This window comes from Peptococcus simiae (assembly GCF_046569735.1).
Taxonomy (GTDB): Bacteria; Bacillota; Peptococcia; order Peptococcales; family Peptococcaceae; genus Peptococcus; species Peptococcus simiae_A.
Genome location: NZ_JBKICG010000012.1, coordinates 1 through 57,671, shown reverse-complemented (window position 1 = coordinate 57,671; position 57,671 = coordinate 1). Strand labels below are relative to the sequence as shown.

Genomic DNA, 57,671 nt, shown 5'->3' with positions numbered 1-57,671 from the left:
AATAAAGAACAATTTTCTGATCTTGTTCAATATAGGAAAAACTATGAAAATTATTATGGAAAGGAGGTGGAGAGATAATTACTCTTTAATCTCTCTACTTTTTGAATAAATTTTATAATCATCTTTAATCTTTTCCCATTCCAAAGTGAGTTTTAAGTTGTTTTTTAAAAATATTTTTTGAGAAAGTTCAATTTTACTCTCATAAATTATATTCTCATAACTAATTATTATTTCAAAAATATCTGCGAAAAATTTTTCTTGATTATTTGTTTGGTAAGATGAGCATATTCTATTACATGATTCGTAAATATTATTAGTTTTATCATAAAGAGAGTTATATTTTATAGCCTTATTAATAATCTCACCTGATACTATAAAATTAAGCAATAAAGATGTTGTATCATTTAATCCATTGATAAAAACTGCATATACAAATAAAAATAAAACAATAAAAGAAAAAATGTAATACGCCTTTTTATTCAATTTAGCTAAATTTGATGTAAAAAAAGAATTTTGATGTGTATTTGCTAAAGCTTTAATAAAACCAGTTTCTATATCTTTGTTGTCAAAATATTCATCGCTATTATAGCAAGGTATTATCTTTCTACCAAATGAGTTGTCTAGAAACATATTAAATCTGTCTTTATTTCCCAAATCAAAATAATAATTTCTGTAATATATTGCTACTGTTTGAATTAATAAAATTACAGCAGAAATTATGAGCAATATTTTTATATTTAAAATCGAAAATCTAACTTGTACTAAGGAAATTATTAATAATAATATTGATAATGAATCAACTACATAACCTAAGTTTCTAGACTTATTATGACTATCATCTTGTGGTGTTTTACCCATATTCTTTACCATCCTTATTTAATATCATTATAGATTCTATTAAAAAGGTATTTCTTAATCTTTGATTTTTAACAATTGGAAGTATATATCTACCATGGCAATTTCTCAATTTAAAACCCGAATTGCAAAAACAAGGTAAATGACCTTTGTATTTATTATGGTAAATTAAAAATACCATTTTAATGTACTGTTCTTTTGTTAATCCCCACTCTTCCGTATAATAACTTAATAAACCCTCATATCCATGTTTCCTTTCCCCAAATGGAAATACTCCATATTTAAGATGCCAATCTGCCGAAAATATAAACGGATCTAAAAATCTATTTAAAAATTCTGAAATTGAGGGTTTATCAATAAGATATTGAAGTATCTCCCCAACAGTTGCTAAGCAAATACTATTATCTTTATATACATGTTCTAGTTCCTCTTTTAAGTTGAAGATATATACTTTTGGAATACTAATGGGATACTCATAATCCATTTCTATTTTAATATCCTTGACCCCATCTAAAATCACATCATTATGTTTTAAGGAATAATGATATTTTCCGTATATACATATATTTGATTCTTTGTAATTTACCTGCAATTCTGTTTGTTGTTTTAATAAGTCATTGATTTGCTCTCTTATATTATTCACTATATCTCCATGGCTTCGTTGGGTTTACAATATTTACATTATAAAACGCATCTGAGTACATCTTTGAATTAAAGTCATTATGAATAGATTTTTTAAATTCTACCTCTGAATCTATACTTATAAAATTTGATAAGTCAGCTATCCAACTATTCATAATATTCTTTTCCGATTCAGATATACTACTTATAAAATCTTCTCTCAAATCAACAGGATTTAAAATTTTATTATCTACCATTATAGATATTTGCTTGTTCTTGAATTTATGAATAAACACTTTTATTATATCTATAATAGATAAATTGAACTCATCTTTAACAGAGTCTGCTATCAAAGCTGTTATTAAAATAGAAGATGGCTTAGATTTAACATTCATACTTCTATCATAAAATATATCCCTATGTCTTTTTACAACCTGTACTGCTCTTTGTAAATTTGATCTATAATAGTAATTTGGTATATTCTCTACTTTATTATATATTTCTCTTAGCTCGACAGGAAAATTGTGAAACTGTTCTATTTTCATTTCTGTTGAAATAAACCTTTCGCTAATATCTTTAAACCAATCACCAAATCCTAAAGGATTGCTAGTCAACCATGAATAATTACTATCTTCTTTCTCAGTTATTGATACAGTCTTAAATACATAATTTAAATCTACACCTGAATTAACAATTTCAGTCATAATATTTTCTTCCTCATTAACACAAGGAACAATATCTAGATTAAATCCTACTCCCCCTGATACCTCTGCATACTCTAAAGTCCAGCAGTTTTTATCTTCTTTTGATAATTTAGACTTATATAATTCACTACTTTTTATACAATCACCAACATCATTTTTTGTACTTTGTGGATCTGTATTTGATTTTTCTTTTTTTAATAAAGCTAAAATATCTAAATCGTAATTCTTATCTTTTCCATCTCTATATGGTCTTATGACAGTTCCTAACAAAAAAGAACCTTGTGGATAAAAATCAGATTCAAGATCATGCCCATTTAAATACTCAGAAATAGCCTTGTATTTCTCTCTAGCATTTTTCTCCATAGTTGGAGTAATATCAATATCATTAAGACTTTCAATCAACAATTTATCTCTTTTTTCCATTCTATTATTACCCCCTATTTTCTCGGTCCTAAAAACTTATCTCCATTCAAATGAATCATATGATCAGGTAAATCAGCAATCCACACTTCTGTTTCCCATGCCAATGAATCAGAAAACCTCTTAAAAGTTTTAAAGTCTAAAAATGCAGTTACATATATTTTCCCTGATTTAACATCCTTAGTCATTTCTTCAATTTCTAACATCCTTTTAGGTGTCATGTGTCCAACAGATGTTACTGACTCAATAAAGTAAATCCAATCCTTGTCTTCAGAATACAAAACTACATCAGGCATTTTATCATGGAGTGTTATCTCAAAACCGAGTTCTTTTAGTTTCTCCTCATTTTTTACCAAATCCTTTTGAATTGTGTCACCAACATATAAACATTCAGAATTCTCAGCGAATCGTGGAGCAAATTCTTCAATAATTAGCTTTTGAAGTTGATTGTGCTTGCCTGGTGAAAATTTAAATTCGTTTCCATTTATATTTACTGGCATTTTCTTCATGGATTTTTTAGATTTATACAAATCCATTAAAGTATCATGATTACTTAAAAAGTCTAGTTTGCATTTTTCCCAATCATCAGTCTTATATGTCTTTACCAATCCTAACATTTCATCTGTTAACCTATATCTATAATTCGGACTATTTGTCGCTTTTCCATTATCTTCTATAAAAGCAGCATTTCTAAAGTGGTGTATTGCCTGTTTTCGAAATGTCTCTCTACTATTTTCAGCATATGCAAGACCATAATTCTCCGATATAAATAATATAATATCATGTATCCTTATCCAATTATTAGTTGCATTGCACCATAAATCTTTATCCTTAATATTAGCTAGAGCCAATATAACATATCCACATAAATCCGACTGTTGTCTTTCTGGTACTTGCATTTCCTTTAAAAGCTCTTTTGCTTCTTCTAATTTAGACATAAATATATCTCCCTAATATTTCATCACATGTTTTTTCTGACATATCTTTTACCTTTATCAAATCTTTTCCCATATTCTCAATGTATTCTAGTGGAGGAACTGGCATAGAATTAATTTCTGTTGAATTAACTTGAGTTGAACCATTTAAAATTCTATAATACTGATCATATAAAGTGGAATTTAGAACCACATATAATCCATATACTAAACACTCAGATAAATTTTCAAATCCAGTTATAAAATTTAATTTATTTTGAGTGCTTATCTTTTCATACTCTGGATATTTTTTTGCTAAATAGACTCCACATTGTAGTCGTCTCTTTTCTTCTTTAGATGTAAATCTCTTTACAAATAAATAATTTTTATTCTCTTGTAATAACCCCTTTTTTGAATTTAAAATATATTCATTATCCTTACCCATTGGAAAAACAACTTTTCCATCCTTTATATGCTGAGAATAGAATAAGGGTACTGCTTCTTCTTCAGATCTATCTCTCAATACTTCACTATTTCTAAAATCCACAGTTAATCCTGTTTTCATTTTTAATCCCAAGCTTGGCAAAGTATCTTTCCACTCTTTTACTTGTTTTATTGTATTTGCTTCTTCTTCATTTGTAATTAAATATATATATTTATTTTTTTTAGAAACAACTAAATCATAATCTGCTTCAAAAATTGTTGTATTTTTAAAATCAAAATTTCCATTATTAGATGTGATTGTTATAAATTCAGGGGGTATTCTTGTCTTTTTAGCCTTTATTATCATAGTTTCTTGTAAGACAGATTCTTTATCAAAAACCTTATCTCTACTCGTAAATAAATGTATATGCTCCAATGACATTTCTTCTAAAAATTCTTCTCTAAATTTTTTAAAGTATGCTCCAGATGTCCAAGATCTTGGAACAATAAATACCAGTTCCCCATTTTCTTTTAGATTGAAACTTGACATTTGCATAAAAAGAAAATATAAATTAGGAGAACCATAACAAACATCTGACATTATAATTGCTTCTCTGTCTTTTTTACCAATTTTCTTATATGGTGGATTACATATAACTAAATCATATTTTTTAACATTGTTATACATTCCTAAGAAATTATTGTATTCATAATCCTGACTTATAATATAATTCTTATCTATAATTCTATATTCTATATCTATATTTGAATTTTCCTTTACCCAATATAAATTAGCTTCCAACAAATTTACAATGTCTTCATCTGTTTCATAACATGTTAAATTTATCTTTTTTATCATTTTGCTATCAATAATTCTCTGAATTAGTGCCGCAGAAAGAATTCCAGAGCCAGCTCCTGGGTCAAGAATAGATATCTCATCTCTTTTAATATTTAAGTCAAATAAAGATGCCATGAATATTGCTGTTTCTTTACTAGTAAAAAATTGTCCTATTCTTTTTCGAGTTTCTTTAGATGCAATCTTAATATATTCATTTGTCTTATTTAAAACATAATCAATTATTTTCATCTTTAACTAACTCCATAATTTCGTAAAGATTACAATTTAATCCTTCACATATTCTTAACAATACGTCAGTTGTAATATTCTCCCCATTTTTCATTTTATAAAATGTACTTCTACTAATATTTGTTTTTTCCATTAATTCTGTATTATTTAAATCTAGGTCAATCATTTTTTTAAATAGCTTTTTATAGCTGATTTTTAACATGACTATCTCTCCATTCATGAATTCTGTATCAGTTATATTATATCATAAACCTTCACTTTTTTCATAATATTATTCACTTTTCTAAAACATAAATACAAAAAAAATAAAGGCAGTCCGAAGACCACCAATATTTGTGTTTTCCACCAAATTTCTATCTTTTTGCTGCTTCTATACTGTTAATTTAATATAAGCTACTGCAAAATTTTAATAAGAGTACAATCCTATCAAATTTAAAATCAATATTAATTTTTAAAGTATGAAACACTTGTTAGCATCCTATAAAAATTTTTTCCATTAGTGTAGGCTTTGAACAACCATAAACTTTTTCTTTTCCATATATCACAGACTTCACTAGAAAAATAATATATGCTCCAAACAAATATATTAGTAAATATAAAATTATTATATCTAGAACTTGTTTTAACATAAACATCCCTCACTTTTTTTATTTCTACGATTATAATAAGTTGGCAAGATGTTTAATCTCAGTTTTTATATCTATGAGAGTTTTCATAAATCATAAAATATAATCTCCAAATAAGTTTTAATCATATAATCTTACATAACCGGATATATATAGCCAAGCTCCATAGCCTTATTATAGGCTTCAACAATATTTTTAGATTGTAATTTATCATATATATTTGCTATATGATTATAAAGGGTCCTCTCACTGATAAAAAGCTTCTTGGCAATATCTTTTTTGCTTGACCCCTTTATTAATTCTTCCAGTACTTCTATCTCTCGTTTAGTCAGTGGATCAACAATGTATTTATCTATTTTCTTATAGTTTCCTTTATATACATTATTTATTCTTGCTAAGAGTTCTTCTATTTCAACAGACTTATTTATAAAATCCTTTACTCCTAACTTAAAAGCCATATCCTTGTAATTATCTAAGTCATAAGATGTTAAAACTATTATCTTTTGTCTGGGATTTTCATCTATCAAATCTTTAATTAAATCAAGACCAGTCTTATCATCTTTTAAATTTATGTCAATTAAGAAAATATCGTAGATTTCTTTTTCTATCATTTTTAAAAACTCTTGGGCTTTTGATACATAGGCACATGAAATTTCTTCTTGCTCTTCTAAAAGCATCTTAAGAGATCCACCAAATAATTTATGGTCATCAAGCAAAATAATTTTCATCTTTTTCCACCTCCAAGCTAACTCTTGTTGTAAGTATTCCCTTGTTTAATCCATAGGAAATATTTCCTGAATTTGAATCTATCAAAAGTTTAAGCAGCAAAACCCCTCTTTTAGATTCCTTAATTTTATTAAAATCATCTGATCTTGCGCCATCACTTTCCATTTCTATATATACAAAATTTCCTTTTTTATAAAGTTTATAAGATAAATATTTAGCATCGGAATGCTTATATACATTATTTATAAGTTCTTTTGATATTATTGAAATCAACCTAATTAATCTTTTATCCTCTGTCATATCACTATCGATATATTTAGTAATTTCAATATTTTTATCTGGATATAGTGAAGCTACATTATCAAATATAGCTAATAGAGATGTTTCCAAATTTGCTTTTTCAAATAAAGAAGATTGGTAGAATTTCATTATATTTCGTGCTTTTTCCTCAAGTTCTCTTAGGATATTTTTAGAATATTCTATATCAGGATTTTTTGAAGATAAGTAATTTTTACTTGCATATATATCTTGCAAAATATCGTCATGAATAATTCTTGCAAATTCATCTCTTTCGCTCGCCATATAGTCTGATAGGTAATAAAGTTTGAAGGTTTTCTCAAAAGCTAACTCTTTCTCCTTTAAAAATAAGATAAAGAAAAATTCTGTAATAAGAAAAACTATTTGAGTAAATATATTTATCATTGCCGTATCTATATCAAATAAGTAAATTACCACAAAAATAAAAAATACTAGTTTGATAGTAAATGTTTGTGTAGATTTTCTTGATATTGGTAAGATGTTTATATATTTAAAACTCTCTATATCCATGTATTTTTTAATAAACAGGCATGTTGAAGCAATACTAATAATGGCAAAGGAGACTTTATAGTGTAGATTATTTATTAAAATAAGGCTCAACGGCAAAAGAGAAGTAAAAACAACCAAAATGGAAACAAATTCCGGTATTTTTTTATTCGAAATTTCTGTGTATATAAGTCCATACAAGGTGAAAAATAATATAAGTGAAACTGCATTTAAAATTGGGCCCTCTTTTACTAACAAATTGTTTTTAAAAAGAAGACCCCAAAATAAAATTATCATTAAATGGCTTATTACAATTTTTTCTAATTTCTTATACATATCTAATAGTAACTAATTACAATCCTTTCTTTATTAATATTAATACCCAAAAATATAATAATTGAAGCTAAGATAATAAACTTAGTAAGAAAATAAAATGTAAAGGAGTTTGTAAAATTATATACAATGGCAGATGTTATCATAATAGCTAAAGATAGTCCTATCAACCGAATTTGGAGAGAATTTATTTTATTCATGTTTCTAGTATTAAGAATTACAAAAACTATTATTAGAGTGTAAAGAAAACTTGATAAAATTAAGTTTATACCAATGGTTAAGCTTAGATCAAGTTTAACTAGGTTTAATACAAGGCTTGGAAGGACTATTATCAAAGCCCCTAAATAAATACTAAACAAATATTTGGCTAGAATTTTTTTTATAGAAAGTCCATTTGCAAGTAAAAATTCAAGCTTTTTGCTAATCTTATCTGATACCAAGGTATTTTTAGCGAGTTCTACTCCAAACATTACAAAAAGTATTAAAATCCCATCAATTTTAATTGTATTGATGACCTTATTTATCTCTTGGCTTCCTCCATCAGCAAAAAATAGAGCCATAAAGGAGCAGATTAGTGCCATAAGAGACATTAATAAGGCATTTTTATCTAAAAGCTTTCTTAAATCGTTAATTACTAACTTCATGACCATGACCCTTCTTTATTAATTATAGATTCATTGTTTATCTTAGACAAATCTTTCATAGAAAAAACTGCAAAGATTAATCCTAAGCCAATATTTATACCTAGAATGATATAAATAAGATTTAGATTATATCTTTCTATTAATGATAGAATCTTCTCTGAAAAAGTGCCTATCATGTAAATTAAAATTGTTGTTCCAAAGAAAACTATATTTTTGAAAAACTTGAAGTTTTTTTGGGATAAGCTTATAAGGTTAAAAAATAGTATTTCAAAGTAAGTCATTCCTATCATTGTAACAAATATGCCTACAATCCACTTAAATTCGATTTTAAAGTCTACTAGGACATAAGTTAGGAAAAATAATAAAAATGGAACAATAGAAGATAGTCTCCACATTTCTATTGCATAGGCTTTAATCACATCTTTTATATTAATTCCTGATGCTAGAATAAATTCAATACGTTTATTTAGTTTATCCTTGACTGTCAAATTAACAACCATAGAATTAGACATAATTAATGAAATTCCAAGCATTAGTACATATAGCATTAATATAATATAATCATTTCCTCTAGAATCAAACATCCCCTTATATAGTAAAAAAATAAAGCCAAGAGAAATCAAAGTAAATAATAATAAATTTAAAATAAAATCCTTGTCTTTACTTAAATAGTACCTACAGGCTCTATTAATATTCATCTTATTTTTCATTTTGTACCTTCCTCTATAAATAAATCTTCTAAGCTCTCTCCCTTAATTTCTCCAATATTCTTTGTAAAAAGTAACTCTCCTGATTTAATCATAGATACTTTATCAGCTATCTTTTCAATTTCTGAGAGGTCATGACTAGTAATTACTATGGTCTTACCTTCATCCTTTAGTAATTTTATGAGTTTTCTAATCTCAACTCTTGATATTGGATCTACCCCACTAGTTACCTCATCTAAAAATATTATCTCCCTATTCATCATTACAATAATTAATAAAGATAATTTCCTTTTCATTCCCTTAGAATATGTTGATACTTTCCTATCTAAATCATTTGTTATTTGAAGAAGCTCAGAATATTTTTTGTAATTTACAGGCTCATATCCAAAATATAAACCATATAATTTTATATTTTCTATTCCAGTCTTATCTTCATACAAATAATCATTCTCTAAAAGCATTGCATGATTTCCCTTAACGATAACTTTTCCATTATCTTCATAATATAAATTCGTTAATATTCTCAGAAGCGAAGTTTTTCCAGAACCATTAGGACCTACTATTGCATGCACTGTATTTTCTTCAATTTCTAAAGAAAAACTGTTGAATAGCTTTTTATTTTTAAAGTTTTTGCTCATGTTTTTTACTTCGATTACATTCATATTAAAAGCCTCCTAAACTCATCATTTAACTTATTATTAAACCAAGCACAATTTTCTACTCCTATTTCTTTTGCTCCAATGAGTCCCCTTGTATAATGAACACATAGTAAATAGTGTTCATTTTTCATTTTTTACTATATGATAATCATAGGCTTGTGGATTGTTTAAGTCTCCTATAGCTTTTGACTATTTTAATAAGGCTACAACCACATTTCTATGTTTATTTGTTTATGAGTTAGATAACGCCTGACGTTTTATATCGAGCAAGGATACGATACATAGTTTTTGTGGATATCACAGCCAATTTTATTTGAAGGGATATTTTTTATGATTTTAGTTGGTATCGATGTTGCTAAGGATAAGCATGATTGCTATATTTGTGATTCAGATGGAAATGTTATTAAGGATTCTTTTTCTTTTGATAATAATATAGATGGTTTCAATTTGCTTTTATCTTTTTTGCCTGAGACTTCTGATAATGTAAAAGTGGGGCTTGAAGCTACTGGACATTATTCTTTAAACTTGATCAATTTCTTAGTTGAATATGGTTTTAATCCTGTTATCTTCAATCCACTTCAAATTAATCTTTTCAGAAAAGCTCATACGCTTAGAAAGACTAAAACTGATAAAATTGATGCTAAGTTAATTGCTCTTATGTTATCTGCCAGTGATGCTAAACCCCACCTAGATTTATCTTATCATATTTCGGAGCTTAAATCACTTACTAGATACAGATCTAGACTTAAAGCGCAATTATCTAAGCTTAAGATTTCAATTTCTAGGATTGTTAATATTATTTTTCCTGAACTTGAATCTTGTGTTTATTCTGTTACTCAAAAGTCTACTTTGGCTATGCTTAGGATGTTTCCTTCTAAAGAGCTTATTGCAAATGCTCATCTTACTAAACTTACTAATGTTCTTATGGCTAATTCTAGTGGTAAGTACGGCAAGGATAAGGCTATTTGTATTAAAAAAGCTGCAGCTAAGTCTATTGGTTCTGATTCTGATGCTATTAGCTTTGAACTCGTTCAAACTATTGACTTGATTAATTTTTATTCTTCTAAGTTTAAAGTTTTAGAAGATAAAATCAAGTTTATTATGGATCAAATTCAGTCTCCTCTTATGACTATTCCTGGTATTTCTTACAATTTAGCTTCTATCATTTTAGCTGAAATTGTTGACATCAACAGGTTTGATAATGATGGTCAACTACTTGCATTTGCTGGTCTAGATCCTGGCACTCACCAATCAGGTAAGTTTGTCGCTAAGGATGTTTCTATGGTTAAAAGAGGTTCACCTCATTTAAGATGGGCTCTTTTAAATGCTGCAAGGCTTGTAGCTATGAATGATGAAACTTTTGCTTTATATTATCAGAAAAAGAAATCTGAAGGCAAACATCATTATGTCGTCCTTTCTCATACTGCAAAAAAACTTGTTAGAGTTATATTTAAACTTCTAAAGGAAAATTGCCAATTTGTACCACAAAGTTAGTTGATTTTTTAAGCTAAAATCACTAGCTTTATTTCCTATGCTTATTTTTAATATTTTTAGTGTATTTCTATCTCATAAATTATTTTCAAATATTTTTTTATTTTCTCCTTGACTTCATATAGTTAGTCTTATAATGCATTCACTACAAAAAAATTTCTTCTCACAATTTTCACACTCGGAATTTACATAGCTAGGTGCTTCTATATTTCTTATCAAATCTAATATTTTATAATTTTCTGTGTATAGCTTACCGATATCAGTATTAAATACATTGCCAAAGCTTTTTATAAGTGTTTGATCATCCATAGCACAAAATTTAATATCTCCCTCTGGAGTAATAGATGGATTTCTTGTAAATGCTCCACAATTTTTAACGTTTGGATCTCCGTCCTTTACTTGATATAGAAAACCATATCCATACTTATTATTTATTTTTGAAATAACTTCATTCAGTTTTTCAGAATCTTCTTTAGTTTTTAATAATAAATTATTATTGTCTTTTAAAGCAGCTCTTCCCATTGGTATAATTGAAGATAAACCATAAGTCTCTATGCCATTTTCATGAATCCAATCAGCAATATTTTCTAATTGATCTATATTATTCGGTGTTATCATAGTTACAATTCTCATATATATTCCCATTTTGTGAATCCTAACTATATTTCTTTTTATGATATTCGAAATGTTTTTTATTCTAGAACCCATAAACCAATTAATATAATCGTCATTGTCTCCATGTAGATCTATTTGTACTACCGTCTTGTCCCTATTTTTATATATTTCATTAAACAAGTCTTCATTCCAGTTTGTTCCATTTGATAAAATACTTACTAAATGATAATTTAAAGAATATGCCTTGTCTAAAATATCAAGAAATCTTGGATGACAGGTAACTTCTCCACCCGTAAATTCTACTACTCTAGTACCAGATCTTCTTGCATCTTCTAGTACTTTAAATATCGATTCAGTATTGTCTTTAAATTTATTATAGCATGAATATTCACCATAACAATGTAAGCACTTTACATTACAAGTATGTGTTATTTCAATAGATATTGCTGATGGGTACTGTGTTTTACCATTTCCTAAAACCCTTATTTCATCATATCTCGGATTTTCTAATCTATCAATAACAATGCCATAATTGAGAATTAAAGAATTTAAAAATTCATTTAAATTAATTTTAGCTTCTTCAATTAAGCTCGTATTATTATCACACATCTTTTTAGCAATTTCATCAAATGTATGATTTCCATCTAACCAAAGTATTATGTTTGTTGCATCATTATTTATTCTATAAAGAGATTCACCCATTTTCTCATATCTATTTTCAACAACCAAAATATTGGCATTTTTTTGTTTTTCAATTGCTTTTATATTTTTAGCCTTTAAATACACCTTTTCATATCCCCCGACTTAATACTACATCCTACAGACAAAACTTTTTTAGCTGTAAACTTATCAAAAGTTATTACTAGTCTCAAAACAAATCGACTAAAAAACTATAAAAAATTAATTATAGGTTTTTTTATTTGTCATATTTATATATGAGACTAGTAAACATAACTTTTTACTCTCATTCTTGTTATCCAAGAATTTCCCCCTTCTTCTTAGAAGAATCCTACAAAACCAGCTACACCTACACCAGCTGCTGGACTAGGACCACAGAACATACATCCTGTACATCCCGCACATAGTTTGCAACCATTACCCATTGCTACGATTTCAGGTTTCATATTCTCACCTCCTTACAACCATATTTTATTTCATTCTTAATTTAATTACATGAGTAAATACTGCAAACTTACAAAAAAATAAAGGCAGTCCGAAGACCGCCAATATTTATCTTCCTGTACCTTTATTATGTTCATGTTTTTTATTTTATTTATTTCATCATTCTTAAAGTTCTTTGTTTGCCCAAATATGGACTTTTTTATCCTTATCATATGTCTTTCTTTTGAATTGTTAGAATCGTATATACACTTGAATAAAAGTTCTAAATATCAGTGTTTATGGGTTAAGCTCATTTAAATACCTTTTTATTGTATTATAAAGAGCTATAATCATTATTTCTAAAACTAGCTCTTTTGATAATCATTGCATCTATTTTTCTAGTTTTAATTTAAATTTAATTAATTCAATTAATGACTCTAGACTTTTATTGTGATTAACTCCAAATTTTTCTGATAACTCAGCTCCAAAGTTTGTTCTTACAGGGTAGGATGCTTGAGCTAACTTACCAGATTCTATTAATGGTATCAAAGTCCTAATAACATTTAATTCTGCTGAACTATCTTCTTTTAGCAATTTTATCCAGTTATTAAAGTTTACTCTTTTAACCATGTCTTTTATTCCTAAAATTTGAATAATTTCTTGCCAAGTAATTCTATCATTTAAAACTATGTGCAATACTGGATGTTTCATTAAATAATCTTGATTGCTTATTACTTCTGCTATAATATCTACTGGTACTAAATCAATCCCTTCACTAATATTAAAGAATGAGTTAGGAATAGCATTAAGTTTCAAGATAGTTTTGAGTTGTAAAAGAAAAAAGTCATCCATTCTCATTGAACCAGTTTTAGTAGAAGGACCTATACGCCCTGCTCTTACAATATAAACATCATGACCTTTTGATTGAAATTTTTCAACTAGTTTATCTGCCACCCATTTTGACTGAGGATATCCAAACAATAAATTATCTGATGAGCCAGGCTTATCAGATTCTGTAACCTCTTTAAGTGTATCATTTGAAGGAAAAACAGCTGTCGTTGATACGTAAACTAATGGTATTTGCATGTGGCTACAACTTTTTAGTAGTTTATATGTTCCTTTAACATTACTATCTACTATTTCTTCAAAGGATTTAATAAAATTTATTTCTGCAGCCGCATGTATTAATCTAGATGCTGGTTTAGATACAAATTTAGCAACGTCATCATCATTTGTTAAATCTCCTGGAATTACATCTATAAGATCCTCGTTCCAATCTAATTCATATAAATCAAATTTCTCTTTCAATCTTCTCTTTGCATGATTAGCATTGTCTCCTCTTACAAGAACTCTTGCTTTGTTACCCTTGGAAATTATACTTGATAATAAATGTGCACCAAGAAATCCCGTACTACCAGTAATAAGAGTCAAGTCCTCATGTTTTCTCTTTTGTGAGCCTACAATTGACGGTATTGAGAATCTATTTAAATATTTTTCAAGATCAAGACTTTCCATTTGTTTTTTATTTTTAAGAACAGATGACATATTTTGTATAGTAGGTATTTTCATTAATACACTAAAATCAATATCGTATTTCTCAGAAATAGCTCCATATATTTGTAAAGCATCTAAAGATGTGCCACCTAAATCAAATAACGATTTATTTCCTACATTAACTGGGATACTTAATACTTTTTCCCAAATTTTTTTCACAAATTGATACTCATCAACATTCAATTCTATTCCCGATATGTGCTTATTAATTTCTAAATATTCTTTAGCTCTATTCAAAAGAGATTTCCTGTCAATCTTACCAGTTCGTCCTTTAGGAAAGGACTTACACTGCATCATTATTTTAGGAGCTATATAATTAGGCATTTTATTTCTAAATAATTCCAGCAATTCTTCCTTTTTATATTTAGATAAACCTTCTTCATAATGTCCTATAATTATTGTTTTATTCGCTTGAGAAACTGCTGAAACCACTATTGGAAATCCTGATATTTCAGATAACATAGCTTCGATGGCACCCAAGTGAATTCTATGACCACTAATTTTTAATTGATCATCATTTCTCCCTAAAAAACTATAGTAACCCTCATTATTGCATACTACCATATCACCTGTCCTATAAGAAGAATTCATATTACTAACAGAATTTTCATTTTTACTTATATATCCATTAAGAATATTTTTCCCCAATACAACCAATTCACCAGGAACTCCAGTGGCTACAGGTAAACCTGAAGGCGATATTACTAAAAAATCATATCCATAAGCCGGCTTTCCAATAGATGGCTCTTTTTCCCAAATAGATGGACTTTTAGGTAATTCAAAAAATGAGCAAACATGAGTCTCAGAAGGACCATACATATTAACTAAACGAACTCTACAATTTATAAATAATTTCCTAATCGGAGGCGTAATTATTAACTGCTCTCCTGTTACAAATATTACATCTAGTTTGGATAAATATTTTGCAGCATCTTTCGTAGATGTCGCAAGGGCAGATAATGCAGCATAAGGTAAAAATAGACTATCGATTTTTTTCATTTCTAATATTCTAGGTAATTTAGGCAACTCACTATTTAATACTCCTGATTCAGAGATAAGAGCACCTCCAGTTAAAATAGTATAAAAAACCTCTTGTATGAAAACATCAAAGGTATGCTCTGTAAATTGATAAATGCGTGATTTTTCATTAGACAGATACTTTTTAGTGTTTTTTACTAATTGCATTACTGTATCTGGTCCAATTCTAACCCCCTTAGGTTTACCAGTAGTGCCTGAAGTATAAACCAAATATGCATCTGATGTTAAAATAGAATATTCGTCTGTTTTCTTTAAATTATAATTATCAAAGTCTTTTGTTATAATAACATATGGAATATCATAATCATAACTTGTGTTTGAAACAAGAATATCTGCACTAGAATTTTCAATAATATATTGATCTCTTTCCGAAAGTTTTTCATTGTCAGATAATATGACAAATCGTCTTCCAGATATAAATGCAGCTATCATAGCTGCAACTGTTGCCCACAATCTTTTTTCTTTTATTGCAACAGTCACTATTTTGTAATCTGCCTGTTCCCATGTATTTATATAATATGCTACGGCAGAATTTAAAAAGCTCGTTGAATATACTTCTTCATCCTCCTCTATACATATGGAATTTTCTTCCCTTTTTAAATACATTTCCAAGGCACTTTGTCTAATAGAATAAGGGAGTTCATTTGAAACATTTATTTCTTGATATTTTTTTATATTATCAAATGAACAAGTAGCTATCTTCTTAAAATACTCACCTGCGTTTTTAATATACGAAACCATATAATTTAAAATAGTTTTATTAATATTATTTGATTCTTCTAAAGTATAATGGGACTGAATATTTATATCAGCAAATTCTTCATCTTCGAATATTGAAATGAGAATAGGGTAACGGTCTCCTCCTAACAAATATTCCCAGGAATCCACTCCCCAATCAAAGCATTCTAATTTTCTTAATGAATACGGAATTATGGTAACTACAATTTGTGGAATATTAGCTTCAAATCGATTATCTGTTTTTATATTTGCTACTGATATTATCCTTGATAATGGCATAGAATTTACCATTCCAAGTAATAAATCCTTACTTTGCTGCAATATATCTTCATGTATATCAGAGTTATATCTATTAACAATAAAAACCAAAGAACTACGTTGCCCTATATTATTAATTGAACTTTCATTAATAGCAGCTGGTATACCTAACAATGGTTCTTTAATACCAAAAACATTTCTTATCGCACCGCCTATAGAAGATAAATATATTGCCGATCTCCTTACATTATGATCTTCTGCAATTTTTGTTATTTCCTCAATCCTTATTTTGAAAGCATCAGTCGAAACATTTCCCTTTAAAAATTCCGTTTGAAGAGCATTGTTTTTATAATTCCAATTTTTTAGATACTCTTCCCAATACTTACTTGAACTTTCATAGTTTTTATCTGAATAAGTATTAGTTATGGTAACTTTATAATTATCTATACAATATTCATGATAAATATTCTGCACTAATTCTTGAATAGATGCTCCATCACAAATTATATGATGAAATACACATACAATAAGTTGTTGCTTTGATTCTTCACAGTCAATAAAAAACCATCTGAAAAGATAGCCTTTTTTTAGGTCAAAGTAAGTATCTTTAACCAGTCTTTGAGCTAGTTGTTTAGCTTCAACTAATGTTTTTGAATATAAATACTCAAAAATACTGTAGTTTATTTTATTTGTTACAGGAACGACCTCACCTTCTACATTTAGATCAAATCCTATGCCTAGCCTGGGATATTTTTTTAATACTGAATAAAATGCTTCTTCAAATCTTTTCCTATCTACTTGCTTAGATGAATTTAAATAAAAGCCTTCGTTATATATTGATTTATCTTCAGAATTAGCAATTTCATACCAAATCCCCTTTTGAATATCGTTTAATTTGATTTCCATTTATATCACCTCTCAACTAAATTACGCAATTCAAAAAATGTCTTAATAGAAAGTATACTTTCTAAACTTATTCTAGGATCTTTATTATGACAATACTCATAAATACGTATCAATTCTATAGACGTTACTCCTTGACTTATAAGATTTTGATCTGGATCAAATTTATCGGGAAGTAACTCAGCAATGTTAATGTCCTTAAAAAACTTAATACCTCTCACATATCGATCTTTATTCTTATATTTTAGAATTTTTATTAACTTCACTTTATCTGTCTTACCACGATCTGTAGTAGGAATATTTTTAACATACACAATTTTTGACGGAATCATATATTTTGGTAAGTTCATTCTAATCTTTTTATTAATATCTTCCATGGGTAAATCAGATTCGTTACATTGCACAAATAGAATTATATCCAATCCATGTTCATGATTTTCTATAGGAAGAACATATGCATTTTCCACAAAAGGTAATGACAACACAACGGAACGTATAGCAGAGAGCGATACTCTAAATCCTCGTACTTTTATTTCGTCGTTTTTTCGACCTAATAGAATAATATTACCATTTTCTATTAATGCGTTATCATTAGTAAGATACCAGCATCCTTCTACATTATTTATTCTTGTTTTTAAAAGGTTAACAGCAAGCCCGTCTCCATTTATCGCTAACTCCCCTTTTTCTGCCATTACGTATTGTCCGTTATCTTGTCTAGAGACTACCAATACAGTAGAACCAGCAAATCCTTTGCCTACACTTATATATGATTTTGAAGCTATAAGCTCTTCTTCACTTACTATATGTGCTGCTACAAGAGACCCATACTCAGAACAACCAAGAGCGTGAATGATTCTGGAGGATTTTTGAACTATTTTGTCTTTGTATTTATCAAACGGGAAAAAATCTCCAGAAATAACAATCGTACTGACTTTATTTAATATTTCTGGTTGAAATTCCAAAATAATACGAAACATAGGAGCTGATAAGTTAAGAAAATTAACTCCAGCCTGCTTAATTGATTTTATTATTTCTTCCTGTGTTGGCACTATATTTTTTGTAATTACTAAACTTCCTCCATTAAGAATCGTCCCCCAAATATCAATTGTTGCTGCACCAAAATTTGGTTGAACACTGAAAAGATGTACATTGCTAGAGTTAATATTAAAAAAACCAAACCCATTCATCATTCGACTTATTGCATTTATAGGTAAAAAACAAGGCTTAGGTTCACCAGTACTACCTGATGTTTCCAGAATAAAGGCAACTTCTTCTAATGAGATCTCAGCTTTTAAACTATTAATCTTATCTATAATGTAATCCTCAGAGCCACTCAAATTCGCTTGAGTAATTTTTGCTTGTGCTGTTTTGCCTATATATTCTTCTGGTTGAGAAATACGAGCATTACCATGTGCTACAATTCTTCCTGACAATATTGTAGCAATAATTAATTGAATATAAAGAATTCTATCTGATACATCAATTATAACAACAGCTCCTTTCTCTATTTCGGCATCTTTCATTTTTTGATTATATTTATTTATAAATTCTCCAATTTGTGCATAAGTGATATTACATTTGCTGCTAATAATAAAGGATTTATCTTTATATTTATTTATATTACTCTCTATTTTAGAACTTACCTTATTTAACATAAAATCCCCTCTCTTTATTTAATAACCAAAGTAATAATATGATTATCAATAATTATAAATTCGCCTACTATATATTCAATATTGTCATTTGGTAATTTACATTTAGCGTAAAATATGTCTTTATTTGCAATCAGCTTAATCTCACACTCTTCTGGTTTAAGTTTATAATTTAGTTTATTACACCAATACTTATACATTGTTTCTTTAGTGCTAAAAATTAAAGTCTCCCAAAAAATATTAGGGTTTTTTTTCAAATCTATACATTGCTGTAATTCATATTTACTAAGAATTAATCGCTCAACTTCTTTTGGAAGTGCTTTATTACACTCTATATCAATTCCACAAAAAATCTTATGATCTGACCTGATTACTACAACCGCTCCTTTATGAAAGCAATGAGAAATACTTCCCTCAATACCATCTGGCCATATTGGAATGCCTTCTTGTGATTTCAACAATGGTGTATTATCTTTTCCTAATTCTTTCAAAGCTTTATGCGAAAAATATCTACCTGTACAAAATTCTCTCTTACGCTTCAATACAGAACCACTGATAATTTCATATTCCTCTCTAGTTAAAGTTGTTGTATTGTATATATGCTCCCCATAATATATAATCGCTTCTTTATTCAGTTTGGAAAATAATTTATCTTTCATTTACATCACTCATTATTAATAAATCTCCACAAACTTTATTAAATTCTTAGAAGTATAAGATTCTTTGCACCTAATAAAATCTATAGGATAACCTTGAAATAATAATTCTCCTCCAAGATTACCTCCTTTAGGTCCCAGGTCTACAATCCAGTCAGCTTGGCTTATTACTGATAAATTATGCTCTATTATTATTAATGTATTACCATCACTAACCAATTCACGAACTAGAGTCATTAACTTATCAATATCTGCTTCATGAAGTCCTGTTGTTGGCTCATCTAGGATAATGATCCCTTCTATTTCTTTACTAAGCATCTGAGCAATTTTTAATCTTTGAAGTTCTCCGCCCGAATAAGTGTCTAAGGTCTGCCCAAGTTTAATATATGATAGGTTTGATTTCATTAAGGAATTTAAAACTTGCTTTATCTTAGAATTATCAAAAAATATTTCTTGAGCATCTTTTACTGATAAGTTGAATATCTCATTAATATCCTTGCCTCTATATTTATAGGAAAGAGTTTTATCATTAAATCTTTTTCCACCACACTTTTCACATATGTGTTCAGAGTCTCCCAAATAGGCTAAATCAAGTTTTATCGTTCCTTTTCCCTTGCATTCAGGGCAAGCCCCTTTTCCTCTTACTGAAAAGAGATTTTTATTCACCCTATTTTCTCTTGCAAAAAGTTTCTTGATTTCATCATATATATTTAAATAAGTGATAATATTTGACTGACTCGATGCCTGTGGCAGACTCTGGTCTAAAACAATAGAATCTGGATATTTACTTGTAAAAATTTCCCTTATTAAGGTACTTTTACCTGAACCAGCAAGACCTGTTACAAGAGTTATCGCCTTTTTGGGAATTTTTACCGATATATTCTTTATGTTATTTTTCGACACATTTTCTAAAGTATAATATCCTTCGAAATTTTTCCTAGTTTCATTAATTTGATGTTTCTTTGTAAATGCTTTAGCAGTGATAGTATTGGATGTTAATAAGTCTTTGTAAGTACCCTGAAAGGTGACCTTACCACCATCTTCTCCTGCGCCTTCTCCAAAATTTATAATTTCATCTGAGCATTTAATCATATCTTGGTCGTGGTCGACAAATAAAACAGAATTTCCTTTATCTTTTAAAGCTTTAAAAATATTTGTTATCCCCTTAATATCTTCTGGATGAAGACCTACGCTTGGTTCATCAAAAATATAGAGAACATCTGATAGTGAGCTGTTAAGATATTTAACCATTTTTATTCTTTGAGATTCACCACCAGATAGGCTTTTTGTTCCTTGATTTACTTTTAAGTAATCTAAGCCAACAAGGGAAATGCTAGTTAATTTTTCTTTTAAGGCTTTTATGATCTCTTTAACCTTATCTTCTTTAATACCAGCTATAAAGTTATACAAATTAATAATATCCATATTAGAAGAGTCAGCTATGGACTTGCCCTTTATCTTGGCACTTAAAACCTCTTTGTTAAGTCTTGCTCCATGACATACTGGACAAGTCTTTGTTATTAAAATCCTTTGTAAATCTTCTTGATATTGAGGATGCTGAACATTTACAAAGGTCTCCATAATACGAGGAATAATTCCATAATACTTAGCTGTCTTATGCCAGTTCTTGCTAGGATTTTCAGGCTTTATCTTTGGCGAATTTAAAAGCATGTCTAATTCTTTTTTAGTGTAATCAGATAATTTTTTATCATTGTCAAAATACCCTGATTCCGTATACCTGGTTAATCTCCATCCTCCATTTTGAAATGTAGGAAATTTTACAGCGTTGTCATTTAAGGATTTATTAAAGTCAATTAATTTATTGATATCTATCTCTCGAACTATACCTAATCCTTGGCAGTTTTTACACATTCCTTCAGGATTGTTAAAGGAATACTTCATAGAATATCCGATGAAAGGTTTTGCTAGTCTTGAATAAAGTAATCTCAAGTCTGAATATATATCGGTAACTGTCCCAACTGTTGACCTTGAATTTCCACGAATCCTCTTTTGATCAATCACTAAAGAAACTGGAAGATTAGATATTGAGTCAACATCTGGCTTTTTATATTTAGAAAGTAAGTTTTGAACATAGGAAGAATATGTTTCATTCAATAGTCGTTGAGACTCTGCTGCAATGGCATCAAATACGAATGAAGATTTTCCTGAGCCAGAAACTCCTGTGACGCCAACAATTTGATGCTTAGGTATTTTTACTGTAATATTTTTTAAATTATTTGTTCTAGCCTTTTCTACATAAATGAAATCATTCATCTTTTTCTAACCTATTCTTTCTCAATTCATTGGATAGTATATTCGATAGTCTTATAAAAATTTCTTGTTCTTCTTCAGTAAAAGACTTAGATGCAATTTCAAAAATTGAATTGTGCTTTTTTGATATTTCTTCTAAAAGCTTACTTCCCTCATTTGAAAGTGAAGTATATAACTCCCTACCATCTAATTTATTAGGAAATTGTTCAATATATCCCATAGATTTTAGACCTTTTAAAGCTTTTGATAACTTTGTTCTTGTTATTCCTAAAATAATACTTAAATCTGAGGGCAATACTTTTTCTAGTTTTTTTACCTGACTTAGTATGTCATATTGTAACCATGATATATTTTTAGGATTGACTAAATTCCTTTCTGCAACCATCTCGCATTGCAATTCCATAATTGCTCTTTTTAAATCCATAATTTCACCTCAAAGTAATTTCTATATAGAAATTATACTACTTTCGAAATTATTTTAAAACTATTTCCGGTATCATTCTGGTTACAATTTTCTATCATTTACTGCTCTATCTTGTTTTATTTGTTCTTTTTTTACCTAAAATATACTTTGTACTCAAGTTATTTATAAACAAAAAAATAAAGGCAGTCCGAAGACCGCCGATATTTATCTCTCTGTTCCTTTGCTATGTTCTTTCTTATTTTGCTTAGCTTTGTCATCTGTCTTAAAGCTTTTTATTTGCCCTAATATGGACTTTTTATCCTTATATTGACTCTTTACTTGTTCTTTTGCTTTTAAGAGCTTAGAAGACAAAATACGAGCATTTTTATGTTCTTTCCCGTTATTATCAATACTTGTTTTAACTTGCCCGAAGATTTTAACAAAATCTCCTTGTTTAAGATTCTCTAAATCTTTTGTCTTATCTCCATAGGCTGAACAATTGGTATATACTTTATTTCCATCATCATCTTTTGAAACAATTGAAAAATTACTTACTTTAAACTTTTCTCCATTTGCATTTTCTCTTTCAAGATTTTCTACTTTGCCAGCTATATTACCCACGAGATTTATGAGGTCATCTTTTTCTTCAAGTTCATTGGTATTTTCAATGAGCTTACCTTGTTCTTTCATGTCATCAATCATATAGTCAAAGTCATCACTTAGTAGACCTGTTGTGTCATTGTTCATATATAAAACATAGACTTCTTCAAGTGCCTTTTCATCATTAACACCTTTTTCTATACTCACAAGTGCTTTTATAAAGTCCTTGTAGTTATCATTCATCATTTCTTCTATGTTTTCTCTAATATCTTTGTATTCCATAATTTCCTCCTTGTACTAAATAAGGAGAGCCTTTCGCTCTCCTCTATCTTTCTTGTCCTTTTTCGTTTTTCTCTTGATTTTTATCTTTTTCTTCTTCTGATTTGAATTTTGATATTTGTCCCAATATTGATGGTTTCTCTTCCCTTGCGTGAAGATTATCCTCAACATCATAAGTTGATTCAAAGTAATCACTATCTTTAAAATCATTGTCATACCTATCTGGTATTCCGTCATTATCAAGATCTTTTGCAAGCGGATCATAGAAGTTTCCATCATCATCTATTTCTAGTCCCAGGGCTTGTTTTAAATCTTCTTCATCTACTGATACCAGATCATCAAAACTTGACATCTTTATGGCTTCAGTCATGTCTTTAAGAGCTTGTGAATTAGATATATCTTCTTCTACAAAAGATTCTGTTCTAATAGCAACATTATCTACATACTGAGTCCATGTTTTTTCTTCCAAATTTACCTCATATTGAATAGAGTGCTTACCATCTGGTGTTTCTGTATAGGCAAGTCCTATATGGCTTAAATCAGGATATAGTTTATCAAAGTCTTCATAGCTATTAGATTCTGAAAACTCATAGTTAGAATAATCAACTATCGCCCTCTTTAAATCTTCTAATAATGGTGATTGGTTTTCTAATTCTTCTACTTCTCCCATATCTAAAAGTTTATTAATCTCAGCTAGTCTTAGTGTCTTATCCCTTAACTCATCTGCTTTTTCAAATGGTTTAGTTAATTCTACCTTGGCATTTTCTAAAGATTCTTTATAGTTTTCAAGGTTTTGATTTAACCTTTCAAGTCTTGAAGGCATTTTTTCAATTGCATTATCAAGCCTTGTTATATTACCATCAGTAGAGTTTGAAAGCTCTCCAAAGTATTCTGCTTTTCCTAGTAGTTTAAAGGTGTGAGTATTAGTCATAAAGTTATATGAAACTTGTAAGCCTAAATTTCTATATTTACCAATGACCTTGCTATCATTTATCTTTACTTTTTTTATTTCTTCTAATAGCTTTTCTCCAGCCTCTTTCTTATCTAAAATTTTATTTCCACCAAGACTGATTGAAGTGAATTTGCTATCTCCTTCTCCTAATTTCTCAACACTTGCAATATCTTCTTTAACTGCTTGTATTTCCATTTCAGTTTTTAAAATACTTTGAGGATAAATTTTATTTACCTTATCTTCAAGCTTATATTTATTAGACTTATAGTTTGCTTCTAACATTTTTAATTTTGTAACTTCATTATCTAAATCCATTTTTTCTTTAATTAGGGGATTACCAGTAGCCAAAGCCTTAATTTCTGAATAAGACAGACTTGCTTCATCAACATCTTCTGCAACTCTTACGGGAGTTTTTGAAGTCATAATTTGAGATATAAATTTTTGCTTATTCTCTATTGTCTGGTCGAGTAGGTCGAGGATATTACTATCCCCTTCCCCTCTAAGAACCGTGCATGAGAGTTTCCCCTCACACGGCTCAAGTTTTTATAAGCCCTGATTAAAGAGCCAGCGTGTTTTCTTCATCATTTATATGCAATTTTCTATGACACCAAGGGTGTACTAATGTTTTAAGGGTAATATTATTTTGAATTGTTTGATGTACTCTAAAGTCTGTATCAATAGTTATTTTCTCCCCACAAACAGGGCATATTCCATTTTGCGTTTTATACAGTCTATTTATAACTGTACGTCCTTTAAGTTCGTTTCGTATTTTTAACTCTTCTCTTTCTTCAAAGTATATTTGCCAATTTTCATCAAATGGATTTGCTTCAGCTTGTATCTTAGTAAATCTTTTAATATCAGTATCTGTAGCATATTTAAGACGAAGATAGTATTTCTCGCCATTTTCCATTTTCTCGCCAGTTGCTACACTGAAAGTCCAAGTTCTATTTCCAATGGTATGGAAGTATTTTTTAGCTATCCATTTTCTACTTTTCTTTGGATGTCTACGAACGCACCAGATCCACAAGCTTTTATATATTTCATAATCAAGTTTTTCAAAGGCTTTAGATGAAACATTATATTTCTGATAGTTTACCCAACCTATAATGATTGGATTTAATTTTCTAATCAAAATTTCTTGTTTCATTGACGGATTATCTTTTATGACTCGTCTGATTTTATCGACAATAGCCTTGAAGTTCTTATCAGATGGTTTTGTCAGCAACTTATCTTTATACATCCTAATATTAACTCCAAGAAAATCAAAACCGTCATTTATGTTTGTTATAAGTGTCTTTTCTTCTGATAATTCTAAACCTCTTTCAGCCAAGAATTTTACAATGATTGGCTTTACACCATTTTCAAGCAATTCTGCACTTTCCCCTGTAACGATGAAATCATCTGCATATCTAACAAAGTTAACCTTTGGGAAATATGTTTTCTTATTTACTGTTCTTCTATGGTATTTCTCTTTGATTGCTTTTTCTAAACCATCTAATACCATATTGGAAATAATGGGTGATATTGGCGAGCCTTGGGGACTTCCTGTTTCTGTTGGAAATAGTTTTTGTTTTTCTATATATCCACATTCAAGCCAAAGTTTTAATAATTTCTTGTTCATTGGGATATTATTTAATATCCATTCATGACTTATATTATCAAAACAACCTTTTATATCTCCCTCCAGTACCCATTTTGCAGATTTCTTTTTATTGAGTGATGTAAAACACTGCTCGATAGCATCTTGTGTACATCTTTTTGCCCTAAATCCATAAGAATTAGGATCAGCAGTAGTTTCTGCTATGGGTTCAAGTGCAAATTTATATAGAGTTTGCATTGCTCTATCTGTCATTGTAGGAATGCTGAGAGGTCTTTTCTTCCCATTTTTCTTTGGTATATACACTCTTCTAAGAGGCTTAGGTTTATATCCTCTTAAATTTAGCTTTTCTATCGCCTTATATTTTGCCTGTGATGTTAGCCATAATTCACCATCAACACCACTTGTTTTCTTGCCTTGATTTTCAGTTACCCTCTTAATAGCCAAGGCTTTTGCATAAAATGAAGTTGTGAGTAAATGTTGTAAAGATTTTACCTTTCCATATTTACTCATTTTCCACGCTTTCACAATACGCATTTGTAGTTTTTTAACATAGCTTTCTGCTAGAGAAAAATCTATACTTTCCCAGTTTTTAGCTCTGTTAGTAGTAGCACACATTTTACTGTTCATTTGCTTTCTCCTTTCAAAAATTCTACAAGTTCTCTTGTGATTAAAAACCAAATGGAAGTCTGCACTCTTTCAAGTTAGGGCAAATTTTGAACCCCTACCCATCTCATTACAAGATGGCATTCGCTTTTTCCATTCTCCTTTACCTGCACCATTATCAGCATTTCTTACGATTTGCCTTGCCTTATGGCAATAGTGCAGGCTTACCATGTTTCACTTAATTAACGTTGATAACTTAGGCTCTACCTCTCTGCCGGTAGTCTTTTTGTCCGTGTAATCCCACTATGGAAAGGATTATCCGACTACACACCATTTTGGTTCAGGCTTATCAGCAACTTTAGCCTGTTCACCTTAACGACATTTATCAGTAGTTCACATATGTTAGCCATATTATCAAGCCTCGCTCCCTAACCACCTTGTTGCTGGCAGTTTCGGTATTTCCTCACGGTTTTACCTCAAGTAGGGCTACTTTAGTATCGGCTTACCACACCTAAGTGCAGTCGATACTCGGCTCAACTAACGGAATAGTTGGTTTGGTCATTTTGCTAAACAGTTAAATTAAGCGACTTCATGTCGCACCCATAAATAAGCGTCAAATGTATTTTCTGTTACATATCTAAAGATATTTACCTTATCATTTTCATTACCTTGACGAACAATTCTACCACTTCTTTGCTCTAGGTCAGACGGTCTCCATGGGACGTCTAAATCGTGTAAGGCTATTAGTTTGTTCTGTACATTTGTACCTGCTCCCATTTTTTGAGTAGAGCCTAATAATACTCTTACTTCTCCTCTTCTTACCTTAGAGAACAATTCATCTTTTTGTTTATCCGTATCTGCTTCGTGTATAAAGGCTATTTCTTCTTTTGGTATTCCCATATTCACTAGCTTATTTCTAATATCATCATAGATATTAAATTCTCCATCTCCTTTTGGTGTAGACATATCTGAAAATACTAATTGGGTCGATGATTTTTCTTTTGTCTTATCCCAGATTGAAAAGATGTTTTTAACACATACATTTACCTTTGAATTAGGATCATCTGGAAGTAGTGGATTTATTAATCTTTGATCAAGGGCAAGTTTTTTACCATCATTTGTAATCTTTAGCATATTATCTTCTGTTGGTTCTACTTGGTTATTTCTAACTGCGTCTGCTCTTTCTGATAAGCTAGTTAATATTTCTTTTTGTTCCTCAGTCGGTTTTGTTTTAATAACTTCAAAATTTGCTTCAGGAACTGGCAAATTTAACATATCTGAAGTCTTTATATCTGCTACTTCTTTAAACATAGACATCAGCTCTGGCAAGTTATAGAACTTTGAAAATCTTGTCTTTTGCCTATATCCAGTACCTTCTGGAGATAACTCAAAGGTGTTTTCTGTTTCTCCAAAAGTAGAAGCCCAGGCATCAAAATGTTCTAATCCCCTTGCCTTTAAATCATCATACTGAAGGTATCTTTGCATGGTATAAAGCTCAGTCATTGAATTTGATATTGGTGTACCAGTAGCAAATACAAGACCCTTACCTCCAGTCATTTCGTCCATATACCTACATTTCATAAACATATCTGAAGACTTAAAGGCTTCACTCTGCCCGATACCAGCAACATTTCTCATCTTAGTATGCAAGAATAGGTTTTTGTAATTATGAGCTTCGTCTATAAATAACTTATCTACTCCTAGCTCTTCAAAGGTTATTACATCATCTTTTTTAAAGTCATCATTTAGTTTTTCTAGTCTTACCAAGAGTTTTTTCTTTGTCTTTTCCAGTTGTTTAACTGTGAAATTTTCTCCTCTATTTCTTTTATTCTCATCAATAAAGGAAACTATATCATCTATTTGGTCTTGTATATGTCTTACCTGGTATTCTTTGGACATTGGTATTTTTTCAAATTGAGAGTGTCCTATGATGACTGCATCATATTCTCCTGTTGCAATCCTACCAATAAATCTTTTCCTATTTTTTGGTTGAAAGTCTTTTTTATCGGCCACCATAATATTTGCTGACGGATATAACTGCATAAACTCTCTACCAATTTGAGTGGTTAGGTGGTTAGGAACTACAAATAATGATTTACTTGCAAGCCCTAACTTTTTAGATTCCATAGCAGAAGCTACCATTTCAAAAGTCTTTCCTGCTCCTACTACATGGGCAAGTAGTGTATTTCCTCCATATAGAGTCCTTGCTATGGCGTTTTTTTGATGTTCTCGTAGTCTGATTTCAGTATTCATTCCATCAAAAGTTAAGTTAGAGCCATCAAATTCTCTATTTCTAATTGAATTAAATTTTTCATTATAAATCTTTTCTAGCCTATATCTTCTATCAGGATCTTCAAATATCCAGTTCTTAAATTCCTCTTTAATCAATTCCTGCTTTTGACTTGCAAGCATAGTTTCTTTTTTATTTAATACAGAAGTCTTAGAACCATCATCGTTTATTACTTGGTCAAATACCTTCGTATCTTTTAGATTAAGAGCATTTTCAATTAGCTTATAGGCATTAACTCTACTTGTACCATAAGTCATGTTAGCAAGGTCATTAGTCGAGTCAACACTTTTACCTTCAATATTCCATTCACTTGTGTGTGGTGAGAACCTAACATTTATATTCCACCTATCATAACCTGGTGTTTTTAAAAGATTAAAAGTAAAGTCTTCTATATCTTTTTGAGGTATCCAAGTTGCTCCTAACCTTACATTTATATCAGAAGCAGTGAGTTCTTCAGGCATAACTTCTTGTAATTTTTCTCTCTGATATTTGAGTTTGCTTAACTCATTTAATAATGTGTCTTTCTTTTCAGAAGGTGCTAAATCTATTACATTTTCAATTTCTCCGATATATGAATTTAGATAGCCAATCTTTTCTCTAATATTGCCACTTAAATACTCATCAGCCGATACATATGAAAAATGAAATGGATCGTCATTATCAAAGTTCTCAAAAGGCATTTTGTTATTTATTAGGTCTGTATCCTTAATATCTAAAAATATTTCGCCCTCAAGCTCACCAATTAAGGTGTTCCTATCTTTACTTGTGATAGATTCCATATATTCAAAGTCTACATATCCCTTTTGTGAAATTGATAAGACTAAGGCTTCAAGGGAAGTATCTACATGGTCTACTACTTTTGCCTTTGTTATTGTTCTTTTTGAGAATATATCACTCTTAGCTTTAAAATTATCTTCATCATCAAGTATTTCTATTGATGAAACCAAAGGAAAGTTTGAGTCTTCCTTTAAGGCTCTAGTGTTTGATAAGGAGTTAATAAATCCATGTTTCTTTGAAAAGTTATCATAGACTTCATTTAACTTTGCTTGTGATTCTTTTATTTCCGCGTCTGAAAAATCGTCCTTTTGCTTTTCTATTACATCTTTCAAAGCATTCATTACATCAAGATAATCTTTTATCTTTTCTTTATTTTTATCTGATATATTCTGCTTTATTAAGACTGAGTTTTCTCTTAGGTAGACCTCTTCATCAATAATAGTGTAAGAAAAGTTTTTAACATCATCTGTTGCTGGAAGAATTAATTCTTCATCTTCCAATAGTTCGACCTCTTCATATTTTGAATTTGAAGATATTTCCTTACTTGCAAGATCCATTAAATCTTTTAGATTTTCGTCTTCTTTTTCATCACAAGTAATAGTATTTCCAAATCTTCCAGATACTTCTTTCATATCCCCTAATACCATCTGAGGATTATCTACAAAGTATTTATTGTAGGTCAAACCTTTATTATCAGTTGCTAGATGAATCCAATCGTCATCTCTTTCTATAACTGAATCTCTCTTTTTTAAGAAAATAATATCTGAAGTAACTTCTGTACCAGCAAGTCCTTTAAATGTTGTATTAGGAAGCCTCATAGCTCCTAAAAACTCACACCTTGCATTAATATATTTTCTAACAGATTCATCTTTTTTATCCATAGTTCCAGATGAGGTTATGAAGGCAATAATTCCACCATTCCTAACCTTATCTATTGACTTCGCAAAAAAATAATCGTGAATCAGAAAGTTATTTCTGTTATATTCACGATCGTTAACTTTAAAATCTCCAAAAGGAACATTTCCTATAACTAAATCGAAAAAGTTATTTGAGAAGTTTGTTTCTTCAAAGCCTTTAATCTGAATATTAGATTCAGGATAAAGTTCTCTTGCTATTCTTCCGCTTAAACTGTCTTTTTCTACTCCATAGACTTTAGAGCTTAGTATTTCACTTGGCATATTACCAATGAAGTTACCAACTCCTGCAGACGGTTCAAGGATGTTTCCAGTCTTAAATCCCATATCTGTTAGGGTCTTATATATTCCATCCATTATCTCTCTAGGTGTGTAAAACGATGTTAAGGTAGACTCTTTAGCATTTAAATACTCTTCATTTGTTAGATTTTCTTTTAAAATATTTCTTGCTTCAAGCCATTGACCTCCCTTTTCTTCATCGAAGACATCGGCAAGACCACCCCAACCTAAATAGTCAGCAAGATAGGCTTGTTCATACTCTCTTGGACTCCTATTTTCATTTTCAAGTCTTTTTAGCATTTTAATAGCTTTGATATTTTTATCTAGCTTTTCTGATGGTGTAAGGTATTCTGAGTAGATATGATTTTTCAAGTCATAATTTCTAGCAAAACTTAGTCTTTCCTTATTAGGTTCATAGCCTAGGTTCTTTAAATCTTCTTTACCCCTCAATAAGTTTTCGGCTGCTTCCCTAGGCACATTGTACCTATCCATCATTTGGTCAATTTCAGGATTATAGTTATCAATAAAGCTTCCTTGTTCTACTTGTCTTTCAATTTGTTTTTCATACTCAGATAACTTATATATCTCATAATTTCCACTGTCTAAAAGGTCATCAATCTTTCTACTTTCTTCAAATGTTTCACCCTTATATAAAGGATATTCTTCCCCATTAATTTCTACTTTAGTTCCTGTTTCAATTAAGTTGATTCCATCAAAGGTATTCTCATCTTCTAAAATAAATTCCTTACCAACTTTTACTGCTAGTTTTTCTGATGTTTGACTTAGATTTTCAAAGATTTCTTCGAGGTATGAATCGTTTCTATATGGAATTACTTCCGAACCCCTAATCATACCTCCCATATACTCCATATTATCTCTAATGGTTACAGTTTTAAGTCCTCCACTTAGTTCATCAAAATCTGTAATGGTAAAGTCCTTATCCTTATATCTAACCCGATCCCCTATCTTAAATTTAGGCTCTATCTTTTCCTTAATTTCTTCTTGTGAAGATTTTTCCTCGCTTAGTTCAACTTGTTCTTCTAAATATGAAAATTCACGTTCATTTACTTCTTCACCATCACCAAGGTCAACCCTATAATGCTCGACAACTTCTCCGTCTACATAGTGGTCAAAATAGAATTTGAAATATCCGATATAATCATCAGTCATTTCTCCAAATTCATTTTCTCCATGAGTTAGATTATGGTCTTTAACATCTATATCTTTTTGTCTTAGGATATTGATTAAGTCTTTAGTTACTATCTGTCCACTATAATCGGGAACTAATTCGTGGTTTTCATTAAATTCTACAATCCAATAATCTTTTCTATTTTCAATGTTTTTGCCATCAAAAAAAGAAGCTTCATCAGCTTCCTTTTCTTGGCTTATTTCATTTTCTAAGCTTCCACGTATTCCTTGATTGCCATTTTCTTCACTGTTGCCATCAAGTTGTTCATCTGTCCTTGGTATTGTTCTGGATTCTCTCTCATCATCTTCTCTGTCAATCCTTGTGCTTTCATCATTTTGACTTTCTCTCTCTTGATAAAGTCCACTGCCTGATTCTGGATTTCCTTCAGATGGTTCAAAAGTGTTTTCTCCTCGTACATTTCCTGAAGTTTCTTCCAGTTCTCCATGTCCTCGCTCCCTACTAGGTAAGACAGTCTTAGAACTGCGTATGTTGGATTCGGAAATCTCTCCATAAATTCCAGATCCTTCTCCATCATGTCCAAGGTTTTCTCTTCGATCTTCATCGCTATTTCTTCTGTCGCTTCCATCTGTGAAAACTCGTCCATCTCTACTTCTTGACCTATCATCTCGTCTATATAAATCATCTTGACCTCCTCTATCTTTATTTATATTTTCTATATCTCTATTATAGTCGGCTGCGGCCCTTTCTGTCAGCAGCCTAGCACGATCCATTTCCTTAGATTTTTCTATTGTTCTATCTATAATATCTTCGCTAACCCTTGATATTACAAGACCTATCTGCTCTAAAGAAATTGTATTAATCCTAGAAAAATTATTTTTTAAATTTTCCAAATCCATAGGATAGACTGTATTAAACCTATTAGCTACTGCATAGGATATTGAGTCTCTCATAAACTTTTCAAAACTCAGTCTATCCTCTATATCTATTCTCAAATCAGCAAGAGCCAAATTAATATATTCGTCTCCATAAATTCGACTTAAAGAAAATATATTTTCATTGATTGAATCACTAGCTTCAAATGAAGAATCTCTTATTATTTCTTTTAAAGCCTCGTTATGGTTTTCGTGGTCAAACTGCCATAAGCTAACCTCATTAATATTCCTATCCATTGATGTTGTCTGACTAATATCAAAGATGTATGAAACTCTTTGACTTACATCACTTCCAACTAAAATTGGAATACCCTTTTGACCTCTCATAACAACTCGACCAAAATATTTCTTCCACATATCAAATGTCGCACAAGCTCTAGCGTCAGGTTCTTTGTTGTATATGCTTAATTGACTGGAAAAATCATATTTCTGATTATTGCCTATAACTTTTAAGAGTTTTAAATATTCTTTTTCATCTTGTAAAACCTCATACTTTATTGCTTCTTGTATATTCTTAAAATCATTTACTTGCATTTCCTACCTCCATTCTATGAATTTCTTTTATAATAGCCATTAAAATATCAACCACAATAGAATTACCGGCCTGTTTATATAGCTTGCTTGAAGTACAATTTTTTCTTCTTGGATGTGCTTCTTCTAGTTTGTTAATATCACTGTCATCAAAACCCATGAGTCTTAAACATTCTCTTTCTGTTAAATACCTATACTGACCATTTCCAATATCTATTATTCCAGAATTTGGTACTCTCATTTGTTTTGTAGAAATAGTATAAGAAAAATCTTTAATCACTTTGAGTCTCCCTCTAAAACTATTATATATGCCTTTATTTAAAAATTTCAGCATATAAGGTTGAGTCATCGTGTAAAGTTCACTTACATCCTTTTCTAAAAATTCACTCAGTGGTCTAGTTTCTTTTATCTCCAATTTATCAAAAGAAAAGTTATTTGCTCCTAGACATGAAACAACAAATATCCTCTCCCTTTTTTGAGGTATCCCAAAGTCCATTGCATTTAAGATTTCATACTTGCTTGTATATCCAAGGTCTTCTAGCTCCCTTAGATAAATAAAAAAGGAGTCCCTCATATTTCTATCAAGGACTCCCTTTACATTTTCCCAAATTATCCATTTAGGTTTATCTTTCATTTCTTTGATTATTCTAATTGTTTCAAATAGTAAGCTTGATCTAGTTCCTGAATTCTTTACTCCTCCCTGCTTTTTTCCAATTCTTGAAAAGTCTTGGCAAGGACTTCCATGCATAACTAAGTCTATCTGCTCATTAGGAGCTTTATATCCTACAACTGATTTTGCTTTATAATCTTCTCCATAAAGTTCATTATATGATTTAACACAAGCCTTATCTATTTCTACATAATCAACTACTTCATAAGGTATCTTTAAATTAATAAAAGCCTTTCTAATAGCACCTATGCCACCGAAAAGCTCTAATATTTTTACCCTATTCATTGAGATTATTCTTGTACCTATCTACAAGCTCCCTTATACTATCTTCTATTTCTCTTAAAAAGTCTTCTTTATCTACTTCGCCAGAGCTAATCTTTGCAAGTTTCATTTCCCATTCAGATGTTGTTTCTGCTGATTTAAACTTATCCTCTACAATCGATACAAGCCTATTGCCTTTTTCTGTTACAAGTAAATTTTTCTTATCTCTTCTTATGAGATCCTTATGGATAAGATTTTCAATAATTCCTGCTCTTGTAGCTGGTGTTCCTAAGCCTTTTCTTTCTACTTCTATAGCTTTATCCAAGGATTCTACTCCTGCATTCTCCATAGCCTTTAAAAGTGTATTTTCATTATAATGACTTGGAGCTTTTGTGAATTTCTCAGATATATTTTTAGAAGTTAGCTTAATTTTATCTCCAGTCTTTACATCTGGTAATTCATTTTCTTGTTTTTGTTTTCCATAAACCTTTAGATACTTGGTATAACCTTCATCGATTACAGTCTTGCCACTTGCATTGAAGTTAAATTTATCATATTCATATCTGATTTTTCTACTAGATTCCTTTAAGTTATCCGAACATGAAGCAAGTAATTTATTCTTAATTAGATTGTAGATTTTGCATTCTTTATCAGATAAATCTTTAGCTTTTCCAATACATGATATAGTAGGAATAATTGCATAGTGGTCTGTAACCTTAGATGAATTAAAAATAGACTTAAAATTTGATTCATTGATTTTAAAATCATCTTCAAGTCCTTCTAATAATTCTTTCATAGTATTAACCATATCATCGGTTAAATACCTACTATCTGTTCTTGGATATGTGATTAGCTTTTTTTCATACAGACCTTGTGCCAGATTTAAAGTGTCATTTGCTGAATATCCAAAATATTTATTTGCTTCTCTTTGTAAGGTAGTGAGATCATAAGGCTTATCTGGTTTTGTGCTTATATCTTTATCTTCTACCTCTGTAATAACTATTTCATCTTCTAGCAGATTTAATAGTTGTTCTGCAACTTCAATTTTATCAATTCTATCTGATACAAGCTTCAATCCTTCATAAGATAGGTCTACAGTATAATATTTTTGCTTCTTAAATAGGTTTATTTCACTATCTCTTTTAGCAATTAAATATAAAGTTGGTGTTTGTACTCTACCAACAGAATATGATTCCTTGTAAATGCAAGAATAAAGCCTACTTAGATTCATTCCTACCAACCAATCTGCAATGGCTCTTGCATTTGCCGATCTATATAAGTCTTCAAAGTTTTCTCCGTCTTTAAGATTTCTAAAGCCATCTTCAATAGCCTTGTTTTCCATTGAAGATATCCAAAGTCTTTGAATCTTCTTCTTACATTTAGCTTGATTATATACAAGCCTAAAAATAAGCTCTCCCTCTCTTCCGGCATCACAAGCATTTATAACTGTGTCGATGTTCTTATCGTTTAAAAGTTTCTTTAAAACTCCATATTGTTTCTTAGTGCTTTTAGATACTTCATAAATATATTCTTCTGGGATTATAGGAAGAGTGTCTATTGTCCATTTCTTCCATTTTTCGTCGTGTCTTTCGGGACTTGCCATTTGAATTAAATGACCTACACACCAAGAAACAATGTATCCATTCCCCTCATAATATCCGTTTTTTCTTGTTCTTGCTCCAATTACTTTTGCAATTGTAACTGCTACACTTGGCTTTTCTGCTATTACTAACTTCATTAATACCTCCATAAATAAAAAAAGAGCGAAAGATTTCTTTCTCGCTCAAGCTTTTAAAAATTATTATAATAGTTCATCTTCATCGTCTTCATCTAGTGATTCTTCATGACTTTCTTCATTGTCAGACTCATCTTCTGACTCACTAATATAATCCTCATCATCTTCTTCAAAGTCTTCCAACATTTTATCTTCCTTAGCTTTGACTACTTTAAAATAATATCCTGCTCCTATAACTCCTCCAATTACAAGTGCAACAATTAGAAATGAACCTATTCCACTTTTCTTTTCTTCTTTTACTGGAACAGTCTTAGGTTCTTCTTTTTTTACTTCTTCTTTCTTAGGCTCGTCAACCTTTATAGTATTTTTATCTTCTGATTCAATCATATTAAGTAGATCTTGCTCTCCTACCTCTGTCAATAGCCTTACATTATCTTGATTTGATGAGTGATCCACTATTAGGTGCATAGTTTTTCCACTTTTAGTTTGAAATGTTAAAAATTGTCTTACATCTACTGGATTTTCTTTATCTTTTTCTGTGTCTCCACTTGGTGTAATATCTTTTCCATTCCTATCTACATTTTCAATTACTGAACCTCTTGCCTTATTTTCTTGTGTCGCAAGATTATTTACTGCCTTAGTATTACCACCTTTTACAAGTGGTATTTTCTTTGGAGGATTATTTGAAGGCTTGGTTGCTTCACTTGTATTTCCTGGTATTCTTGGAACATCTTGATAAGGAATCTCTTCTTTTGATGGTGTAAAAACATCAGCTTTCAACATTTTTTCAAATTCTTCTTTTTGTGGTTCATAGATTGATTCGTTTTGACTTTCTATTTGCCCTTCATTTGTCATTGCAAATGTAGTTGCTGGTACTGTAAATGTAAAAAGGAGTAACGCTATGGCTACTCCTCGTTTAATGCTCTTATTCATTTTTCTATCCTTTCTTATTTTACATTTTTAAATACATAGACTGCTTTTCTAGCACTGTCCCATTCTATTGTTTGGTTTTTGCCATCTTTAATATCTCCATGACTTGCTCCAAAAGCTTTAGCAATATTTGAAATTGAAGCATGAATTCTTCCATTTATAATCACTGGCTTAACATCTGAATTGTAGACCTTTCCATCTGAATCTTTCATAACACCAGTATCAATATTTAGTCTTAATGTCTTTTTAGCTAGGATATTATTCTCTTTATTTGAGAAAATAGCTTCACGAGTAGAGTTGTCATACTCAACATTAAAACCTAGAGTATAAGCAATATATCTAACTGGAATCATAGTTCTTCCTTGGTCTACATAAGTTTTTACATCCATATAGACTGTTGTCTTACCATCTTTGTTGATAATGTTATAAAAGTTTTTGTCTACTTGGAAAACTGCAAATTCTTTTTCATCTTTAACTTGTTTTTTGGATTTTTGTTCCTCTTGCTTTTTCATCTTGTTAAGATCAAATTGATTTAGGATGTTCTTATCATCAGCTTTCAGAAGTTCATCCCACTTCTTATCTTGAGATTTCTTATCTTCTTTCTTTTCTTTGTTTTCTTTTTGGAGTTTTAGAAGTTCATCTAATTTCTTAGATAAGTCTTGGTTTAGATTTTTATCTTTTTCATCTTTAGCTTGCTTTTCAAGCTCTTCTTTAGCTTTTTTATTTGCTTCCTCGATTAACTTCTTTGCTTCTTCAATTTTCTTATCTAACTCTTCTTTTAGCTTTTTAATTTCTTCTTCAGAAGCTTTTTGTTTTTCTTCTAGTCCTTTAATCTTCTCTTCTAATTCTTTTTTTGTATTTTCAGAAGATTCTTTTAAGCTATCAATAGCCTTTTGAAGCTCTTCAATTTTCTTACAACATTCTGACTTAGAATTTTCTGTTTCTTTCTTTTTAGACTCGAGGTCTTTTATCTTAGTATCTTTTTCATCAAGAGCTTTTTCTAAGTCCTTAATTCTATTATCTTTATCTTCAATTTCTTTAGTCTTCTTTGCAAGTTCCCCTTCTAAAGACTCAAGCTTTTCTTGCATTTTTTTGATTTTATTTTCGTTTTTATCAGCCTTTTCTTTCTCAGCTTCTAACTCCCATTTTGTAGATGAATAATTTTCTTTAAGTTTTGCATTTTCATCTTGTAATCTTTTTAATTCATCTTTAAGCTGAGTAATTTCTGCTATTAGTTCATCATTATTAGAATTTTTAAGATTCTCAATTTCTTTATTCAATTGAGCAATCTTATTATCTTTATCTCTAATCTCTTCTTCTAGCTTAGACTTTTCTTGTTTTAGTTTTTCTCCATTATCTTTGCAAGATTCTAACTTTTTCTTTAATTCATCTATCTTTGATTGGTCTTCTTGTTTCTTATTATTTAAGTCTTTGATCTGATTTTCTAAGTCCTTAATATTTTTAGTTAAATCATCAATCTTATTGTCCTTTTCATCAATATCATGACCTGTTAAATCAGTTTGAGTATCAATGGAATATTTATTTGGATTGTATATAGTCATCTTTCCTTGATACATATCATTGTTATAATCAAATTCAAGTTCTACACTATCTACATTCTTATCAAAGACAAACTCTCCATTTTTAAACCTTAATCCATTAGGAATAGATTTGAATCCTTGATTTCCGTTGAAACCAAAATGATTTTCGTAAAATGGATTTTGTTTTGGTCTATATTCAACTTCTTGATTGTGGAATACTCCCTTACTATTAATAGTTGGATTGCCTAAAACTTTTACAGTGTGCAATTTATTTTTTGAAAAAGCATATTGTTCAATTGTCTTCACAGACTTCGGTATAGTTATTTCTTGAAGATTATTTCTTTCAAAAGCATTATGTTCAATATTTACCAAATTATCAGGTAAAGTCACTTCTCTAAGTCCACAATTGAAAAATGCTAAACCACCAAGGTAAGTTAGACTATTTGATAGTTTTACCTCGTCTATACTTGCATCGAAAAAGGCAGCATAACCTAAATGCTTAACAGAATCAGGAATAATTACTTTATCCCAATGTTTGCCACGTCCAAATTCTCTTTTATATCTAAGTTCATCGTTTGAATGACTTAAAGAATAATTTCCATTTACAGACTTCGTTCCTTCAGGAAATACTAGAATATTTGTCTTTTCTTTCTTTTCTAAGCCTTTATCACTAAAGGCAATTATATTTCCCTCAGAGGAATACATAAAATCATCTTCCGTCCAAGTAACATCAGACTTTGCAAATGCACTTGTATGCACAGTTGATGTCAAAATTAATAAAAGAGCCATAAAAAAGGCTCTTAGTCTGTTCGTATTAAATTTCTTCATTATGAATGTTCTCCTTTTCTTTTAATTTCTCTTCTCTTTTTCTGTCATTGATTTTCTCCATTAATTCTTCCAAGCTAATATTGTTCCTCCTAAGAGTTACAATTATTTCTTCATTTTCAGCTTGTATTTCTTCATCGCAAATTTCCTTGTATTTTGCATTTAAATCTTTTAATTTCTCTTCTATTTTTTTCTTTTTGTTCCTAATACTTATAAGTTTTCTGTTCACATAATATCTCCCTTCTATCTTGGTCTTCCAAAACCATAAAAGTGTGATTTCCAATATTTTGAATTTATTGATGTGTATTGAATTGGATCTCCTGCGTGAATCATCATTCCGTTACCTGCGTATATTCCTACGTGAGATATTGGAGTTCCACTGTTATATGTTGAGTGGAAAAATATAATATCTCCAGGTTGAGCTTCACTTGGACTTACTGGATTACAATAGTCTTTGTATATTCTCCATGCAGTTGTTCTTGGCATTCTCTTTACACCAGACTTTGTAAATGACCAACATACAAATCCTGAGCAGTCAAAGTTAGATGGTCCACTTGCTCCAAACACATATCTTTTGCCTATATGTTTTTCTGCTTCATTAAAAAGAGCCTTGGCAGTAGCGGAATCAAAAGCAAGACCAGGATTTCCAAAGTTTGGATTATCTACTATTTCTCCTAAGTCCCCATTACCTGATCCAAAAACATCTCCCATATTCCCCTTAGCTTCAAGAAGAGCTTCATAATGAACTACATTGTCTGGATAATCTTTAAATATTTCCCTAACAACTTCATCCATTTCTTTTTTCTTTAAAGTTACAATTAACTTTTTGTATTCGTACTCTTCTTTTTCATAGCTAGTATAAGGATTGCCACGACTATCATATCTAGTCCTTGCTACTGTTCTTGTTCTAATTTCAATTTCTTCTTTAAAATCAAGCTTATACATCTTGTCGAAAAGCTCTTTTAAAATTCCTTTTACTTCAGATGCTGATTTTACTTCCCCACATCTTGAAGTTATATAGGATAAAAGTTCATGAGTATTATGACCAATTTCTCCTTCTTTGTTTATGATATATTCGTCATATCCAGGATGACTTGTTTTTACACTTTCGATTTGTGATTGTAGGTCATACTCCATTGATGAAAATTCTTGATTAACTTCACTTAGAACTGTGTCTTGTGATAGGTATGTTGTTGTCATTAATGAGTTTACTGAATTGCTTAGTCCACTCATACCAACACTTCCACCACCAATCATGATTGATATCATAAGACCTAGTCCTATTACTAGAAATAGAACCATCTTACTTTTTCTTACGATTAGCTCTTTAGAAGCCTTACCTAAACTTAAAATAGCTTTTTTAACTCTATCTACAAGTCTTGTTTCGTGCTTTTTAGATATCATGCTTTTCATTTGTTTTCTTTGGTAAAACTTTTTAAATCTATTTTTCTTTATATAAGCATCTGATTTTTTTAAATCTTCCAAGCCGCTTTTAAACTCCAGCTTGCTTTTTCTCTTTCTTATTTTTTTATCAAGTTTAGATAGCTTTTTTAAGGACTTTTTCTTTTTGTCTATCTTATACTTCCTTATTCCATGCTGGAGTTTAGAGCTTACATTAGCGGCCTTTTCTCCAGATTCTACACCAGTATTGTCAGATCCTGAACTTAGATAATCTCTCACTAATTCTGAAGACTTAGCTCCAGATAATAGAACCCCAGAGGATAGACTTCCTTTAGTTTTATTCTTTAAAATATTATCCTTTAGCTTGCTTTTAGACTTTTCAAGCTCTCCAATCTTTTTATCTGAGATAAAATCTTTAACATCTTGTGCCTTCTTAGAATCTTTTCTTGCAGCTTTCTTAGATTCGTTTTTTAAGTCATCGATTTTCTTACGAGTGAATTTATCACTTTCATAATTTTTTCTTTTGTAGTAAGTCTTCTTTTTATTAACTTTCTTTTGTTCTGAGGGTTTAAGGCTTGTTTCCTTTTCATCTTTTATAAATTCTTGATTATTGTCTTTAAATTCAGGATTATCAAATGTTTTATCTGTATCAACTTCGCTTAGCTTGTTTTCTTTATCTATCTCTTTAGAAATTTTTACCTTATCTCTAAACTTCTTTTCTTGATAAAGCTTTTGCTTTTGCTTTTTATCGATATTGGCATTACTGTCGTTCTTGCTTACTTCATCTTTAACAAGCTTATCTTTTCTATATACTCTCTTGCTTTTATTTGCTCCGATAGGTTTATCTTCACTTGTGTAGATTCGCTTAGACTCTTTCTCGTTGATTTTGTCTTGGAATTTATACTTACTATGGATAAGTTTATCCTCATAATTTTTAAGAACTTGTCTTTTAATTGATACCTTTTTATTACTTATTGGTTGAGCCTTAGCTGAAATATCATCTGTTGTTAATTTATTAGAATTAATATTTCTACTGTTTTCACTATCAAAATTCACCTTTTTGAAGTCTACATCTAAGTCTTCATCAAGTTTAAAGCTTTCATCTGTCTTTATTTCAAGATTAGTCTGTTTAACTTCATTAGCCTTATCCTTATTATCTAAAACTTCTTTTCTAATTCTTTCCTTGTTTTTAGACTTCTGAAAATCTTTTAGTTTATCTTGTTTTTGATCTTTAGCTAATACATTCTCATGAATAAGTTTAGATTCTTTTTCTGAAATTTTATCTCCGAACCTATCCTTAGTTTTAATTATCTTATTGGTATAATCATCTGAATGAACAAGTTTACTATCAATATTCTTTTCAGGAGCGTCCCTATTTCGTATAATTTTCTTTTGAAAATCTTTTTTTAGTTTTTTATCCATATCACACCTACTTAGCTTCTTCTGGTTTTGTTGTCATTAACTTATATAGCATGGTGTCCTTAGGGAATTTATCTATAAAGGGAACAATAGTATTTCCGAAGAATAAGAGTCCCTCACCTGCATTTGAATTAGTAATATAGTTTAACTGATAAGGCGATATTTTTAATTTCTTAGCAAGTATATCTCTATCTCCAGATGCTTGATTTAGCATTAGAACAAAGTCTGTATTATCAAAGATATTTTCAATTTCCTGACTTGTTAAAAGGTCTTTTACGTTTTGAGTTATACCTGTTGGAATACCACCCCATTTTCTAAATCTTTTCCAAATTTCTACCGAATATGAAGCTGTTTGTGGGTCTTTTAATAAAAGGTGGAACTCGTCTATATAGTATCTTGTAGACTTACTTCCTCTATTTAGGGAAACCTTGTTCCAAACTTGGTCTTGAATGACAAGCATACCTATTTTTTTAAGTTGTGTTCCTAGCTCTTTTATATCAAAGCAGAGCAGTTGTCTATTTAAGTCAACATTTGACCTGTTATTAAAGACATTAAGACTTCCCTTAACATAAATTTCCATTTCTGTTGCGAGCTTCCTACCAACTCCCTCTTCTTGAGATAGGAGCATATCGTATAAATCTCCTAATATTGGCATATTTTCTGGTTTTGGGTCTTCAAAATATTTTTGGTATATCTTTGGTAAACACCTATCTATAACAGATTTTTCTGCAGCAGTAAGACCAGATCCTCCTACTACAAGTTCAAGCATAGACATTATGAAGTTTGCCTTATCCTTTAAAGGTGCGTCCCCATCTCCATAGTTCATATTAATATCTAGTGGATTTAGATAGTCCTTTGACTTTGCCGAAACTTTAATAACTTCTCCATTAAATTGTTTTACAAGGTTTGAATACTCGCCCTCAGGATCACAAATAATTACATCATCGTCTGTTACAAGAATTGCATTTGCCATCTCTCTCTTTGCTGAGAAAGATTTACCAGAACCTGGTGTTCCCAATATTAATCCGTTAGGGTTCTTTAGTTTCTTCCTATCTGCCATAATCAAGTTTTGGCTAAGGGCATTTAAGCCATAGTACAAAGAATTTGCTGAATCAATAAATAGCTCTTCTGTTGTAAAAGGCATAAATACTGCCGTTGATGATGAAGTTAAAAATCTTTTTATTTCTACTTGATTAACTCCTAAAGGTAAGGCAGAAACAAGTCCTTGTTCTTGTTGGTGAGATAATCTTTTTACCTGACAATTATGTCTATTAGCAATTGATGAAATTTGAGCAATAGTGTTTTCTAATTTTTGATTAGTCCTAGCAAAATTCATCATTACTATGGTAACTACAAAGAGCCTTTCATCTCTATTTTGTAAGTCAGATAACATGGACTTAACATCAGCTCCAAAAGTATTTATATCTGAAGGGATAATATCCATATCATATCCAGCACGAACTGCTTTCTTTTGTTCTTCAATTTTCATTCTGTCCAAGTCTGTATTTTTTCTCTTAATGAGTTTAATAGCTTCTGCTTGTTCAACTACATCTATATGAAAAGCTACATAAATATTGTCATCAATATCTAAAAACTCAGATAACATTCTGTCTGATAACTCGCTTGCAAGTATTTGAAAATGGCTTACTGCTCCAATGAATTTGCCAAATTTAAAATTATTTGCTGGTGTAAAATTAAAGATATTAGGAGTTATATGTGATTTTGTAGACTCTTTTTTCTTCAAATCTTTATATGAAAAATCAAAGTTTTTGTCTGGATTTAACATATCGTGAACAAGTCTTAGTCTTTCTTCTCCATCAAGACTCTCTGCTCTTACTCCCATAGATTTAAAGTTGGATAAAATATCTACTTCAAGTCTATTTAACTTTGCTCTTGCTTGCTCTAGGTTATCGGCTTCTGTGGTAAAGGTTATATACTTCATCTTTTTAAGTCCGTTATTGCCCTTTGCAAGTTGAAGCTTTAACATCTCCCTAAACTCTTTTCTTACATCGTCATAAAAGTCTCCCTTATCAGCAATTTTAATTGCGTCTTGTAGGTCTTTATTTCTTCCTAATTGATTTACATATGAAAGTTCAATGTGGACACTCGGATCAAAAGAATTTAAAAAGTTGGCAAATTGGTTAAAGATTAAATCTCTATCTTCTTCCAATGCCAACTGGTAATTTATATCTTGAAATGAAATTGTCTTTGAATAATTTTTTTCATCTAACTGGCAAATGCCCTCTGGTAACATTCTTATATATGGAATTGTATCCTCAACTGTAAATCTCTTTTTCTCTTTATTTAAAATTACACTTAGAAGACTATTTGTTGGATCTTTCTTTGTTTTTAGCTTTCTTACTTCCTTTCGGTCTTTTTTTAATTGTTTTTCCCTTAGATTTAAGTCGCTGATTTGCTTTTTTCTTTGCTTCAAGGTATGCCTCCTTTCTTATTCTCTTAGTAGGTTGATAAAACTTATGAAGATAGAAAAATTTAAAATACTTTTCAAAAGTTAAGGTGTCTTTTTCATATAAGGTTATAAAAAAGATTGGCAGGGTTACTATTAGCATTACAATGATAGAAACATCATTAGGTAGATATTTCTTCATAAATAAATAGGTTGGTATGCCAATTAGTCCTGCCACAGAAAAACCTATAAGTTGTCTTTTAGTTAAGTTAAAGGCAACCTTTGTTTTAATCTTGTCCAAATCTTTTGGTATTGGTACATACGCCATTTTAATCTCCCTCTACTTCTTCTTTAGAAAGTTCAAGTATATGGTCATAATTAGATGTTGTTTCCTCTTCCAGGTAGCTAATTCTTTCTTCTAATTCTTCTTGTTTTTCTTCATTTCTATCATTATATTCTCCTTGATACATAATAAATTCATTATGACATCTTCCAAGTCTATTTATTCTTTTCTTTAAGTTTCTAATCTCTTCATTTCTTTTTTTCTCTTTTAAGATCTCATAAGTTCCTCCTAATAAAATTCCAAGTCCCAATAAAGCACAATTTTTCTTTTTTAACATTTATTCCTCCTAGTGCGTATTCATAATACTTTTTGCAACTGTTCCACTCTTAAACATCATAAGTCCAAGTAGTAGAGCATATCCTAATATACTAAACAAGCTTGTGTGAATATCTGTAACCTGTACCGTTCTTATTAAAACGGTGTAGATACCTAAACATACCATCAAAAACAAACCTTGTAGTCCCAAGGCAAAAAGTCCCTTGATATAATTTGTTCCAATCTGACCCCATTCTTTATTTCCCATAGTCGCAAATGGTATGGATGATACTGATGAGTAGACATATATTTCAAACATACGCCCATATACTATTAAGGTAATAGTTAAAGATATACATTGAATTGCAATCCTCACTAGGCTTGTTTCAACTAATATCATTAAAAGCTCACCTATTTCTTTTTCTTTTAATGTATCAACCATTGCAACTATCTGATCTCCTGAAACAGTGGCAGAAGTAGTGATTACCCCTGCCGCTTTGTTTACAAGATTTTGTGCCACATCAAAGACTGCCATTGAAAATTCAAAGGCATGGCTTGCAAGGTAGACTGCTATAAACATCTTTATAATGTATTTGAAAAACTCAAAAGTATCTGTATCATGCATATTATTCTTTTGCATAACCATATTTATGAGTTCAATACATAATACTGCTGTTATGATAAGACCTGCTATTGGAACGATCACATTATCATTAATGTTTTTTATGAAGTTATACACTTCTCCATTCCAACCCATTGGTGTCTTCCCAACATCAGTTGCAATAACTCCTACCTTGTCATTTATATCTAAGAACATGGACTCAAGATTTGCTTTGATACCTCCGAGTAGCATATCCTTAAAAAATTCAGTTAGCTTGTCAAAGATACCAAACATAGACTTTCTCCTATTTTAAAGCATTTGCAAGTAGTGGAATTAATTTGATACCGATTAGCACAATTCCTCCACCAGCCATAAGCTGCTTAATACCTTGAGATTTAGCACCAGATAGTGATAGGTAATCCTTTGATGTTATCTCCGGATTTTCCCCCACTTCACACCGTGCATGCGACTTTCACCGCACACGGCGTTCCATCACAAGAAAGATTTTCACGTTTTAACTAAGACTTACACACTTCGTAACAAATTATTTTTTTCTAAATTAGTGGCAATCCTGCCATTTTTCTAAGCTTATTACATTTCTCGATCTGCTTGACCGTTAAGCCAAGCTCTTTTATATATTTTTGGATTGTATCTTCTTTTGTTGCATGGATAAGTATATGAACTGCTTCTGTAACAAGAATTAAGTTGCTATAACTGTCTGTACCGCCTTGTTCAAGCGGTATCTTGTGATGGCAATGTATATCGTTTGGTGTAAGTTTTACACCTGTTACCCCACATCTGCCATATTGAGCTGCAAAGAGCGAGATTCTGTTGTCTGCAAACTCTATACTCTTATCAAGTACAGGATGTCTCATCAACCAAACAAGTGTATCTACATCAATTTGCAGATTTTTATGAATAAAAGCTCTACCCTTTACAGTGTATTTATTTACAACCTTTTTCTTGTGTTTTGCGTCCTTTGTCCTAATATATCCAACTGGAATTAGCGGATGTCCATTAAGGAAGCGAAGCTGTTTACTTTTTCCATATTTTTCTTTGATAAATCCTTTGTTTAGCGTTCCACTGGTTTTAATATCAAGTCTGTTGTTCATCTGCTTTTTAATGTGAAAGGCTATTTTAGCAAAGTCCAAACTTACATTTGTTGCTATTTGGTAGTAATTATGCAAGCCTGAAACAGTGGCATTATACTTGGCTATTGCTTTGTACTGTTCCTTTTCGTTTGCAGGTCTTTTTATATCCGCAACACATTTAGAAATATTTTCTTTTGCATTTTTCAGTGCCTTATCACTTATATGCGACTGTACAACAAACTTTTTGCCTTTTGGTTTAACCTTAAGCTTAAATCCTAAGAACTCCGAATACCTTTGTTTTAGATTTGTTATTTTAGATTTTTCTTCACTCACATTTAGTTTTAATCGGTCTTGCAACCATTTTGTAACTGCCTGATAGGTTCTTTTTGCATCGTAGTAATTACGGCAAAATATCTTAAAATCATCAGCATACCTTACAATATATATTTCTTTTAGGTTGCTTGTTCTTAAAGCTCTGTAAGTATGGCTTTTTATCTCTGTTCCTTGACTGTTCGTTCTCTGTTTATATGGATAATGCGTAGGCATTGTCAGCCATTGAGATGAAACCCACCAATCTAATTCGTTCAAGACTACATTAGATAGTAGCGGTGATAATATTCCGCCTTGTGGTGTTCCCTTTGTTGGTGTAATTACCATTTTATCGGGCATAACTATGTCTGCTTTAAGCATTTCCTTAATGATACAAAGTAACTTTTTGTCTTGGATTCCTAAATTCCAAAGCTGCCTTATGAGCTTTGCATGATATACGTTATCGAAAAACCCTTGTATATCAATATCGACTACATAGTGTAAGTGCTGTATCTGCATTAGTCTTGCACATTCTGCAATAGCGTGTTCCGTACTCCTGTTAGGTCGAAACCCATAGGAACTGTCATGAAACTTGGCTTCACATATCGGCTCTAATATTTGCAAGATACATTTTTGTACAATTCTATCTACAATAGTTGGTATTCCTAAAGGTCTAATTTTCCCATTAGGCTTTCGCATTTCCACTCTCTTTACAGGGCGTGGCTTATACCAATGAAACTGTTTTTGTATGAGAGAAATGTATTCTTCTTCATTTAGCCTTGATAGATGTTTTATTGTTCTGCCATCTACCCCAGCCGTATGACTTCCTTTGTTCCCTTTTATACTACGATAGGCAAGTTTAATATTTTCTCTTGAAGTTATCAACTCCATTAAATTTGAAAATACTTTATTATTACCGCTATCTTCATATAAATCATCAAGGACTTTTTGCAAGTCATAGTATTCCGTATAACGGATTTTGTTTTGTTTCAGTGTTTGTTTCGAAGTGGACACAGTCACCATCTCCTTTCGGATTTGATTTTCTTTGTCATACTCGAAGCTGTGTTTGTCTTAATTTCAGTTCTTGTACTTTCCTGTGACTGGTGGCTATCCCTCCACGAACTTATTATTTTCGCTTCATAGGTACTGTGCCACCACTTTCACCGAGATGAAGAATGGTTATATGCTGTTTTTTTACAGTCATTTTCCCATTCAACACTTCATTAGCATTAGACTGCTTCCATGCTCTTGGCTTACCACGTTCCGACAATCTTATCTTTGAATACGTTTAGGTTCTTCCTCTAAGCCTGTGTTTAGTTTTCACCATATCGCCTGTAACGATATATGGATTTTCATAACAACCATTCTTACTCATCCACAAACACCCCATCTTTGATGGGAATTGCCGTTAGGCAAATTCAAACGTTTAGACTTGTACATTCGGAAGTACGTCAGTGCTTTGGTATACACATTCTCACCATGCGTATTCGACACCCGACATATAGGTAGCACCGTCCACCTCTGAACAGCTTTCGTGTCTGATGTTAATATCAGTCTTACGGCTACTCTCTGCCGACTTCACCGAGCTTTTGACAATGAAATAGTCTAATTTTCATTGCCAATCGGAGTATCAGTGTAGGCATTTCAGGGCGTTACCCCGTCATTCTACCTATCAGATTGCCAGTTCTCCTAAGTTTTGAACTTTCAGTCCTTCGACTTAGTGCATAAGCTTTTCACTTATGAACGTGTCGCACGGTTATCATTACCATAACCTTCCATTAAGTTAATAACTCCCCATGCTCCTAAACCTGCACCAATTGCAGTTACAAGTGTCTTTAAAACTCCAACTCCAGCTGTAAAAAATTCCATATTATTCCTCCTCGTTTTCTTTCTTATTTTCTATTTTGTTTAGTGATTTAACTATAAAATTCTTGTAGACCTTATCTCCTTTTTTGTTTTCTTTGAAATATCCAAAGACATGGATTAGATCTCCTTTTTCAAATTCTTTTGCAATTTCTACCTTTTCTCCATATACTGAACAATTTATATATTCTTTTCCCTTTCCATATTTTTTTACAAGAGCAAAATTTGCTACTTGAACACTTTCTCCATCTTTTTCAAATTCTGAAAATTCAGCTTCCTTAACTAAATTTGCATTAATATTTATCATTTCTCTATCCATTAATTTCTTCTCCTTAATCTATAAATTTCAATTAAAAAAGCGGCTGAACTTAAATTTCAACCGCTAAATGCCTTATATATTAAATTATTTTAAGTGGGACTTCTTATCCTTACCATCTTAACCTCCTAATTTTGAGTATAAAAAAAGACGATAGAGTTTTTAATTTCTATCGTCCTATATTAATAGCAAAAATTAGAAATATCTATTTTTTTTACTTTTTATGGCTTTTTTACTTGTACCTCTATCATGTTCTTTAGGGTTTAACACCTCACAAAGATAAATCCTCTTGTCATCTCCATATTGAATATGCAATCGCCATCCAGAAATTTTATCAATATATGCTCGATATATTTTTTTTACCCCTTCAATTTTGTGCAGTTCAGACTTGGGGAAATTATTTGTTTTATGGCACTCATTATCTTCAAGTTCTGCCAATACTTCCACTAACTTTAACTTAAATTTTTCTGGTATAACTTTATTGCATTCGTGAATCACACCTAAATTATCTACTAATCCCTTAATTTCTGCCATTAGTTCTCCTCCTTATCATCATAATCTTCATTAAGCATTTTTTGATAAAGAGATTCCATAATACTACTTATCTCTTTCTTATACTCTCCTGGATTTGTAAGTGCATATATGATGACATCCATTCTACCAAAAATAGGATCATCTTCAATAGATAATATTGCTCTATTATTCTGATCTAATCTTAGAATATATAGTGAAGAATCAAACCCCCTAATTTTTTTAAAAAAGTGTTCCTGGATTAAGCCACTTTTCTCTCCTTCTATAAACATATAAACATTGTTCTTAATTTTTGTAAGAAATTTTTCTTTTTTTGTGCTTTCCATTTTCCCTAATTTTTTCATAGCTTTATTAGTAAATTTTATATTTAATTCATGCTCCATTTTATTCTCCTGCAATAATTTTATCTTGATACATTTTATATACCCTTAACCTCTATTCTAAAATCTTAATAATATTTGTAGATTCTCTAGTAATAGGCTTATCTTTAGCTTTCAAATAATCCTCCACATAAAACAAGTTTTTCTTATCATAATCTTCCAGTAACTTGTAATTCTTATGTTTTGTAATATCAAATTTATCAGATAGTAAAAGACTTACTACCCTTAGCTGGTATATACACGAGCCTCCATCCATAACAGTTATTTCATCTTGGCTCATAAGTTCCATTCCACTTTTTTAGTAATTTAGACCAAAAGATTTTTGATTTGATCTTGTTTCCGATGTGTTATATAAGTCTATAGTTTCTTTTCACCTAGAAAGAATGTAGAATCATTGTTATCAACTATTGTATCTGCATTGTCCTTGTAAATTGCTTTTAATCGAGATTGTGCTTGAAGTATTATACTTGCTGATATTTCCCTTGAGAGTTTTTAATTTCTATCGCCTATTAATACCTTATTTCTAGTCTTCTAAAATCGATACTTCAAGGTCTATCGCTTTAAATTTAACAGTTATTCCTACTTCGTCCTTTACTGTTTTTTCAAATAGCTCAGCTATATCATATGGAGACATATCATATATATCTTCATACCATTCATTGCTTTCATCGTACATTGTCTCACATATTGCTTCAATATAATTTTTCTTATCCATAGTGAGTTCTGTATCACTTTCCAAAATAAACTGCTCACTATTTATATTTAATATAATTAAAGATGATTTTCTATTTTCACACATTTTGCTTACTCCATAAAATCAAATGTTTAACCTATTTATTTTATAACTTGATTTTAACTTTACCTTATCTCTATTTGTTAGATACTCTTCCACATCAAACAAGTTTTTCTTATCATAATCTTCTAATAACTTATAATTCTTATGCTTTGTAATATCAAATTTATCAGATAAGAAAGGTCTTACGCCTCTTAGCTGGTATATACACTTACCGCCATCCATTACAGTTATTTCATCTTGGCTCATAAGTTCCTTACCAGTCTTTTGGTAATTTAGACCAAAAGATTTTTGGTTGGATCTTGTTTCTGATGTGTTATATAGGTCTATGGTTTCTTTTCCTAAAGTTTCAGATAACTCTTTTACTGTTGTTTTTTCCTTTCCTCCTAAAAAGAGTGTGGAGTCGCAGTTACCAACTATTGTATCTGCATGGTCTTTATAGATTGCTTTTAATTGAGATTGTGCTTGCAGTATTATGCTTGCTGATATTTCTCTTGAACGAATTGTCGCTATTAGTTTCTCAAATTTAGGAATTAAACCTATATTTGCAAACTCATCAAGTAGACACCTAACATGAACTGGAAGTCTTCCACCATACACATCATCTGCCTTATCACATAGTAGATTAAATAATTGAGAATACATTATTGAAACTACAAAGTTAAAAGTATCGTCAGTATCTGATATTATTACGAACAAGGCAGTTTTCCTATCTCCAATTTTATCAAGCTCTAATTCATCTTCACTCATTAGCTCTCTAAGCTCTCTTATATCAAAAGGTGCAAGTCTTGCTCCACAAGATATTAGAATTGACTTAGCAGTTTTTCCTGCTGCCAGCTTATATTTCTTATATTGCTTAACTGCAAAATGACTTGGATCTTTCTTTTCAAGAGCTTCAAAGAGTCTATCAATTGGGTTCATATAGGTTTCGTCATCTTCTCTAACCTCACTTGCATCAATCATATACAAAAGTGTCTTAAAGTTCTTTTCTTCTTCTGGTGCTTCATAATAGATATAACCGATGAGAGCAGTGTAATATAGCTTTTCAGCCTTCACCCAGAAATCTTCTCCTGCCTTTTCTCCATCTCCCTTGGTGTTGGCGATAATTGTTTGGACAAGTTTTAAAATATCTTTTTCACTTCTCAAATAAGCAAAGGGATTGTATTTCATAGATTTTTTAAAGTTTATTGTATTTAAAATCTTTATGTCATATCCATTTTCGTAGAGCATTTTTCCACACTCTAACACAAGTGTCCCTTTAGGGTCTGTTACTACATAGGAAGAGTGCATTTGCATTAGATTTGGCTTTACATAAAATCTCGTTTTACCTGATCCAGAACCACCTATTACTAATACATTTTTATTTCTAGCATATTTAGGGTTTTTAGGTCTTGAGTTCATTGTAAGTCTTTCGGTATTAGTTATAAGAACATTGTTTTCAAACTTAGGGTCAATGTATGGAGCAATATCCTTACTTTCTCCCCATCTTGCAGATCCATACTCTTTGCCTTGCCTATATTTCTTTTTATTTTTACCTTTACTATAAACAATTAGCTTAACAGTAGCAGCAACTGATATACCTACTAACAAGTCCCTTGGATTAAGGCTTGGTATATAAGATAAAGTTCCTATATCAGAAATTCCCACCATTAATCTATCAATAATATCTCCTCCAACATAAGAATTGATGTGCTTAGAAAAGATATTTCCAATGTAGAAAAAGGATAAATAAGGAATGTTTGATAATATAAATTTCTTTGGGTTGTCTATTTTAATTAAGTTTTTAATATCAGAAAGAATGGCTTCTAATATCTTATTCATCGTAGAAACCTTCACTATCTAATAAAATTAGTAGGTAGTGTCTTCCCTTTGGTGTTATAAATGTTTGTATTCCTACAAGTGTCCCTAGCGGATCAACCCATTCTTTTACTTCAAAATATCCCTTGTTCTTATCTGCATAAGGTAAGAGTTTCTTTTTCTTATCTCTATAAATTAATCCCTTATCCATTAAAAATCTTATAAACTGGTTTTGTGGTATTCCTAACTCTTTGGCAGTATTTCTAAAGTTTGTAAGTAGGTTATAATCTACTAATTTGTCATAATAGTCTGCCTTTGGTCTTAATACTTCATTTTCTTCTTCTCTTTCGGCAATAATTCTATTGGCTACAAGAATTGCATCTGCAAGTAGCTCTTCGTTAGTTTTCTTTTCTTGACCAGCTATATATCCTCCATTTTTTCTAATACTTGGTAAGACTTCTCTAGTTACCCAAGCTTTGAATATTTTTGCTTGTGGTAGTTTTGATGAAAGGATAAGTGAATACAATCCTGATTCATTAATTATTGAAATATTCTGTATTCCTCCAGGGGTGTTCCATTTCGTTACACCCTTATCTTCCTCGTCTACATGGTCATAAACAGCTTTTCTTGGATTAACATATCCTAACATAGTTGCTACTTCATTTGCTATAAAGAAAAACTCACCGTCTTTTTCTATAACAGTGAGTTTCCCAAAATTTTTATTTTCAAATGTTTTTAAATTACTTATCATAAGCTTTGCTCCTTATGTTTATTTTTAACTTTATCTTTGCTAATGGTATCCTTAGCCATATCTTTAAACTTATTTATAGTCTTCGTTATTGAATCTTTTCTATCGGCCTTTCTTTCAGAAGCCTTAACTGCTTTTTTAAAGGCGTGTTCCATTACCTTTATATCCTTAGATTGAAAAAACACAGAGTGGTTACCAGTTTCCTTATCTTTCATAACAGAAAACTTCACTCCGTGTTTATTTAAAATTTTCTTTAGTCCTTTTAACTCAGGATCTTTTAGATTGATTTCTTCTAACTGTCCCTTTTTAACCATATCTTTTAGCTTTACTTCTTCTCCGTTATTTTTTATTACATTTTTCAAGCCTCCTTGTTCTTCTATTTGCTTGTGTACTTTCTTTAAGGCATCAAGAATTGCTTTACTTGTTGCTTTTGCAAGCCTTACTTCAAGATTAAGGCTCGACCTAGATACTTCTTCATTAATCATCTATTCCACCTCCATATAAAAGTAACTCTTTGTATTTTCTTAACTTCTCTTGATGGATTTTTCTTCTAAAATCTTCTCCAGTAACTTTAACTGGTATTGTCATTTCAAGTATTCTTGAATATATCCTCTGATACTCAAGGTCAATATTAGGATTTTGAATTATTTCCAATGATAAGTTTGTAGTAAAAATTGTCGGCCTACCCTTTAGGTATCTTGAGTTTATAATGTTATATACTTGTTCTCTTGCATAAGATGTATCCCTTTCAATTCCAAGGTCATCTAATATTAACAATGGAATATTTGATAGGTTATCTATAATTTCGTTTGAATCAACCTTAAATGCAGATTTTTGTATTTGATTTATTACCTGAGACAAATTCAAAATCTTAACTCTAACTTGTTCTCTTTCAATTAATTCATTTGCTATTGCACAAGCAAGGTAAGTTTTTCCACTGCCAACATCTCCATAAAATAAAAGTCCAACATTGTCTTCCCTCATTTGTTCAAAACTTTTAGCATAATTATAGGCAACCTTGTAAGCTTGACCTTTTTCATTTAAGAATTTCTCAAAAGTATATTTGTGTTGGAGCGGCGATGAAAAACAATCTCTTTTCAATGACGATATTTTCATCAGTCTTTCTCTTTCTTCATTTTCCTTATCTCTCTTTATTTCACATTCACATTTAATTATGGGAATAAACTTTGTAAAGCCAAGGTCAACTAATTCTCCATCTACTCTTTTACCACATACCTTGCAATAGATATGTCCATTTCTTTCAATATCATTTTCTCTTAATACAAAATCTTTTAAGCTTTTCATAAACTCTCTCCTATATCGTAATTCATTTTCCTTGTTGTATTATCATTAATGTTTTTTGCCTGATCATTAAGATACCAATTGATTATCGTTGCCTTGTGGTCTTGATACTCTCTGTTATTTGCTTTCATATATGACGACAATCTATCAATGTATTCATTAATTCTACTTCCTAACTCATTTGTTAAGTCCTTGTATTCTTCATCAGTCAAAAATATATTTTTATATATTCCATAAGGTTTTTGCCCTTTACTAAAATCATTCTTTCTTAACTCATTATTACTAATATTGTTATAGTTACCTTCCGATTTTCGAAAATCTTGACTTTCGATATTCGAATCTCTTGAATTTCGATTATCGAACTTCTGGAATTTTGTTTTTCGAACTTCTTGATTTTTTAATTCCATATTATTAAATATGCTCATAAAGTCTTTAACATAAATTCTGTTAGGCTTTCCAAGTCCTTGCCTTTTCTTTTCAATCAGTCCTATTCCTGATTTAATATCAAGCTCAGCTATTAATTTATTTGCTTTTTCACTGGCACAATTAAATTGATCTTTTATACTTTCAATTGTGTAGTAAATAAAGACTTTTCCATCTTCATCTATCCAGCCATTTTTATATGAAAGACCCATTCGATTAAGCATATATGAATACAAAACTTTAGCTTCAATAGAAATGCTCTCAAAAATCTCATCTTCCATTAATACCATAGGTAACCTAATGAAGTTGTACATCTCAGATTGCCTATTATAAAAATAATCAAAATTCATCCTTACCTCCTTTCTTTGAAAATCGAGTAGGGGCTAATTTATAGCCCCTCTCACACCACCCGTACGTACCGTTCGGTATACGGCGGTTCGATATTTTCTTGTGTCATATTATTTATTTCTGATGTATCTATTTAACTTTATTCTTTTTGTATCTGAACCATGAGAAATGAATACGTCATTCCTTGTGTTCCATCAAGTCATAGTGCACCCTTTTCAAATATCACAATAAATATCGTTCCTCCCTTTGCTCCATTTCCATTACAGAAACTTCTTCGCTACTATGGATTCTGCTGACTTCTCACTATTCGTTGTTACTACTACATCGCTAGTGAGACCTCACGGGATAAGTTCTAATACTTTCATCGTTTACTTGCAGAATTTACGCCTTGGGTTTACGGTTGTCTTTTGGGACTTTGTTATCTTTAGCTAACTTGCCCACCTTTTACGCCTTATATTCTGTTCCTGTTCGTCAAGCCACGATTTCGCTATTGCTTCTTCTCTCCTAGATGTCACCATCTAAAACTTGCAAGTCGCTATGGGATTCGTCGACAACTACGCTCTTTAGGGAATTTCACCCCAGCATTAGAACATGCCCGTCATACTAAAAAAGACGACAGAATTACTTTCTATCGTCTGAAATTTACATATTAAATTTTCATCACAAAATAAGACTCTTTAAAGAATCTTTAGTTTTATTGGTATGCTATTTACAATATCCATTATTAAAATGGATACTCTAAGCAGCACACCAACTATTTATTTTTTGAGTTTTAAACTTTGGTAGAAGTCTTGAACTCCTTATATTTACATAACTATTTGCCTCTATCACTATTATGACACGAAACCCAGAACAAGGGTCTAATATTCTTGAATTTTTATTTACTCCTACAGCTTTACACATAAAATCACAAATATGGTCAGGTGTAAAAGCCTGATTTTTATCTGATTTGCCAACATATTTATTAAATGTCGTAAAGAATAAGTTTAGCAAATCTTGTCCAGCTGTATTTGAATCATTAATAAAAGGAATAATATTATTATCTATAAATTCTAATATTTTTTGCAATTCATCATAAGTCAAACTAGTTATATCTTGGTCATCTAAAACTTTGTTACTTAAAACTGATAATTTACCCGCTTTATTCAAAGTATCAACATCCTGATTTCTAGATAATAAGCCTGATAGAATACTCTTTATACTCTTAATGATTATTTTTTCTTGAGTAATTTCCTTTCCTGTATCTGGATCTAAAGTCGGTTTTAGATTTTTATAATACAAACCATTCTTTAGAGCTAGTAGGCAAGTACCTACAAATTGGCTCCTTAATTTTTCATTTACACCATCAGAATGTAACATTTCATTTAGAACTTTTATGGAATCAACAACTTTAATTTTGTCATTAACTTTACCAAAAACTATATTCTCATATTCTTCAAAAGTTTTTAAGACGTTCTCTTGCACTTTCCTATGTTCTTCATCTATAATTACTGATTGTCCGTGCCAAACCCAGATATCATCTCCATCGGTTTCTATTAATATGGCAATTATTTTCTTATCAGAATATGCTTTTTCATACCTTACATAGTCTTGAAGTTGTTTTCTAATTTTATTATGATCCCATCTACTAAAACTATTTTTTGTTTCTACTAAAATAGCCAGTCTATCATTTTCAAATCGTATATCTAAATATTGATGATTCGTATCAGTATCACCCTTTTGATAATCTTTAATACTTTTACCGATATTTCTTAATGCTTGTACATAACTAAATTCTCCAGATTCAGTATTACCAATTTGATACTTATCGCCTATTTTTTGAATAATCTCATACCTGTTCATCTAATCACCTCACATACTCCACTATATCTTCAACCTTGCAATCTAAAACACAACATATCTTTGCAAGTGTCTCTAAGTCAATTCTTTTCACCTTATTATTGCAATAAGAATTAAGCTGTGTTCTTTGAAGATTTGCTTCTTTTTCTAATTTATTTTTGCTTATGTTTTTATCCTCTAAAACTTTGTCTATCTTAAAAATAATTTTTCCAAAGTCAGACATTTCTTTTCTCCTTGTGCTAAGCACCATTAAAAATCCGATTAACTTTCTTAACTTATATTATACCATAAATTCATAACTTCTTACAGGTCTAATATTTTTGGAGTACATACTTGAAAAATTTATTTCCGTAATAAAAGTGAATGTATATCCCATATTTCTTTTGCCAATTTTTCTACTTTTTCTCTCATATAGTCAATATCTTTTTTTATA

At 30.5% G+C, this 57,671-nt stretch carries 45 protein-coding genes and 4 pseudogenes (1 of these 49 running past the window's edge); 2 read left to right on the top strand and 47 right to left on the bottom strand.

All coding sequences use genetic code 11. The features are described from left to right. A protein-coding gene (locus ACLGL1_RS06425) for a relaxase/mobilization nuclease domain-containing protein (RefSeq protein WP_408978049.1) crosses the window boundary here: on the top strand, window positions 1–78 show its 3' end. The gene continues 1,254 nt to the left of window position 1, outside the view; only the last 78 of its 1,332 coding nucleotides appear in the window; its start codon lies off the left edge, out of view; its stop codon occupies window positions 76–78. Here the strand turns inward: ACLGL1_RS06425 and ACLGL1_RS06420 are convergent, their stop codons facing one another. From ACLGL1_RS06420 to ACLGL1_RS06370, 11 genes are all read right to left on the bottom strand, one after another. Then, window positions 79–858 carry a hypothetical protein gene (locus tag ACLGL1_RS06420; RefSeq protein WP_408978048.1) on the bottom strand — a complete coding sequence of 260 codons (780 nt, stop codon included), beginning with the start codon at window positions 856–858 and terminating at the stop codon, window positions 79–81. Next, complete coding sequence (locus ACLGL1_RS06415; protein WP_408978047.1) at window positions 851–1,498, bottom strand: hypothetical protein; 648 nt, start codon at window positions 1,496–1,498, stop codon at window positions 851–853. Before ACLGL1_RS06415 ends, ACLGL1_RS06420 begins: the two co-directional genes overlap by 8 nt. Continuing rightward, the gene (locus ACLGL1_RS06410) at window positions 1,491–2,603 is read right to left on the bottom strand and encodes a nucleotidyltransferase (RefSeq protein WP_408978046.1); all 1,113 of its coding nucleotides are present in this window, start codon (window positions 2,601–2,603) and stop codon (window positions 1,491–1,493) included. The genes ACLGL1_RS06415 and ACLGL1_RS06410 overlap by 8 nt, the downstream gene beginning before the upstream one ends. A gap of 14 nt (window positions 2,604–2,617) precedes the next feature. Then, on the bottom strand, window positions 2,618–3,538 hold the full coding sequence (locus ACLGL1_RS06405) for a BsuBI/PstI family type II restriction endonuclease (RefSeq protein ID WP_019138711.1): 921 nt from the start codon (window positions 3,536–3,538) through the stop codon (window positions 2,618–2,620). After that, window positions 3,531–5,024, bottom strand: coding sequence for an Eco57I restriction-modification methylase domain-containing protein (locus tag ACLGL1_RS06400; RefSeq protein WP_408978043.1), 1,494 nt, complete (start codon window positions 5,022–5,024; stop codon window positions 3,531–3,533). Before ACLGL1_RS06400 ends, ACLGL1_RS06405 begins: the two co-directional genes overlap by 8 nt. Further along, window positions 5,011–5,226, bottom strand: a complete 216-nt coding sequence (locus ACLGL1_RS06395) for a helix-turn-helix domain-containing protein (protein WP_019138712.1) — start codon at window positions 5,224–5,226, stop codon at window positions 5,011–5,013. Before ACLGL1_RS06395 ends, ACLGL1_RS06400 begins: the two co-directional genes overlap by 14 nt. Window positions 5,227–5,784: 558 nt before the next feature. Continuing rightward, a complete protein-coding gene (locus ACLGL1_RS06390; RefSeq protein ID WP_408978042.1) occupies window positions 5,785–6,378 on the bottom strand; it encodes a response regulator transcription factor in 594 nt (197 codons plus the stop codon). Then, window positions 6,359–7,516, bottom strand: coding sequence for a histidine kinase (locus ACLGL1_RS06385; RefSeq protein ID WP_019138715.1), 1,158 nt, complete (start codon window positions 7,514–7,516; stop codon window positions 6,359–6,361). Before ACLGL1_RS06385 ends, ACLGL1_RS06390 begins: the two co-directional genes overlap by 20 nt. Before the next feature lie 2 nt (window positions 7,517–7,518). Beyond that, on the bottom strand, window positions 7,519–8,157 hold the full coding sequence (locus ACLGL1_RS06380) for a hypothetical protein (protein WP_408978041.1): 639 nt from the start codon (window positions 8,155–8,157) through the stop codon (window positions 7,519–7,521). Then, the gene (locus ACLGL1_RS06375; RefSeq protein ID WP_012797182.1) at window positions 8,154–8,867 is read right to left on the bottom strand and encodes a hypothetical protein; all 714 of its coding nucleotides are present in this window, start codon (window positions 8,865–8,867) and stop codon (window positions 8,154–8,156) included. Before ACLGL1_RS06375 ends, ACLGL1_RS06380 begins: the two co-directional genes overlap by 4 nt. After that, on the bottom strand, window positions 8,864–9,526 hold the full coding sequence (locus ACLGL1_RS06370) for an ABC transporter ATP-binding protein (protein WP_408978040.1): 663 nt from the start codon (window positions 9,524–9,526) through the stop codon (window positions 8,864–8,866). Before ACLGL1_RS06370 ends, ACLGL1_RS06375 begins: the two co-directional genes overlap by 4 nt. Before the next feature lie 327 nt (window positions 9,527–9,853). On the opposite strand from ACLGL1_RS06370, the gene ACLGL1_RS06365 reads away from it, so the two are divergent. Next, entirely contained in the window at window positions 9,854–11,017 is a 1,164-nt protein-coding gene (locus ACLGL1_RS06365) for an IS110 family transposase (RefSeq protein WP_411007884.1), read from the top strand. 114 nt (window positions 11,018–11,131) lie between these two features. Here the strand turns inward: ACLGL1_RS06365 and ACLGL1_RS06360 are convergent, their stop codons facing one another. The 36 genes and pseudogenes from ACLGL1_RS06360 to ACLGL1_RS06185 all read right to left on the bottom strand — a co-directional run bounded on the left by ACLGL1_RS06360 (window position 11,132) and on the right by ACLGL1_RS06185 (window position 57,461). Then, a complete protein-coding gene (locus ACLGL1_RS06360) occupies window positions 11,132–12,415 on the bottom strand; it encodes a radical SAM/SPASM domain-containing protein (protein ID WP_411007883.1) in 1,284 nt (427 codons plus the stop codon). Between the two features lie 212 nt (window positions 12,416–12,627). Continuing rightward, the gene (locus ACLGL1_RS06355) at window positions 12,628–12,753 is read right to left on the bottom strand and encodes a hypothetical protein (protein WP_012797179.1); all 126 of its coding nucleotides are present in this window, start codon (window positions 12,751–12,753) and stop codon (window positions 12,628–12,630) included. Window positions 12,754–13,120: 367 nt separating this feature from the next. Then, window positions 13,121–17,224 (bottom strand): SDR family oxidoreductase, encoded by a 4,104-nt coding sequence (locus ACLGL1_RS06350; protein WP_411007882.1) that lies wholly within the window; start codon window positions 17,222–17,224, stop codon window positions 13,121–13,123. Window positions 17,225–17,229: 5 nt separating this feature from the next. After that, window positions 17,230–18,876 carry an AMP-binding protein gene (locus ACLGL1_RS06345; RefSeq protein ID WP_408976646.1) on the bottom strand — a complete coding sequence of 549 codons (1,647 nt, stop codon included), beginning with the start codon at window positions 18,874–18,876 and terminating at the stop codon, window positions 17,230–17,232. Between the two features lie 14 nt (window positions 18,877–18,890). Further along, entirely contained in the window at window positions 18,891–19,532 is a 642-nt protein-coding gene (locus ACLGL1_RS06340; protein ID WP_408976645.1) for a 4'-phosphopantetheinyl transferase, read from the bottom strand. A gap of 15 nt (window positions 19,533–19,547) precedes the next feature. Continuing rightward, window positions 19,548–21,803, bottom strand: a complete 2,256-nt coding sequence (locus ACLGL1_RS06335) for an ATP-binding cassette domain-containing protein (RefSeq protein WP_408976644.1) — start codon at window positions 21,801–21,803, stop codon at window positions 19,548–19,550. Continuing rightward, window positions 21,796–22,224: a MarR family winged helix-turn-helix transcriptional regulator gene (locus ACLGL1_RS06330; RefSeq protein ID WP_408976643.1), complete on the bottom strand. Its 429-nt coding sequence runs from the start codon at window positions 22,222–22,224 to the stop codon at window positions 21,796–21,798. Before ACLGL1_RS06330 ends, ACLGL1_RS06335 begins: the two co-directional genes overlap by 8 nt. 204 nt (window positions 22,225–22,428) lie before the next feature. Next, the gene (locus ACLGL1_RS06325; protein WP_408976642.1) at window positions 22,429–23,085 is read right to left on the bottom strand and encodes a DNA-binding protein; all 657 of its coding nucleotides are present in this window, start codon (window positions 23,083–23,085) and stop codon (window positions 22,429–22,431) included. A gap of 43 nt (window positions 23,086–23,128) precedes the next feature. Then, complete coding sequence (locus ACLGL1_RS06320; RefSeq protein ID WP_408976641.1) at window positions 23,129–24,457, bottom strand: helicase; 1,329 nt, start codon at window positions 24,455–24,457, stop codon at window positions 23,129–23,131. A gap of 133 nt (window positions 24,458–24,590) precedes the next feature. After that, window positions 24,591–26,261, bottom strand: a complete 1,671-nt coding sequence (gene ltrA / locus ACLGL1_RS06315; protein WP_408976640.1) for a group II intron reverse transcriptase/maturase — start codon at window positions 26,259–26,261, stop codon at window positions 24,591–24,593. A 576-nt stretch (window positions 26,262–26,837) separates the two neighbouring features. Further along, a pseudogene (locus tag ACLGL1_RS06310) lies at window positions 26,838–31,313 on the bottom strand (helicase-related protein); the annotation flags it as partial. Window positions 31,314–33,099: 1,786 nt separating this feature from the next. Beyond that, window positions 33,100–34,065, bottom strand: a complete 966-nt coding sequence (locus ACLGL1_RS06305) for a DNA cytosine methyltransferase (protein ID WP_411007881.1) — start codon at window positions 34,063–34,065, stop codon at window positions 33,100–33,102. Continuing rightward, the gene (locus tag ACLGL1_RS06300; RefSeq protein ID WP_127245023.1) at window positions 34,058–35,779 is read right to left on the bottom strand and encodes a DNA topoisomerase 3; all 1,722 of its coding nucleotides are present in this window, start codon (window positions 35,777–35,779) and stop codon (window positions 34,058–34,060) included. The genes ACLGL1_RS06305 and ACLGL1_RS06300 overlap by 8 nt, the downstream gene beginning before the upstream one ends. A 63-nt stretch (window positions 35,780–35,842) precedes the next feature. Then, entirely contained in the window at window positions 35,843–36,709 is an 867-nt protein-coding gene (locus ACLGL1_RS06295) for a CD1107 family mobile element protein (protein ID WP_411007880.1), read from the bottom strand. Between the two features lie 14 nt (window positions 36,710–36,723). Beyond that, complete coding sequence (locus tag ACLGL1_RS06290; RefSeq protein WP_127245021.1) at window positions 36,724–39,075, bottom strand: leucine-rich repeat protein; 2,352 nt, start codon at window positions 39,073–39,075, stop codon at window positions 36,724–36,726. Then, a complete protein-coding gene (locus ACLGL1_RS06285) occupies window positions 39,062–39,301 on the bottom strand; it encodes a hypothetical protein (protein ID WP_127245020.1) in 240 nt (79 codons plus the stop codon). The genes ACLGL1_RS06290 and ACLGL1_RS06285 overlap by 14 nt, the downstream gene beginning before the upstream one ends. A 14-nt stretch (window positions 39,302–39,315) precedes the next feature. Next, a complete protein-coding gene (locus ACLGL1_RS06280) occupies window positions 39,316–41,895 on the bottom strand; it encodes a CD1108 family mobile element protein (RefSeq protein WP_411007879.1) in 2,580 nt (859 codons plus the stop codon). Window positions 41,896–41,902: 7 nt separating this feature from the next. Further along, the gene (locus ACLGL1_RS06275) at window positions 41,903–44,305 is read right to left on the bottom strand and encodes a VirB4-like conjugal transfer ATPase, CD1110 family (RefSeq protein WP_411007892.1); all 2,403 of its coding nucleotides are present in this window, start codon (window positions 44,303–44,305) and stop codon (window positions 41,903–41,905) included. Beyond that, entirely contained in the window at window positions 44,217–44,627 is a 411-nt protein-coding gene (locus ACLGL1_RS06270) for a PrgI family protein (RefSeq protein WP_004827263.1), read from the bottom strand. The genes ACLGL1_RS06275 and ACLGL1_RS06270 overlap by 89 nt, the downstream gene beginning before the upstream one ends. A gap of 1 nt (window position 44,628) precedes the next feature. Further along, window positions 44,629–44,919 carry a hypothetical protein gene (locus tag ACLGL1_RS06265; RefSeq protein ID WP_411007878.1) on the bottom strand — a complete coding sequence of 97 codons (291 nt, stop codon included), beginning with the start codon at window positions 44,917–44,919 and terminating at the stop codon, window positions 44,629–44,631. A 9-nt stretch (window positions 44,920–44,928) separates the two neighbouring features. After that, entirely contained in the window at window positions 44,929–45,792 is an 864-nt protein-coding gene (locus ACLGL1_RS06260; RefSeq protein WP_127245015.1) for a VirB6/TrbL-like conjugal transfer protein, CD1112 family, read from the bottom strand. 10 nt (window positions 45,793–45,802) lie between these two features. Beyond that, window positions 45,803–45,901: pseudogene (locus ACLGL1_RS06255) on the bottom strand (Maff2 family mobile element protein); the annotation flags it as partial. A 151-nt stretch (window positions 45,902–46,052) separates the two neighbouring features. Beyond that, on the bottom strand, window positions 46,053–47,912 hold the full coding sequence (ltrA, locus tag ACLGL1_RS06250; protein ID WP_411007877.1) for a group II intron reverse transcriptase/maturase: 1,860 nt from the start codon (window positions 47,910–47,912) through the stop codon (window positions 46,053–46,055). A 726-nt stretch (window positions 47,913–48,638) separates the two neighbouring features. Continuing rightward, a pseudogene (locus ACLGL1_RS06245) lies at window positions 48,639–48,767 on the bottom strand (Maff2 family mobile element protein); the annotation flags it as partial. Between the two features lies 1 nt (window position 48,768). Then, the gene (locus tag ACLGL1_RS06240) at window positions 48,769–49,080 is read right to left on the bottom strand and encodes a single-stranded DNA-binding protein (protein ID WP_127245014.1); all 312 of its coding nucleotides are present in this window, start codon (window positions 49,078–49,080) and stop codon (window positions 48,769–48,771) included. Window positions 49,081–49,272: 192 nt separating this feature from the next. Further along, window positions 49,273–49,611, bottom strand: coding sequence for a hypothetical protein (locus tag ACLGL1_RS06235; protein WP_012797149.1), 339 nt, complete (start codon window positions 49,609–49,611; stop codon window positions 49,273–49,275). After that, the gene (locus ACLGL1_RS06230; protein WP_012797148.1) at window positions 49,611–49,991 is read right to left on the bottom strand and encodes a hypothetical protein; all 381 of its coding nucleotides are present in this window, start codon (window positions 49,989–49,991) and stop codon (window positions 49,611–49,613) included. The genes ACLGL1_RS06235 and ACLGL1_RS06230 overlap by 1 nt, the downstream gene beginning before the upstream one ends. A gap of 52 nt (window positions 49,992–50,043) precedes the next feature. After that, window positions 50,044–50,474: pseudogene (locus ACLGL1_RS06225) on the bottom strand (TraM recognition domain-containing protein); the annotation flags it as partial. A 37-nt stretch (window positions 50,475–50,511) separates the two neighbouring features. Continuing rightward, on the bottom strand, window positions 50,512–50,787 hold the full coding sequence (locus tag ACLGL1_RS06220) for a hypothetical protein (protein WP_127245013.1): 276 nt from the start codon (window positions 50,785–50,787) through the stop codon (window positions 50,512–50,514). 18 nt (window positions 50,788–50,805) lie between these two features. Beyond that, on the bottom strand, window positions 50,806–52,602 hold the full coding sequence (locus ACLGL1_RS06215; RefSeq protein ID WP_127245012.1) for a VirD4-like conjugal transfer protein, CD1115 family: 1,797 nt from the start codon (window positions 52,600–52,602) through the stop codon (window positions 50,806–50,808). Then, window positions 52,595–53,329, bottom strand: coding sequence for a BRO family protein (locus ACLGL1_RS06210; RefSeq protein ID WP_127245011.1), 735 nt, complete (start codon window positions 53,327–53,329; stop codon window positions 52,595–52,597). Before ACLGL1_RS06210 ends, ACLGL1_RS06215 begins: the two co-directional genes overlap by 8 nt. After that, complete coding sequence (locus ACLGL1_RS06205; protein WP_127245010.1) at window positions 53,326–53,811, bottom strand: PcfB family protein; 486 nt, start codon at window positions 53,809–53,811, stop codon at window positions 53,326–53,328. Before ACLGL1_RS06205 ends, ACLGL1_RS06210 begins: the two co-directional genes overlap by 4 nt. Beyond that, window positions 53,804–54,631, bottom strand: a complete 828-nt coding sequence (locus ACLGL1_RS06200; RefSeq protein ID WP_411007876.1) for an ATP-binding protein — start codon at window positions 54,629–54,631, stop codon at window positions 53,804–53,806. The genes ACLGL1_RS06205 and ACLGL1_RS06200 overlap by 8 nt, the downstream gene beginning before the upstream one ends. Next, entirely contained in the window at window positions 54,628–55,401 is a 774-nt protein-coding gene (locus ACLGL1_RS06195) for a replication initiator protein A (RefSeq protein WP_071152507.1), read from the bottom strand. Before ACLGL1_RS06195 ends, ACLGL1_RS06200 begins: the two co-directional genes overlap by 4 nt. A gap of 736 nt (window positions 55,402–56,137) precedes the next feature. Then, entirely contained in the window at window positions 56,138–57,241 is a 1,104-nt protein-coding gene (locus tag ACLGL1_RS06190; RefSeq protein ID WP_411007875.1) for a hypothetical protein, read from the bottom strand. 4 nt (window positions 57,242–57,245) lie between these two features. Next, window positions 57,246–57,461, bottom strand: a complete 216-nt coding sequence (locus tag ACLGL1_RS06185) for a helix-turn-helix domain-containing protein (protein ID WP_411007874.1) — start codon at window positions 57,459–57,461, stop codon at window positions 57,246–57,248. Window positions 57,462–57,671: the final 210 nt, after the last annotated feature.

Coding starts and splice junctions, on each gene's coding strand:
- ACLGL1_RS06420 (WP_408978048.1), bottom strand. CDS start 858: ATGGGTAAAACACCACAAGATGATAGTCATAATAAGTCTAGAAACTTA.
- ACLGL1_RS06410 (WP_408978046.1), bottom strand. CDS start 2,603: ATGGAAAAAAGAGATAAATTGTTGATTGAAAGTCTTAATGATATTGAT.
- ACLGL1_RS06405 (WP_019138711.1), bottom strand. CDS start 3,538: ATGTCTAAATTAGAAGAAGCAAAAGAGCTTTTAAAGGAAATGCAAGTA.
- ACLGL1_RS06400 (WP_408978043.1), bottom strand. CDS start 5,024: ATGAAAATAATTGATTATGTTTTAAATAAGACAAATGAATATATTAAG.
- ACLGL1_RS06395 (WP_019138712.1), bottom strand. CDS start 5,226: ATGTTAAAAATCAGCTATAAAAAGCTATTTAAAAAAATGATTGACCTA.
- ACLGL1_RS06390 (WP_408978042.1), bottom strand. CDS start 6,378: ATGAAAATTATTTTGCTTGATGACCATAAATTATTTGGTGGATCTCTT.
- ACLGL1_RS06385 (WP_019138715.1), bottom strand. CDS start 7,516: ATGTATAAGAAATTAGAAAAAATTGTAATAAGCCATTTAATGATAATT.
- ACLGL1_RS06380 (WP_408978041.1), bottom strand. CDS start 8,157: ATGAAGTTAGTAATTAACGATTTAAGAAAGCTTTTAGATAAAAATGCC.
- ACLGL1_RS06375 (WP_012797182.1), bottom strand. CDS start 8,867: ATGAAAAATAAGATGAATATTAATAGAGCCTGTAGGTACTATTTAAGT.
- ACLGL1_RS06370 (WP_408978040.1), bottom strand. CDS start 9,526: ATGAATGTAATCGAAGTAAAAAACATGAGCAAAAACTTTAAAAATAAA.
- ACLGL1_RS06365 (WP_411007884.1), top strand. CDS start 9,854: ATGATTTTAGTTGGTATCGATGTTGCTAAGGATAAGCATGATTGCTAT.
- ACLGL1_RS06355 (WP_012797179.1), bottom strand. CDS start 12,753: ATGAAACCTGAAATCGTAGCAATGGGTAATGGTTGCAAACTATGTGCG.
- ACLGL1_RS06350 (WP_411007882.1), bottom strand. CDS start 17,224: ATGGAAATCAAATTAAACGATATTCAAAAGGGGATTTGGTATGAAATT.
- ACLGL1_RS06345 (WP_408976646.1), bottom strand. CDS start 18,876: ATGTTAAATAAGGTAAGTTCTAAAATAGAGAGTAATATAAATAAATAT.
- ACLGL1_RS06340 (WP_408976645.1), bottom strand. CDS start 19,532: ATGAAAGATAAATTATTTTCCAAACTGAATAAAGAAGCGATTATATAT.
- ACLGL1_RS06335 (WP_408976644.1), bottom strand. CDS start 21,803: ATGAATGATTTCATTTATGTAGAAAAGGCTAGAACAAATAATTTAAAA.
- ACLGL1_RS06330 (WP_408976643.1), bottom strand. CDS start 22,224: ATGGATTTAAAAAGAGCAATTATGGAATTGCAATGCGAGATGGTTGCA.
- ACLGL1_RS06325 (WP_408976642.1), bottom strand. CDS start 23,085: ATGGAATACAAAGATATTAGAGAAAACATAGAAGAAATGATGAATGAT.
- ACLGL1_RS06320 (WP_408976641.1), bottom strand. CDS start 24,457: ATGACTTCAAAAACTCCCGTAAGAGTTGCAGAAGATGTTGATGAAGCA.
- ltrA (WP_408976640.1), bottom strand. CDS start 26,261: ATGAACAGTAAAATGTGTGCTACTACTAACAGAGCTAAAAACTGGGAA.
- ACLGL1_RS06305 (WP_411007881.1), bottom strand. CDS start 34,065: ATGAATAGGGTAAAAATATTAGAGCTTTTCGGTGGCATAGGTGCTATT.
- ACLGL1_RS06300 (WP_127245023.1), bottom strand. CDS start 35,779: ATGAAGTTAGTAATAGCAGAAAAGCCAAGTGTAGCAGTTACAATTGCA.
- ACLGL1_RS06295 (WP_411007880.1), bottom strand. CDS start 36,709: ATGAATAAGAGCATTAAACGAGGAGTAGCCATAGCGTTACTCCTTTTT.
- ACLGL1_RS06290 (WP_127245021.1), bottom strand. CDS start 39,075: ATGAAGAAATTTAATACGAACAGACTAAGAGCCTTTTTTATGGCTCTT.
- ACLGL1_RS06280 (WP_411007879.1), bottom strand. CDS start 41,895: ATGGATAAAAAACTAAAAAAAGATTTTCAAAAGAAAATTATACGAAAT.
- ACLGL1_RS06270 (WP_004827263.1), bottom strand. CDS start 44,627: ATGGCGTATGTACCAATACCAAAAGATTTGGACAAGATTAAAACAAAG.
- ACLGL1_RS06265 (WP_411007878.1), bottom strand. CDS start 44,919: ATGTTAAAAAAGAAAAATTGTGCTTTATTGGGACTTGGAATTTTATTA.
- ACLGL1_RS06260 (WP_127245015.1), bottom strand. CDS start 45,792: ATGTTTGGTATCTTTGACAAGCTAACTGAATTTTTTAAGGATATGCTA.
- ACLGL1_RS06240 (WP_127245014.1), bottom strand. CDS start 49,080: ATGGATAGAGAAATGATAAATATTAATGCAAATTTAGTTAAGGAAGCT.
- ACLGL1_RS06235 (WP_012797149.1), bottom strand. CDS start 49,611: ATGGCAGAAATTAAGGGATTAGTAGATAATTTAGGTGTGATTCACGAA.
- ACLGL1_RS06230 (WP_012797148.1), bottom strand. CDS start 49,991: ATGGAGCATGAATTAAATATAAAATTTACTAATAAAGCTATGAAAAAA.
- ACLGL1_RS06220 (WP_127245013.1), bottom strand. CDS start 50,787: ATGTGTGAAAATAGAAAATCATCTTTAATTATATTAAATATAAATAGT.
- ACLGL1_RS06215 (WP_127245012.1), bottom strand. CDS start 52,602: ATGAATAAGATATTAGAAGCCATTCTTTCTGATATTAAAAACTTAATT.
- ACLGL1_RS06210 (WP_127245011.1), bottom strand. CDS start 53,329: ATGATAAGTAATTTAAAAACATTTGAAAATAAAAATTTTGGGAAACTC.
- ACLGL1_RS06205 (WP_127245010.1), bottom strand. CDS start 53,811: ATGATTAATGAAGAAGTATCTAGGTCGAGCCTTAATCTTGAAGTAAGG.
- ACLGL1_RS06200 (WP_411007876.1), bottom strand. CDS start 54,631: ATGAAAAGCTTAAAAGATTTTGTATTAAGAGAAAATGATATTGAAAGA.
- ACLGL1_RS06195 (WP_071152507.1), bottom strand. CDS start 55,401: ATGAATTTTGATTATTTTTATAATAGGCAATCTGAGATGTACAACTTC.
- ACLGL1_RS06190 (WP_411007875.1), bottom strand. CDS start 57,241: ATGAACAGGTATGAGATTATTCAAAAAATAGGCGATAAGTATCAAATT.
- ACLGL1_RS06185 (WP_411007874.1), bottom strand. CDS start 57,461: ATGTCTGACTTTGGAAAAATTATTTTTAAGATAGACAAAGTTTTAGAG.